The sequence below is a fragment of the Sphingomonas chlorellae genome (assembly GCF_056485145.1).
The window spans coordinates 1-54088 of the sequence record NZ_JBQXXM010000007.1 but is presented as its reverse complement, the minus strand read 5'-3'; the positions used below and the strand labels follow the sequence as shown (position 1 = coordinate 54088).

Below are 54088 nucleotides of genomic sequence, written 5' to 3'. Positions count from 1 at the left end.
ATCATTCGAACGGCGATAGAGCGTCGCGGCGAAAGGATCGTGCCGGCACGGGTGAAGCGCCCGCGGGTGGTTCTGATCTCTGGCAATGGTCCAGGCGATGCATAGCGCCGGATCGGAGGCAATCATCGGCTTGGAGCCGCCGCGATCGAGTGTGTAAGCTGCCGGTCAATCTGCAGGACTGGACGCGCCAATGGGTTCGATGAAGGACCTCCATATCGAGACCATGGGACTGACCCATGAATGGCTCGAGCTGATCGCCGAGATTTTGAGCCAGCCGAATGTCGGCCAGGCCCATGTCCTTCAGCCCGACGAAGAGCCCGACGATGAGGACCTCTGGGAGGAACTGCGTTTCATCCCGGACCTGTCCTTCACGCCGGCGGGTGAAGATGCGCCCTGGGCGATCGAGTTCAAGATGTTTCGCTGGCAGACGGACTGGCGCCGCCGGATTGTCGATGCCATCGCCCATATGCGCCATATCGTTCAACAGGGACGCTTCGCCCGTGGAATCGTTCTCGTCTCGTTCGACCTCACCGAGGAAGCGCTGGAAGAACTCCAGGCACAAGCCGAACCCTCAATCGAAATCTGGTCGCTCAATCGCCTTCAGACCTTGGCGAGCGCCAGCGCCGAGCTCGACGAGAAGCTGGATGTGCTCGCCATCGATACCGTCATGGAATGGTCGTCGGCACCCGCGCGTGTGGGCCCGCTTGCGCAGTCTCCCAAAGCGGCCGGGCGCGAAGTGCCGGAGGATCTCTTCAGCACCACCCCGATTTCCAATCGGGCACCGGCAACGACTCAGGCTGGTGTCGCCGACCTGCAGCTCCCTCCCGGCGCGGTGATTGCGGCGAGGTTGCGCGCGACGCCTGCCGGGCCCGCGGGCTGGCAAGCCTATGAGGCTGGCTGTGCCGATGCCGTGAAGTTTCTGTTCGGCAAGGAATTGCACCGGCCCACGCAGCAGCAGCGAAGCGGCGGCGGTCATCATCGCATGGACCTGATCTGCCGTATCCGATCGGTCGGCAGTTCCTTCTGGTCCATGATCGAATCCGATTTCTCGACCCGCTACGTCGTGTTCGAAGCGAAGAATTCAGCGAACCCGATCGGCCAGGACGAAATCGAACTCACCGCCAAATATTTGTTCGATAAGGGGCTGCGCACAGTCGCGATCATTTTTGCCCGGGAGGGCAGCACGGACAATGCGCGCGTCGCCGCCGAGCAGACCCTACGCGATCGCGGGACGCTCGTGCTCGCGATCAGCATGGCCGAACTCTGCGCCATGCTCGAAGGAGCGGATGCCGGGGATCCGCCTGAGAATATCATGTTCGAGAAACTCGATGATTTTCTCATGAGCATGGGACGATAAACCTAGGGAGGTGTTCGTTTCGGGTTCAGTTTGCGGCGAGACGGTCGTCGATCTGACGTAGCCGGCGACGAAGCTGATCGAGTTCCTGGTTACGTGCGTCAAGCAAGGCACGAACCGCCTTGCTTAACTCCCACATTAGGTCGGGCACCTTCGTCTCGGCTTCGGCTCCCTCGGCCTCCATCTTGGCGATGTCGTCAGGGCCCAGATCATGCTCCTCCGCGTCCACCGAATGCGGTGCGACAATGGCGTCCAGCGCAGCAATCAAGGTCTCCGACGCCTTGATGATCTTCTGCTTGATCGCCTCGATGCTTTCGACATCCAGCCGGCTTGCCGCCACCGACGCGAAACTGTTCTTGGCCATCGACAAGGTTCCCGACCAGTGATGCGCGGCCTCTGGCGTGATCTCGATTTCTTCGTCCTCAATGGGTTCGAGATCATGTCGGGCATCGCTGAGGAAGGCCGTGATGGCCGCAGGCATGTTGTCACGCGACCATTCGGCATCCCTTATCCGGGCGACTGAGGCGTCGCGCACCATGGCGTCGGTCTGAATCTCCATGCGGTTGAGCTGCCGCCAGACCGGACGAACCGCGACCCATGCCGCCCCCAGCGCGATGAAGCTGCCGATCAGCGTTTGCCATTCCCGGATCAACCCGATCACGTCAAACCGCTCCCACAATGTCAGCAAGCAGAATGCGATCACCACGGCGATCAGCTTCAGAGCCGCGATCAGCATTCGACAAAGATTCCTCCGAACAGATGTGTTTTTGGCCGTCGGCTCTGTCTACGCCCAGTGATTCGTTTGATTCCAGAAGAGAATTGCCGATCGAGCGCCGCCCGGAGCCCGGGTGATCTAGCCTGGCCTTTCTTTATCGACGCCAGGGTACGACGGCATGAAGTTCTTGTTGCCTAAAGAGATTTTGCTGCCTCCTTAGTCGCCCCTGTCGTCGGCCGATCGTTGCGCCGGCTCCAGAACAGGGTGACCCGCATGACCGTATCGCCAGCCCGTTCCGAAGCTTCGCGCCGCGGCGCGAAGATGCTGCGGACCGCGCTTGGCGCGTCCATCGCTGCCTGGCTCGACGACCGCGAGATCGTCGAGATCATGCTCAATCCGGACGGACGGCTTTGGGTGGATCGCCTCGGATCGGGTCTTGCCGATACCGGCATGACGGTGTTGGCGGCCGATGGTGAGCGCATCATTCGGCTGGTCGCGCATCATGTCGGCAGCGAGGTCCATGCCTGGGCGCCGCGCGTGTCGGCGGAACTGCCCGAGACCGGCGAGCGCTTCGAGGGGCTGCTGCCGCCGGTGGTGACCGGTCCGGCCTTCGCGATCCGCAAGCCTGCGGTCGCCGTCTTCACGCTCGACGACTATGTCGCGACCGGGATCATGTCGCCCGGTCAGTGCGCGGCGCTGCGCGCCGGCGTCGCCGGGCGGGAGAATATTCTTGTCGCCGGTGGGACCGGGACCGGCAAGACCACGCTGACCAATGCGCTTCTGGCCGAGATCGCCGAAAGCAACGACCGCATCGTCTTGATCGAGGATACCCGGGAGCTCCAGTGCACCGCGCCCAACCTGGTCGCGATGCGGACCAAGGAGGGCGCGGCCTCCCTGACCGAGCTGGTGCGCTCGTCGCTGCGCCTGCGTCCGGACCGTATCCCGATCGGCGAGGTGCGGGGCGCCGAGGCGCTCGACCTGCTCAAGGCATGGGGCACCGGCCATCCCGGCGGCTTCGGGACCATCCATGCCGGCTCCGCCCTCGGCGCGCTGCGCCGCCTCGAGCAGCTGATCCAGGAAGCCGTCACCACGGTCCAGCGGCCACTGATCGCCGAGACGATCGGCCTGATCGCCGTCCTCGTCCGCGACAGCACCGGCCGCCGCCTCGCCGAGCTCGCCCGCGTCGAGGGTCTCGAGCCCTCAGGCGAATACCGCCTTCACTTCCTCGCCAACGGAGACCCCGTATGAACCGCCCGCCGTTATCTGTTCGCCTGCGCCTCGCGGCTTTTGCTTCCAGCACGCTCACCGCACTCTGCGCTGCACCGGCCCATGCCTCGGGCTCCTCCATGCCCTGGGAGACGCCGCTCCAGTCGATCCTCGAGAGCATCGAGGGGCCTGTCGCCAAGATCGTCGCGGTGATCATCATCATCACCACCGGCCTGACGCTCGCCTTCGGCGAGACCTCGGGCGGCTTCCGCCGGCTGATCCAGATCGTGTTCGGGCTGAGTATCGCCTTTGCCGCCAGCTCCTTCTTCCTGAGCTTCTTCAGCTTCGGCGGCGGGGCGCTGGTCTGATGGAAACGCTCGATCCCGGCGCGGCCATCCCCGGCTATTTCGCCCCCGTGCACCGGGCGCTGACCGAGCAGATCCTGCTTGGCGGCGCCCCGCGCTCGGTCGCGATCGTCAACGGCACCCTGGCCGGTGCCGTCGGTCTCGGCCTGCGCCTCTGGCTGGTCGGGCTGCTCCTCTGGGCGGTCGGCCATGCAGCGGCTGTCTGGGCGGCGCGCCGCGATCCCCAGTTCCTCGAGGTCGGGCGGCGGCACCTGCGCTATCCCGCCTATCTGCGCGCGTGAGGCGGCCATGATGTCGCTTCGCGAATATCGCCCCCGTGGTGCTGCCCTTGCCGATTATCTGCCCTGGGCCGCGTTGATCGCGCCCGGTGTGGTGCTGAACAAGGACGGTTCCCTCCAGCGCTCCGCTGCGATCCGCGGCCCCGACCTGGATTCCGCGACACCGGCCGAGCTGGTCGCGACCACGGGCAGGCTGAATGGCGCGCTGCGCCGCCTGGGCTCGGGCTGGGCGATCTTCGTCGAGGCGCAGCGCGTGCCGGCACAGGACTATCCGCGCAACCGCTTCCCGGACCCGGTATCGGCGCTGGTCGACCGGGAACGCCGCGAGCAGTTCGCCGAGGAAGGTGCGCACTATGAGAGCGCCTATTTCCTGACCCTGCAATGGATGCCACCCGCCGAGGACGCCGCTCGGGCGGAGAGCCTGTTGTATGAAGGGCGGTCTCGAACCGGCGTCGATCCGAACGAGCTGCTCGCGAGCTTCGTCGATCGCAGTGCGCGGTTGCTTCAGCTTCTTGAAGGGTTCGTGCCGGAAGCGCGCTGGCTGGGTGACGCCGAGACGCTCACCTATCTCCATTCGACAGTCTCGACCCAGCGCCAGCGCGTCCGCGTCCCCGAGACGCCAATGTATCTCGACGCGATCCTCGCGGTCGAACCGCTGGTCGGTGGTCTCGAGCCGCGGCTGGGCGGGCAGCATTTGCGGACGCTGACCGTCACCGGCTTTCCCACCGCGACCTTTCCGGGGTTGCTCGACGATCTCAACCGGCTGGCATTCCCCTATCGCTGGGTCACGCGCGCGATCACGCTCGATAAGACCGACGCGACCAAGCTGCTCGCACGGATCCGGCGGCAATGGTTCGCCAAGCGCAAGTCGATCGCGGCCATCCTCAAGGAGGTGATGACCAACGAGGCATCGGTGCTGCTCGACAGCGACGCCGCGAACAAGGCGGGCGATGCCGATCTCGCCTTGCAGGAGCTGGGCAGCGATCTGGTCGGCCAGGCCTATGTCACGGCGACGGTCACCGTCTGGGACGCGGACCCCGGCCTCGCGGCCGAGAAGCTGCGCCTGGTCGAGAAAGTGATCCAGGGCCGCGACTTCACCGTGATCGCCGAGGGCATGAACGCCGTCGAGGCTTGGCTCGGCAGCCTGCCAGGGCACGTCTATGCAAATGTCCGCCAGCCGCCGGTCTCGACGCTGAACCTCGCGCACATGGTGCCGCTGTCGGCGGTTTGGGCAGGGCCGGCGCAGGATGAGCATTTCGCAGCACCTCCGCTGTTCTTCGCGCGCACCGAGGGATCGACGCCCTTTCGTTTCTCGCTGCATGTCGGCGATGTCGGCCACACGCTGGTCGTCGGCCCGACCGGTGCGGGCAAGTCCGTGCTCCTCGCGCTGATGGCGATGCAGTTCCGCCGCTATGCGGAGGCGCAGGTGTTCGCCTTCGACTTCGGTGGTTCGATCCGCGCCGCCGCCCTGGCAATGGGCGGCGACTGGCAGGATCTGGGCGCAGCCTCCGCCCGGGGCGGGGAGGGCGGGGTTCGGCTCCAGCCGCTCGCGCGCATCGACGACTTGGCGGAGCGCAGCTGGGCTGCCGAATGGCTCGCCGCCATCCTCGCCGCCGAGGGGGTGGCAGTCGATCCGCAGGCCAAGGAACATCTCTGGGCGGCCCTGGGGTCGCTCTCCTCCGCACCCATCGCGGAGCGTACGCTCACCGGGCTCGCCGTCCTGCTCCAGTCGCAGCCGCTCAAGCAGGCGCTCGCGCCCTATTGCGTTGGCGGGCCGCACGGCCAGCTGCTCGACGCCGAGAGCGAGCATCTCGGCGAGGCGCGCGTCCAGGCCTTCGAGACCGAGGGCCTGATCGGCAGCGCCGCGGCCCCGGCGGTGCTGTCCTATCTCTTCCACCGGATCGAGGCGCATCTCGACGGCGCGCCGACGCTGCTCGTCATCGACGAGGGCTGGCTCGTTCTCGACAGCCCGGCCTTTGCCGGACAGCTGCGCGAGTGGCTGAAGACGCTGCGCAAGAAGAACGCCAGCGTCGTCTTCGCGACGCAGAGCCTGGCCGATATCGAGACCTCGGCGATCGCGCCGGCGATCGTGGAGAGCTGCCCGACCCGGATATTCCTGCCGAACGAGCGTGCCTTCGAGCCGCAGATCGCCGGCATCTATCGGCGCTTCGGATTGAACGACCGCCAGATCGAGATCCTCGCCAGGGCTACCCCCAAGCGCGACTATTACTGCCAGTCGCGCCGCGGCAACCGCCTCTTCGATCTCGGGTTGGGCGAAGTGGCGCTCGCCTTTGCCGCTGCCTCCTCGCGTACCGACCAGCGCCAGATCGCCGACCTTCTCGAGGCCCATGGCCGCGCGGGCTTTGCGGCTGCGTGGCTGCGCGCCCGCGGCCTCGACTGGGCCGCGGACCTTCTTCCCCTTGCCGACCAGGAGTGACTGTCATGCGTACCCCCCTGTTCCGCCGTGCCGCGCTTTCCACTGTGGCGGCGCTGCTCATCGCCGGCACCGCCGCGCCGGCGTACGCCCAGTTCGGCGGGATCGTCTATGATCCCAGCAACTATTCGCAGAATGTGCTGACCGCGGCGCGGACGCTGGAGCAGATCAACAACCAGATCCGCTCGCTTCAGAACGAAGCCCAGGGGCTCGTCAACGACGCGAAGAACCTGGCCTCCCTGCCATTCTCCTCGCTCGCCGAGCTCCAGGCCCAGCTGCGCCAGACCCAGCAGCTGCTCGGGGGCGCCCAGCGTATCGCCTATTCGGTCCAGTCGATCGACCAGGCCTTCGACACCCGCTACCGCCCGGCCAGCATGTCCGGTTCGGACAAGGCCCTGGTCGACAATGCCCGTGCACGCTGGGAAGACAGCGTCGCCGCGTTCGAGGATGCGCTCAAGCTGCAGGCCGGCATCGTCGGAAATATCGAGGGCTCGCGCGACGCCATGGACCGGCTGGTCGGCTCGAGCCAGTCCGCATCGGGCGCGTTGCAGGCGACCCAGGCGGGCAATCAGCTCCTCGCCCTTCAGGCGCGTCAGCTCGCCGACCTGACGGCCCTGCTGGCGGCGCAGGGACGGGCGCAGGCACTGGAAGCCTCGCAGCGCGCCGCCGCGCAGGATCAGGCGCGCGAACAGCTCCGCCGCTTCCTGGCTCCGGGAACCGGCTACCAGCCGGGCACCGCTCGGATGTTCCACAATTGAGGCCGCGGCGATGGGCATCCGCACCTCCGCGCGCATCGGCGCCTTTGCCTGTCTGGGTGTAGCACTGGGCCTCGCGGCGCTGACGCTGCGCGGCGTCGCTAGGCCCGTTGCCCTCGAGCCCATGCCGGCCGAGACCGCGGCGCCTGTCGACCCGCTGCAGGCGCGGTTGCTGCAATGCCAGCTGGCCGGTGAGGCAGCCGGTTCCGATCGAGGCTGCCTTGCTGCCTGGGCGGAGAACCGGCGGCGCTTCCTGGGGCTCGGCCATGCGCGACCGGTCGAGCCCAGCCCGGCGGGAACTGTGGGGGCGGATGCCGTCGGCCGTATCGACCGGCCGAGGGCGGACGACCTTTCCAAGGAGCATTGAACCATGGGCGGCACGGGCGTCATCGACCGGTTTCTCGAGGTCTTCACGCGCTACATCGATAGCGGGTTCGGGCTGCTGCAAGGCGAGGTCGCCTTCGTCGCGACGACGCTGATCGTCATCGACGTGACGCTGGCCGCCCTGTTCTGGACCTTCGGAGAGGGGGACGACATCCTTGCCCGGCTGGTCAAGAAGACCCTCTTCGTCGGCATCTTCGCTTATATCATCGGCAACTGGAACGCGCTCGCCAGGATCGTGTTCGAGAGCTTCGCCGGCCTGGGCCTCAAGGCCTCGGGTACCGGCTTCACCGCGGCGGAACTGCTCCAGCCGGGCCGCGTCGCCCAGGTCGGGCTCGATGCGGGGCGCCCGATCCTGGAGTCCATCTCCGGGCTGATGGGCTATATCAGCTTCTTCGAGAACTTCATCCAGATCGCCGTCCTGCTGTTCGCCTGGGTGATCGTGCTGCTCGCCTTCTTCGTGCTGGCGGTGCAGCTCTTCGTAACGCTCATCGAATTCAAGCTGACGGTGCTGTGCGGGTTCGTGCTGATCCCGTTCGGCCTGTTCGGCAAGACGGCCTTCATGGCCGAGCGTGTCCTCGGCAATGTGGTCTCCTCCGGCATCAAGGTGCTGGTATTGGCCGTGATCGTCGGAATCGGATCGACGCTCTTCTCCGAATTCACCAGCGCGATCGGCAACGCCCAGCCGACGATCGAGGACGCCATGGCGATCATGCTCGGCGCGCTCTGCCTGCTGGGCTTGGGCATTTTCGGTCCCGGCATCGCCAGCGGCATCGTCTCGGGCGGCCCGCAGCTTGGCGCCGGGGCGGCCGCAGGCACGGCGCTCGCAGCGGGCGGTGTCATGGCGGCCGGCGCCGCGATGGGCGGGGCGGCGCTTGGCGGCGCCGGCACGGCGCTCGCCGGTGCAGGGCGGACGGTCAGCTCGGCAGCCGGCGCCTACCGCGCGGGTGCCGCGGGCAAGTCGGGGATGAGCGCGGTTGCGTCCGGCCTGGGCAATGTCGGGCGCAGCGCGGCGGGCGGCGCGATGTCGCCGTTGCGCCGTTCTGCGGGAGCCGTGGCAGCCAAACCCGCCGAGGCCAAGGCCTCCTCGACACCGGCAGCAACGCCGGCGCCAGTTGAGCGGGATACCGGCGGTGTGCCCAGGCCCGTCACCGGAGCCGGACCGATTGCGCGCGATAGCGGCGGTGTCCCGGTGCCGGCCGTCAGTGCTGAAGCCGCGCCACCCCCGGCGCCGGAGGCAGTGCCGGCCGGGAGCGAGCCCTCGGGCAGCGCGCCCGAGCGTGCGGCGGCGCCGGGCTGGGCGCGGTCGATGCGGCGCAGCCAGGCCATCACCCATGGTGCCGGCGTCGCCGCGCACACCCTGCACGGCGGGGACAGCCGCGGCGCCGGCGCTTCCGTCAGCGTGACCGACAAGGAGTAGCCTCATGTTTCGACGATCCACCGCCCGATACGGCACGACACCTGCGCCGGAGACTGTCTACCAGCGCGCCGGGCAGGTCTGGGACGATCGCATCGGGGCGTCCAGGGTCCAGGCCCGCAACTGGCGGCTGGCCTGCTTCGGCGCGATCGGCGTTTCGACGATCCTGGCCGGCGGCCTGATCTGGGAAGCCTCGCGCGGGACGATCACGCCCTGGGTGGTCCAGGTCGACAAGCTCGGCGAAGCCCAGGCGGTAGCGCCGGCCGAGGCGGGCTTCCGTCCGAGCGACCCGCAGATCGCATTCCATCTCGCGCGCTTCATCGAGAATGTCCGGAGCGTGCCCGCGGACCCTGTCGTCCTGCGCCAGAACTGGCTTCGGGCCTATGATTTCACCACCGCCAAGGGCGCGCTGGTGCTGAATGACCATGCCCGGACCAACGACCCCTTCGCCCTGATCGGCAAGGTGCAGGTCGCGGTCGATGTGTCGAGCGTGATCCGCGCATCGGACAACAGCTTCCGCATCTCCTGGACCGAGCGTCGCTACCAGGACGGCAGCCTCGCCGCGACCGAGCGCTGGTCGGCGATCGTCACCGTGGTCGTGCAGCCGCCGCGCACACCCGATGCGATCCGTAGGAACCCGCTCGGCGTGTTCGTCAACGCCCTCAACTGGTCGAAGGAGCTTTCGCAATGACGTGCTCGCGCCTTGCTATTTTCTGCTCGCCGCTTCTGGTGGCGGCGCTGCCGCTCGCCGGCTGCGCGACCTCCCATGCCCAAGCTGGGACCCGGGACCTCGCCACCGCGCCCGCTGCCGTCCCGGCGGCGGACCCGGCGCCGCGCGTGGAAATCGTGCGTGTCCCGGAACCCTTGCCGCTGCCGGGGCAGCTCAAGCCGGCACCGCAACCGCCGGCCGAGCCCGGCGATCCCAAGGCGCGGATCGGCAATGCCAACGCGGCCGCCCGCGTGCAGCCCGCGCGCGACGGCTTTCTGAACGCGATCCAGCAATATCCCTGGGCGGACGGCGCGCTCTATCAGCTCTACGCGGCGCCAGGCCAGGTCACCGATATCGCCCTGCAGGAAGGGGAGCAGCTCGTCGGGCCGGGACCGGTCGCGGCAGGCGATACCGTTCGCTGGATCATTGGCGACACGCTGAGCGGCACCGGGCCGGCGCAGCGCGTCCATATTCTGGTGAAGCCGACCCGCGCCGGGCTGGTCACCAACCTGGTGATCAATACCGACCGCCGGACCTACCACATCGAGCTACGCTCCACGCCCGACACCTATATGGCGTCGCTGTCCTGGACCTATCCCCAGGACGCGCTGATCGCGCTCGCCGCCCGCATCCGGGAGAGCGGGGCGGCCGCACCCGCTGTCCCCGGTGTCGATCTGGATGCGCTCAACTTCCGCTACCGGATCGAGGGTGACCGCGTCGCATGGCGTCCGCTCCGCGCCTTCGACGACGGTCGGCAGGTATTCGTCGAGCTGCCTGCGGGCATCCGGCAGACCGACCTGCCGCCGCTCTTCGTGCTCGGTGCGAAGGGGCAGGGTGAGCTCGTGAACTACCGGCTGCGGGGGCGCTACCTGGTCATCGATCGGCTGTTCGCAGCCGCTGAACTCCGGCTCGCCTCTGGCAAGTCGGAGCGCCGCGTCCGGGTCCTGCGCGAAAACGGCCTGCCGCAGGAGAAGTCCCGATGAGCGGCCAGGATGACACGAGCCCCGTGGGACCAGAGGACCTCCGGCTGCGCGGCGATCCGCCCCGCGTGATGCGGCTTTCGCGAAAGACGCTGGCCGCCGTTGGCCTTGTCGTCACGGCCGCTATTGGCGGCGCGATCCTCTTTGCGCTCCAGCCCAGTGCCTCCAAGGCCCCGGCCGAACTGTACGAGACTGCGAATCGCCCAGGGGGGGATGGCCTCGCCGAAGGCCCAAGGGACTATGCGCAGGTGCCCAAGCTCGGCCCCCCGCTTCCAGGCGATCTCGGCCGGCCGATCCTTTCCGCCCAGCAGCGCGGCACCGAAGACTCGCCGCCGCCGATCGAGGATGGCAGGTCGGGCGCCGCGCCGGGCCCGACCCGTGCCGATGCTGCGCGCGAACGCCTCGCCCAGGAGCGCGATGCGGCCCGGACGAGCAAGATGTTCCTGGGGGGGGAGGGCGGCGCGCGCGGTCCGGGCGTCGCGCCGGCGACATCCAGCCCGGCCGCCGGTACCCTGGCGGCAGCCAGCACGCCCGCCGGAGCCGCCGCCCAGCCTGCGAATGGGGAACCGGACACGAAGCGCGCATTCCTGCGCGGCGATGGGATCCGCCCGACCGCGAGTGCCTTTCGCCTCGAGCGCCCGACATCGCCTTATGTCGTCCAGGCCGGGAGCGTGGTCTCCGCCGCGCTGATCACCGGGATCCGGTCCGACTTGCCCGGCACCATCACGGCACAGGTCACGCAGAACGTCTTCGACAGCGTGACCGGCAGCCACCTGCTCATACCGCAAGGCAGCCGTCTCATCGGCGAATATGATTCGCAGATATCCTTTGGTCAGAACCGCGTGCTCCTGGCCTGGGACAGGCTGATCCTGCCCGACGGGCGGTCAATCCAGCTCGATCGTCTTCCGGGCGCCGACGCCGCCGGGCGATCCGGGCTGCAGGACCGGGTGGATCAGCACTGGGGTGGGATGCTGCGCGCCGCGCTCATTTCGACCTTGCTGAGCGTCGGCACCGAGGTGGGCGCTGCGGATGACGACGAACTGATCCGCGCGCTTCGCCGGGGAGGCTCGGATTCAATCGCACGGACGGGCCAGGATCTTGTCCGCCGGCAGATGAACGTGCAGCCCACCCTCACGATCCGGCCCGGCTTCCAGCTCCGCGTCATCGTCACGCGTGATCTGGTGCTCGAACCCTCGGGGAGTCTCCAATGAATCTCAAGCTCGGTCCGCTGGCCGACGACAAGCCGGTAAAGCTCAGCATCGATATACCGGCCGACGTCTATCGCGACCTCACCGCCTATGCCGAGGCGCATGCCGCGGCCACAGGCCAGCCTTTGCAGGGACCCGCCAAGCTGATCGTGCCGATGCTCAGCCATTTCATGGCGACCGACCGCGAGTTCGCGCGGGTGCGACGCGAACTGCCCGCCAAGACCGGGTAGCGACCCATCCGTCCGCGCCGCCTTCAGCCCCCTGGCGGCGCGGCGCGGGAAGGGCCGTCATGTCTCCCCCCGGCATGATGGCCCTTCAAGCGCTCCGTTCGGCAGCGCGATGCCTTGCCGTTTCGCCAGCATCTCCAGAAAGCTTCGGAGCGCGGCGCTGCGATTGTCCCTGCGCCAATGCGCGCGATATTCGATGCCGGTCTGCCCAAAGGCGTCATGGACCGCGCGCATTACGCACGGGATGCCGGACGGTGGTGGGGTCCCAGCCAGCAGGACGATGCTCTCTCCACTGGCAAAGGCGGGCAGATTGTCCCGTCGCACATGCTGCACGATGACCGTCGGGCGGTGCCCGGGACCGGAAAGCCTGGATCGTACGATATCGCCCAGGTCGGGGCCCGGGTCGTCGGCGCTGACCACGAAGCGCTGGGATCGCAAATCGGTCCAGTAGAGCCGGTCGCGATCGGCGAGAGCGTGATCGCTGGCGATGCAAAGGACCACCGGCTCATACCAGAGCGGGATCGAGGCCAGGTCCGCCCGGTCGCAAAGGCCGGCCAGCACCGCGAGGTCCAGCTCCTCGCGCTCAAGCGCACGCGTGAGATGCGCACGGCCGCGCTCGCGCGCCGCGACATCGACCGAAGGATGAGCTTCCCGGAACGAATGGAACAGAGCGGAGAGCTCGCCGCTGTGGAGCGAGCCCTGGAAGCCGAACCGGAGAAGCTTCCCGCCATCCCGCGCGATGACGCTGCAGTGCTGATCGAGCGCTTCAACGTCGCGCACGATGCGGCGTGCGCTGCGCAGAAAGCCTTCGCCCGTGTTGGTGGGCACGACTCCGTGCGTCGATCGGCGGAACAGCGGCAGGCCGACGCGATCCTCCAGATAGTGGATATGCCTGCTCAGCGTCGATTGCTTCATGCCGAACTGCTCGGCAGCGCGGGTGAAGCTTCCGGTTTCGGCGGCGGCTAGCGCGTAGCGCAGGAGATATATCTCGATCATCCATGCTCTCCGGGTGCGCCCGTGCCGCTATCCGCGCGAAGCGCTGCCGCATCATCGGTCTGGCGACCGAATTCGGCTATTCCGAGAAATGGGGGTGGAACGCGGTGGGCCAGTGGCGCGCACACTGCGCCTTCTGGCGAAGGCGACAGGGTGCGCAGCGCTTCTGTTTCCGCGTGGCACACTTGCGACGGCCGGAAGTCACGGCGGCGGCTGGCCCCCAGGCCCGCGCGCACGCCGCCGCGCCGGCCGGCCTCTGCAAGAGTGCGTTCCTGGCTGGGCGCCGGACGGCGTCTGGGAGCGCTGGCGACACACCCCGAGGCCCGGCGCGACCCCTGGAATTTGCGGCTGACCTGCGCGCGGGGAATAGGCTTGATGCGCGAACGAGACGGGCCGGGGCCGAGATCGACATGCCGGGGTCAAACGCTTGGAAATGCGAGAACCTGCTCCGAAATGGTTGAGATTCAGCCTCTTTGTGATTGGCTTGCCTTTTCGACTGTTCCAACTCTAGTCTTGGTTGCGCCGTGAAAAGTCCGGCGCGGAGGCGTGAGAACCTTCTAGTGACCCTTTTCCAGGCAACGCGTTGCCGGGTGGCTGATGCGCATGTCCAAGCCGTTCGCGGCTAAAGGCATCAGCGCGAGCCCACTAGCTTGTTCTCAACACCCGGCTTCCTGCCGGTCCGCCTCGTCACCCGAGAGGCCGGACCGTGGAAGATTGCCGCTCCTGCATGTTTGAAGGCCAGGACCGCCGAGAGGTCGCGCGTTGACGCGGCCCGCGCCACTGCCGGATGACGGGGTTCCCGGTCGGGACGCCTGCCAGGGGGACGAGCCCGCCGTATCGCTCGAGCTGCTTTACCGCAACGAGCGCCACTCGCTCGTCCGCTTCTTCACCCGGCATCGCGCCAACCCGGAAGATGCTCGCGACTTGACGCAGGAGGCGTTCCTGCGGCTCGCGCGGGTCGAGGTGACGCGCGGCAGCGCCCTCGCCCGACCCCAGGCCTATCTGCGCCAGATCGCCAAGAATCTGCTGCGCGACCGTGCGAAGGCGGCGTTCAGGCGCTCCGAGCCGCTGCATGCTTCCTTCGACGAAGAAACCATTTCGGCTGCAAATGAGGTGGAGCGATTGGAGGCGCGCGATGGTCTCAATCGGCTGGAGGCTGCTATGGCCCGGATGAAGCCGAAGACACGGGAGATTTTCTTGGCGCACCGACTGGACGGCATGAGCTATGCCGAAATCGCCGAAGTGACGGGCATGTCGGTCAGCGGCGTCGAGAAGCAGATGATCCGCGCCATCGCGCAGCTCACGCGGCTGGCGGACGGCTTCTGATGACAGGACCAGGCGGGACGCCGCGTCCCAGCGCCAAGACACGGCAGGAAGCCGCCGAATGGTTCGGGCGCCTGCGCGGACCCGATGGCGACCGGCTCAAGCCGGCCTTCGAGCAATGGCGTGCCGCCGATCCGTCCCATGTCACGGCCTATGGCGAGGTTGAGGCGATGTGGCGCCGGAGCGCCGGGCTGGCCGGCACCGAAACCGGGCGCAACCGCCAGCTCCCGCGCAGGCGGCGGCTGTTCGAATTCCCCATGGCCCGGCCGGCATTGGCGGCACTGGCGCTGGTGGTCGCCGCCGCGCTGGGGTTCGCCTTGCTGGGCACACCGGCGACGAAGGTGCCGACCCTGGCGGGAGGCGGTCCGTCGCTCACCACGCGGATCGGCGAGATCCGCATGCTGAAGCTCGAGGATGGATCCAGCGTCACGCTCGATACCGACAGCGCCATCGAGATCCACATGACCGACGCCGGGCGGGTTGTTCGCCTGCTGCATGGCCGCGCCCGCTTCGACGTGGCTCCCGATGCCGCCCGGCCGTTCCGGGTCGAGGCCGGCGGTCGTACCGTCACGGCGATGGCGACGCTGTTCGACGTGGACTTTGCGCCCCAAGGCGTGCGCGTGAGCCTGCTGCGCGGCGTCGTCGACGTCTCGGGCAGCGCGCAGCCGGGCGGGTCGGCTCCGGTCACGCGCCTTGCCGTCGGCGAGTGCCTCAGCGACCTTGGCCAAGGGCCGCGCGTCACCAAGTCGCCCCAGGGCGCCGATCAATGGGTCTCGGGCATGCTGAGCTTCGACCGCGTCCCCCTCGGTCAGGTTCTTGATCAGACCAATCGCTATTCGGCGCGCAAGATCCGCCTTGGCTCGGACGCGCTCGCTTCGCTTCGCGTGACCGGCGCCTTCCGTCCGCTGCCGGTCGAAGCGCTGGCGGCGAGCCTTGCGGCGGCCTTCTCGCTGCGGGTCGAGCGCGCCTCCGACGGGTCCATCCTCCTGCGTAAAGGCTGATTGCCGGCCTCCCGAATAATTTCGGGAGGTAGTCCGCCCCATCGTCGTCAAGCCCCCCAACAGCCGCGACAGCGGCGTTGCAAGGGGAGGATGCGATGAATTTGGGAAGGATCGGGGGGCTCGCACTGGCGGGCGCGGCGCTGTCGCTAGTTGCGCCATCGGCACTCGCACAAGCCGACGGCATGCGCGAGTTCGACGTACCGAGCCAGGATCTTGGGGCGGCGCTCCGGCAGGTCGCGTTGCTGTCGGGCCGGCCGGTCATCGTGCCGAGCGACCTGGTCGCCGGGCTGCGCGCGCCTGCGCTCAAGGGCCGCTATCTCCCCGAGCAGGCGATCGCCCTGCTGTTGCGCGGCAGCGGACTGCATGCCGTGCGCGTCGGCGATACGCTCGTCGTACGCCAGGACGGCAAGGATATCTCGGTCGCGGAGGGGCGGCCGGAGGACGAGGCGAATGGTCCGATCGTTGTGACCGGGACCCGCATCCGCGGCCAGGGGCCTGTGGGCGTGCCCGTGATCAGTCTGGATCGCAAGGCGATGGAAGAGGGCGGCTTCGCCACGACCCAGCAGCTCGTCCAGTCGATCCCGCAGAGCTTCAATGGCGGCGCCAACGAGGGAACGTCCGGCCTGCTCACCGCCGCCGGAAATGGCAATGTCGCGCGGGGCGTCGGCATCAACCTGCGCGGGCTCGGTCAGAACTCGACCCTGCTGCTTCTGAACGGCGACCGGCCGCCGCTCGGCGGTTTTGGCGGCACCTTCGCCGACATCTCGATCATTCCCGCCTCGGTGGTCGAGCGGATCGAGGTCGTGCCGGACGGCGCGTCCGCGATCTATGGCTCGGACGCGGTCGCCGGCGTCGTCAACGTCGTCACGCGCGACCGCTTCCGCGGCGCGGAGACAAGCGCCCGCTTCGGGACGGCGGACGGAGACGCACAGGAATATCAGTTCAGCCAGCTGTTCGGGGCGCGCTGGGCGAACGGCCATGCGATGATCGCCTATGAATTCTACAAGCGCGACAATCTGGCTGCGGCGGACCGGGCCTATGTCACCGAGGACCTGCGGCCGTTCGGCGGTACGGACCGGCGGGGCAATTACTGGAGCCCCGGGACGATCGTTGCGGGCGGCATCAACTATGCCATCCCCGCCGGCCAGAATGGGGTCGGGCTGACCCCCGCCCAGCTGACGCCCGGCACGATCAACCGGGGCGATGGCTGGTACGGCGTCGATATCCTGCCCATGCAGCAGAGGCACTCGGTCTTCTTCTCGCTGGGCCAGGACCTGACCGATGGGCTGCGCTTCTATTTGCGCGGGATGAGCGTCTGGCGCAGCTTCGACCAGGCAGTCCGCACCGGGGTCGACAGCCGTCGTACGGTGCCGGTCACCAATCCGTTCTACGTGGACCCGATCGGCACCCACCAGCCCGTCGGGGTGAACTACAGCTTCACGCGCGACCTGGGAGCCGAGCGCTATCGCGGTCAGGTCCGGGCGTTCGGCGGCACGGCTGGCCTCGAGGCCGATCTCGGATCCTGGCGGCTCGATGTGCATGGCGGCTGGGGCCGCCAGAATGAGCGGTATGATTATCTCAACCGGGTCAACAGCGCGCGCCTTGCGCTGGCCCTGGCAGATACGAGCCCGGCGACCGCCTATAATCTGTTCGGCGACGGCCCTTCGACCAACCCGGCCACGATCGCCTCGATCCGGGGCTATAACAAGAGCGACTATGGCGGCCTGCTATGGTCCGCGACGGTGCGCGCGGACGGTCCGCTACTGCGCTTGCCCGCCGGCGAGGCAAGGCTGGCCGTCGGCGGCGAGTATCGCGAGGACCGCTACCGCGACGGCGACAACATCGCCTACACCTCGACCCTGGCCCCGGTGATGACCGCGCCGACGCCCTTGCCGGGCAAGCGAACCGTCAAGGGCGCCTATGCCGAGCTGTCGATCCCGGTATTCGGCAAGGATGCGCGCATCCCGCTGTTCCAGCGGCTGGACCTCTCCGCGGCGCTACGCACCGAAGACTATAGCGACTTCGGCAGCACGACGAATCCGAAGTTCAGCTTCGCCTGGCAGCCGGTGGGGCCGCTCACGCTGCGCGGCAGCTACGGCAAGTCGTTCCGGGCACCGAGCTTTCCGCAACTGCGGCAGGACCCAGGCTCGACCTTCTACTTCGCCTATCCGCTTCCGGACCCGCAATCCTCTACGGGCACGTCGAACGTCATCGTCCTGCGCGGCAACGACCCCGGCCTCAAGCCCGAGCGCGCCACGACCTGGACGCTGGGCGCGGACCTGCGGACGGGAGGCGTCCGGGCCGGCCTGACCTGGTTCAACGTCGATTACCGGGACCGCATCGCCTCGGTGCAGAGCGCGCTGCTCAGCTTCCTGACGAGTCGCGATGTCTATGCGCCGGTGCTGAGCTTCAATCCCTCGCCGGCGCGTGTCGCCGAGCTGTTCGCTTCGCCCTATTATACCGACCTGAGCGGCCTGCCGAGCACCGCGCCGATCCTCGCGATCGCCGATGCGCGCGTGAAGAATCTCTCCACCGTGAAGCAGTCGGGCCTGGACATGGACCTTGCCTACAGTTTCTCGCTTGGTGGAGGCGAGGCCGAGCTGGGCGCCGTGGCGACCTATATCTTCAAGATCGAGCAGCAGCTTACCGCGACGTCCCGGGCGGTCGATGTCGTCGACACGGTGGGCAACCCGATCGATCTGCACGTCCGCGGGCGTGCGCTGTGGAACAAGGGCGGGCTCGGCATCGCCCTGTTCGCCAACTATGTCGATTCCTACGCCAACCTTACCACGCCCACGCCGCAGCATGTGAAGGGCTGGACGACCTTCGACCTCAATATCGGCTACCGCTTCCAGCAGGAATCCGGACCGCTCAAGGGGCTGCGGATCGCGCTCAACGCATCCAACCTGTTCGACGCCGATCCCCCCTATGTGAGCTATATCGTCGGTACGCTCACCACAGGCTTCGACGCGGAGAATGCAAGTCCGCTCGGCCGCTTCGTGGCGCTGCAGGTCACCAAGTCATGGTGAAGCCGGCCCTATTTGCCTCAGCCGCGCTTCTCCTCTCCTGCGGGACCGCAGCGGCGCACGCAACGCCTGCGGCCTGTCCGGAGCGCCTGTTGCCGCCCTCCCCGGGGACGGCAACAGGCGGACGGCCCATCACCGCCACGGACCTGATCGAGCTGCGCGATTTCGGTCAGATCACGGCCTCGGCCGGGCGCGAGCCCTTCACGCTGTCGCCGGACGGACGCTTCGCTGCGCTGACGCTTCGGCGCGCGGACAGTGCGGACGACACCTATTGCGTCGGTGTCATGCTGGTGCCGCTCGACGGACACTCGGCGCCGCGTCTTGTCGATGTCGGCGGCGAAGTCATCCCCAGCCGCAATGACGTGCATGGTATTGCGGGAATCCCCAGCGGATTGATCCATTCCGCGCCGCCCAGCTGGTCGCCGGACGGCAAGATCTTGGCATTTCTCCGTCGCGACGCCGGCATCACCCAGGTCTGGCGGGTGGGGCTCGACGGCGGTCCCGCGCGGCGCGTCACGGCATTCGCGACCGAAATATTCGGCGTCGCCTGGGCTCGAGATGGCCGCTCGCTGGTGGTCACCACGCGCAAGGGCGTCGATGCGGCGAAGGCGGCGATCGATCGCGAGGGCAGGAGCGGCTATCTGTTCGACGAGCGCTTCTGGACCGTCGCCGACATTCAGCCCCATCCGAGTGCAAGGATATCGACAGAGGCGAATCTGGTGGACGCGGAGACCGGCGCGTCCCGGGTGATCGGTGCCGAGGAAGCGGCGCGGCTGCTGGGAACTCCGCCGGCGCGTCCCGGCGCATCGCGCTCAGCGGTCTCCGCTACAGGCGCGCTTGCCTGGACTGACAGCGAGCGGTCGGACATGCCGCGCGGGCCGGACCTGTTGCGGGCCGAGGTCGGAGGCAGGCGGGTTGCCTGCACCGTTGCCGCCTGTCGGGAATCCATCCTTGGCCTCTGGTGGGTCGATGGGACGACGCTTGTCTTCATGCGGGGCGGTTCGGCGGAAAATGGTGGCAGGACGGCGCTCTACCGCTGGCGCCTGGGTAAAGATGCCCAGCCGGTCAGGCTGTTCGAGACGGAGGATCTGCTCCTCGGCTGCGACGTGGCCGGCGGAGCGATGGTTTGCGCTCGCGAGGCGCTCACCCAGCCGCGCGCGCTGGTCCGGATCGACCCGGCGACGGGACGCATGCTGCCTGTCTTCGACCCGAACCCGGAATTCGCAGCGGTAAACCTCGGCCGCGCGCAGCGCATGCGCTGGACCGACAGCGAAGGGGTCGCGACCTATGGCGACCTTGTGCTGCCGCGCTCGCACAGGCCCGGCGAACGCCATCCGCTGGTGGTGGTGCAATATTGGTCGCGCGGCTTCCTGCGGGGCGGGATCGGCGACGAGTATCCGATCCAGCTGCTCGCCGAGAATGGCTATGCCGTGCTCAGCTTCCAGATGCCGTCTGAATCGGCCGAAGCTGCGGCGGCGCCGGATGGCAATGCGGCCCAGGCAATCAAGGTGCATAACTGGTCCGGGCGGCGGCGCATCTTCTCTGCCCTGGATGCCGGCATCGACGCGGTGATCGGCAAGGGCGTGGTCGATCCGGCGGCGATCGCGATCACGGGAATGAGCGACGGTGCGAGCACGGTCCAGTTCGCGCTCAACAACTCCTCCCGCTTCAAGGCGGCGATCATGAGCGGCTGCTGCGAGGATCCGAGCGCGATCTACATCGTCGGCCCGAGCTATGGTGCCTCCGTTGCCAAGTGGAACTACCCGGCGGCGGGAGAGGATGGGAGGGAATTCTGGCGTGCGCAGTCGCTCGCGGTGAACGCTAACCGCCTGCGGGTACCGCTCCTGGTTCAGGCGGCTGACAATGAGGCCAGGATGGCGGCCGAAGGCTTTTCGGCGCTCAAGAGCCACGGCGTTCCGGTCGAGATGTATGTCTATCCGGACGAATGGCATACCAAGATGCATCCGGCGCACCGCCTTGCCATCTATGCACGCAATCTCGCCTGGCTCGACTTCTGGGTGCGCGGCAAGGAGGCGCACGACCCCGCACGGGCCGCGGAGATTGCGCGTTGGCGTGCGATGCGCGACAAGCAGGCATCAGCCATGGTCCGACCCTGATTTTCCCCTCCATCCCGAGATCCAGGCTTCGATGTCGATCAGGGCCATGATCTCGGGAAGATCCTGGCCGGCGGCGAGGCGTGTGCTCAGAAAGGTCTCGACCGCGGCCCGGTTGACAATGCCCTGCCGGACCAGGGCGCCGTCCAGAACCATCGCGCGTACCAGGGGCAGATTGGCGTCGATCACCCGCTGGACGATGCCGTTGAAGGAGACCTTGGTCCGACGGTCGACGATCGCGGCAGGCAATAGGCCGCGACAGGCTTCGCGGGCAACCGCGCGATTGTTTCCGCCCTGGCACCAAAGCCAGGTCGGGATCGTCATGCAGGTCTCGAAGATCGGCTGCGACATCAGCGGCGCGAGGTAGGGCGCCGTCGCTTCGCGGCCATAGCCTTCAAGATGGTTGTAGATGGCGAGGATCGACCAGAGGTGGCGGCGCTTGCCCGGCGCGATCTCGGTGGGCGCCTCGAGCCAGGGATTTCCGGCCGGCCAGGGCAGGGAGAGCCGGACCTCCGCGGTGACGAACGGGTTGGTCATCGCGCGCGGCATCGGCGATTGGCGCCGCAGCGCGCGGGGAATGGCTGCACGCAGCACGGACCACATGTCCGTTCCCGCGACCTGCGCCATATCCGCGGCGGTGTCGAACAGTCCGCGACCCAGGCCTTCGTGCAGATACCGGTCGACGACGGGCAGCGCCGAATTGAGCAGGCAGAACATGCTGTCGCCGCCGCCGCCTCCCAGGAAGGCGTCCACGCCTTCGGCGCCCCCCATGTCGTGGATTGGCCGGTCCAGCGCTTGCGACAGGATCCGCGCGCAGGGGCGGGGGAGATCGCTCGCGTCGGAGTGCGAGACGACGATCTGTGCCTCGGCTGCCCGCAGCTCGGTAAGCGGCAAGCCCAGATGCTGTGCAACGGCCCTGGCCCAGGGAAGCTCGTTCGGGTCGCCGGGTGCAGGGGCAAAGGTGAGACAGCGCGCGCCCCTATTGCTGGCGAATCCTGCGGCGACGATCGACGAATCGAGCCCACCGGAGATCTCGAGCAGTGGCCTTGAGAAGCAGCTGTTCCAGGCACTCAAGCTACCGGTCAGCGCGTCGCGCAGCGCGGCGGCCGCGCTTTCGATATCGCCGTGCTGGTGTTCGGGCTTGGCAAAGGTCCAGGGCGACCAGGCGCAGAAGCTGCGCGCCTGCCTCTGTCGGATGTGCAAGCCCGTGCCGGGGAGGAGCTCGCTGACGCGGCACAGCGCCGTCCGGGCGGGCCGAAGGTCGCGAAAGACCAGTGCCTGGGCGACGATAGTCCAGTCGATCTCGGGCGCGACCAGGCCGGTGGCGAAGAACAGCGCCGGCTTCGAGGTCAGCAGATGGATGCCGTCGAGCTCGACATGGTAGCAGCCGACGCTTCCCGAAGGATCGCGCAGGACCTCCACCCCGCCTTCGCGGCGCCAGAACCCGACATAGCCGCCCCAGAAGCAGGACCCGGGAAATGCCTCGGCACCGATGTCGAGGCCCTCCATCCGCGTCTCGGTCACGCGGCGGTCGGTGCGTCGGTCGAAGAGATGTCCCCAGACGAGCCCCTTGGCCTCGGGCAAGCGCAGATGCGCGGCGTCCGGATCGCCGAGGATCGTCATGCCGGGCGCATCGACGAGGACGGCGAGACCTTGGCTGCGCAAGCGGGCGACGAGGGCTTCCAGCCTGGGCGGCAGCGGCCCGTCCTGTCCGACCAGCGCGACAAACACCGAGCGGTTCATAGCGCGAGGATCGGAGTGAAGCGGGACACGTGATCGAAACTGTCGTTGAGGATCGCATCGCGGGTTTGGAGCCAGCAATGCGCTTCGAAGGGTCGGGTCGCGATGCCGAACACGAACGCGCTGCCTAGGGCACGGCGGCAGAGCAAATGGTCGAGTGCCAGCGAGTCGAGGAGGCAGTCGCGCGCGATCGGCACCAGGACGCGCGCGCGTTCGAACCGCTCCGCGATCTCGAGCGCCGCCGTGCTGTCCGCGCCGACCGGCAGGCTTCTCAGCGTTCGGCGCGTGACGATGCTTTGAAGCGATGTCGTGCGAAGCCGAAACGAGGCGCCCAGGACGCTGCGTACCGTCTGCCGCGAAGGCCGGCGGCGGCCGCTCGGCGCGAAGCTGGTGATGTCCTCGGGGATCGACACCCGGTTCTTGAGCCCGTTGGTCGGCGCATCATCGCCATCGCGCTGGACACCGGCGCGGCGCAGCAGATCGAGGACGGCGGCTGGTGGGACGCACGCATATTTTCGCTCGAGCCATTCGCGCATACCGTCCGTGGCGGCCGGCGGGATCTGGAAATATCGGTCCTGCCGTATGTCCAGCAGATAGATGCGATCCGTGGAAATGCATGCCGATGCATGCGGTAAGATGCGCCAGAACATGTGCCGTGTGATCCTGCGTCGGTTGAACGCCGGCCCGGCCTGGACCGGGCCGGCGCGCCTGCTCAGTCCTGCGAGAGCGTGTGGCGCGGGATCATCCCGACCACGTCGAAATCGCCGTCATCGGCACCGCGCGTCTCGACGCTTGCGGCGCCGAGATCGAGCAGCTCGGTTTCTTCGTTGAATTCGCGGTCCATGTTCCATCTCCAGGTCGCGGGGTGCGACAGGAGAAGTTTCAGGCGCGGCTGAAGTTATAAGAAGTTTATAATCCGATTATAATGCGCTGCATTCCGCGCCCAGGTCAGCGTGATGGCTTCCTCAGTCCTGAGACAAGCCCTGGACCGGCAGCAGCGAGATGAATTCGATCAGGCCCCAGTCACCGCCCTTGGTGACTTCGCTCGCCGGACCAAGATCGAGCATGTCGGTCGCTTCCATTTCTTCCTCGGGCATAGCCACGCTCCTCACGTCGTCGAATTTCGGAAGGGTACCGGCCCGGCGCGAACCGGGCCGGCGTCCGGCGATCAATCGTCGGCCAGACCCTGCTTGGGGATCAGGCCGATGACGTCGGGCTGCCCCACCTCGGCGCCCTGGGTCTCGACGCTGGCGACGCCCAGGTCGATCAGGTCGACGGTCTCGTTGAGTTCGCGGTCCATGGTCATTCTCCGTGTCGCGGGATGCGACCTGGAAAGAGTCAGCCTGCGCGCGGATTATAAGAAGTTTATAATCGGGATATAATTCGCCTAGCGGTTGAGCTGCGCGCGCAGGATGGCTGGCACCGCCTTGATACGCCGCTGGTGATAGCGTCGGATCGCCTGCAGCTGCCCTGGTCGTGCCAGGCCCAGCTCCTCCAGTTCCCCGATCATCGGCTCGAGCGCCGTCTGCTCGACGACGCGAAAGGCGTGAAGCCGGTCGCTGGCGCTTGCGATCGCTGCACGCACCTCGCCGTTGGGCGCGTCGTCGGCGATCTGCGAGAACAGGCGCGCGATCAGGTCTGCCTGCCCCGGCGACCCTTCGACCTCGGCCGGCAGGCGATGGTCGGCCGCCGGCGAGGTGCGTACCGCGATCACGAGTAGCGCCGAGTTCCATTCGTACAGCTCACGGAGCTCGGCCTCGGACAGGCGCGGGACATGGAAGCCGTCGCCGGAACTCGCCTCGATCATGCGCTCGCCGACCAGGCGGTGGAGCGCGTCGCGAACGGGCGTCATGCTGACGCCCAGGTCTATGGCCAAGCGGTTGGCCTCGAGGCGAACGCCGGGCGGGAAGCTGCCCTCGCGCAGCATCTGCCTAAGCGCCTGATAGCTGCGCTCCATCGCCTGCAGGGGGCTCATGCTCCAACCGGCTGCGTCTGCTGGAGCCGGTGCAGGGCCACGGCGTCAGCCTGGTCGGGCCGCAGCGCATCGATCGCGCCGATATGCTCGGGCACACGGCCGCGAAGCAGTGCCGAGGGGCAAACGCCTTCATAGTTGCCGAGGTTGGGACGGTGCTGCCGATAGCCGACGAGCGCGGCGAGTTCGGGGGCGAAGCCGCGCGCGACCTCCGGTGGATAGGCCAGCCACTGGTTCTCATAGGGCTTGAGCCAGCCGAGACAGTAGCTGACCACCACCGCCTGCCGCACCTGGTCGCTGCGATTGGCGCCGGCGCCGTGGAGGGTAGAGCCCAGGAAGACGATGGCGTCGCCGGGGCCGCATTCGGCGGCCACCGAATGCTCCGGCACTCCGGGTTCCAGGGCTTCTGCGCCGTGACTGTCGGGGTAGATCAGCGTCGCGCCATTCTCTTCGTTGAACGCAGTCAGCGGCCACATCACATTGACTAAATATTCGACCTCGCCCTTCACGCCCTGCCACATATCCTGGTCGCGGTGCGGGAACTGGCGCGGCGCGCCGGGATGAAGGGCGATCGCCTGCATCAGGTTGAGCTGGAGGCAGTCGCACCAGGGACCGAGGACTGCGTGGCAAAGCGACAGGATCAACTCCTGCTGGGCGAGGGCCGCGGCATGGGGCGAGCGCTTCAGCAGGCTGCCGAACCGCTTGGTGCGCGCGCCGTAGAAGTCTCCCTGGCAGAAGGGCGTCGCTTCGAAGGCCGGCGCCAGGTCCTGCGCAAGCGCCTGGGTTTCGGCCGGCAGGAGATTGGGGAGGATGCACCAGCCACGCGCGTTCAGCGCGGCGAGGGCGTCGTCATGGCCGGCGGGTCGGTCGTTGGTCGTCATGCTGCGCTCCTCAGGCGATGGCCGCATCGGCCGGAAATTCGCGGAAGTCGGTCGGGACCCAGACGCCAGCCGCGTCGAGCAGGGCCGGGGTCTCGGTGGTGATGGTGATCTGGAGGGCGCCGAGCAGGCCGGCTTCGTGGGGCAGGGGCAGGCCGAGGGGGCGGCAGTCCCACCCAAAGCTCAGGATCTGCTGCAGCCAGGCCATTTCGGCCACGCCGGTGTACCTCGCGATGCCGGCGCGAAGCGCGTGTTCCGCGATCGCCGTGACCAGCCGGTTGCGAAGAATGCGGCGTTCGGGTGCGCGCAATTGGCGGCCCAGGCAGAATCGGGTGATTTCCCAGACGTCGGGTCCGCGCGGCGGCGTATCTTCGCAAAGCGCCGGGAACAGCGTGTCGAGGATATGGGGCCGGGTGGTGGGCAGCAGGCGGGCCGAGGCGAGATGCTGGTGATCGAGGTCCGTGATGATCAGGTAGCGGGCATGCTCGTCATCGAAGGCATCGACCTCGTACTGGCCCGCCAGCACCGGCAGGTCCCATTTCAGCAGGTCGATGAAGACGCTCTTGCGGGCGGCGAACATCGTCCGGAACGCCGTGTCGCTGGCGCCCGAGATCGTCGAGTCGATGAGAAGGACCATCTGCGTTGCTCCCCGAGCTTGAGTCGAGGCGTGAGCATCGCGTGCAGGACCGGGCGCCGATATTCCAAGAAATGGGGGTATCGCTCAGTGCTTGAGGATGTCCGAGAAGCTGATCAGTCCGTCGAACAGGGCCCGCACCGCGAGCAGGGCCCGCTTCTGGACGCCGTAGCGCTCGCGGGCGTGCTTGAGATGCTGGATCACGGTTTCGTGGCTCACGCCGAGAATCTGGGCGATCTCCCAGTCGGTCTTACCCCGCGCTGCCCACAGCACGCAGTCGCGCTGGCGATCGGTGAGGATAGGCAGGTGGTGGATCGACAACCCCCTGGGATCGGTCAGACGCCGCGCCGCCTCGAAGGCGAAGGCGCCGATCAGCTGGCAGGCCAGCTCGAATTCGCGGGGGAAGCGGCGGCCGGCCTCGACCGCGAAGGAAAAGGATCCGAGCATCTCGCCGGGCACGTTCGCCGGGATGGTGTAGCCGTCCCCGATGCCGACGCGGAACGCCTGGTCGAGCACGAGGCGGTCGTCCGGCGTCAGCTTGATCATCGCCGGCACATTGGCCCAGGGGAAACCCACGCTGGCGAGATGACTGGCCCGATGGATCGGGTCCGAGCGTCCCAGACCCCTGGCGTCGAACCACTCTTCCCAGGACTGCGGATAGTTGTGCAGCCGGATCGCCGGGCTGTCTTCGCGCCGGAAGTCGACGTGATGGGTCAGCGCGAAATATTGAATGCGCATCGCACCGCAGCTGCACGCAATGGCGTCGAAGAGATCGCTCACGCTGATCACCGTCCGCGCCACGCCGACGAATTTTGTCGCAATATCGAAGCCAATCATACCCACCCGGATCGAACATCCGGACGGTCCACTAACCGCGGAGGGATGTTCGCCTTGCTGGGCTCTTACCCGGACTACTTCTCAAGGGAGGCGGTCAGAGCGTTATGACAGGCAATAACGAATCAAAACTCTTAAGGAGTCAAATAAGCTAAACGTTACGCTCAAGTTATGGTACATTGGGATTTAGCAATGTATGTACGTAATATTTCCAAGTTGTTTCCTATTTAGTTGCGTAGAACATGGGATTCCTGGACCATTCAGTGATTTCGGATTCGCGCCATCCCGAACAGCGAAGGCTGATCTCGACCTGCCGCGGGAAGGTTCCCTTCTGAATCTTTCTGTAGAGCGTCGCCCGGCTCAGGCCGGTGCGCTGGATAACCTCCGGCAGCCGCAGGAACCTGTCGGCGGCCGCCGCGCTCGTCTCGTTGTGCATCGGATGACCTTTCGTGTTCCGGTCAGGCAAGTCTTGAGACGCCCGGATCAGGTAGCAAGGGGCTCAGAACCGCGAGCGTAGCCTGGCGAAGAAGGACAAGCCCCAGCGTAGGAGCCGCCAGTGCGGGCCGCGCTGTCCGGTCAGATATTTGGACCAGACCTTCATGAGTCGGCGCCGCTTCTCGAAGAAATCGGTCCGCCGATACGCCGCCTCGACCGAGTCGGAGAGCTTGTGCGCCAATGCCTTGTCGACGACTTCCTTGCGGAAGCGGGTGCGTTCCGCCGCCCAGTCGGTGAAGCTGCTGCGGAAACCGTGAACGGTAATCTCGGCGATGCCCATGTCGCGTATCACCTTGCTCATGGTCATGTCGCTCAGCGGCTTGGTGCCATGGGTTGAAAAGACATAGCCGTCATTGCCGACACGCAGCGGCCAGCGGCGATTAAGGATCGCTAGGACTGGCGCGGTGAGCGGTACGACGTGCTGCTTGCCCATCTTCATGCGCTTCGCCGGGATGGTCCAAGTGCTGGCATCCAGGTCAAATTCGGACCATTTCGCCAGCCGCGCCTCGCCGGAGCGCACGGCGTTGAAGATCGTGAACATGAGCGCGTCCCGGCCGGCCGACGCGGGTCTCGCCTCGAGTTTTCGCATGAAGGCCGGCACGTCCGCATAGGGCATCGCCGCGAAGTGATTGTCTTCCACGGGCTGGCGGGGAAGACCCCGCGTGACCGACCGGAGATTGGCTTCGGCGGGACACCACCCTTGGATATGCGCATAGTCGAGCACGGTACGGATGCGCTGGAGGATCCTTCGCGCAGTCTCGGGCATCTTGAGCCAGATCGGGGCCAAGGCGTCGCGGACCATGATGCTGGTGACCGCGTCGACCCGGCTGTCCCCGATATGGTTGAAGATGTGAGTCTCAAGCGAGGCGATCCAGGAATCGCTGTGATGCTTGTTCTTCCAGCCGGCCTTGATCGCATCGTGGCAGGCTCGCGCGGCCTCGCGGAAGGACGGAACGTCCGGGAGTACCTCCGGCAGCTGGGGAGGGGGCTCTATCTCCAGCGCCGACGCCTTGAGCTGCGAGCGATGCGTGGCCGCCTTGATCCGGGCCTGGGCCAGCGACAATTCCTCCACCGGGCCTAGTCCGAGGTCTCGCCGCTTGCCGTCGATCATCAGGCGCAGGACCCAGGAGCGGGATCCGGTGTCGCGCACGTAAAGATAGAGCCCGTGACCGTCGGCGTGACGGCCAGGCTTGGCGTTCTTGACCTGAATCGCTGTCAAAGCGCCCATGTTCTGCAGTCCCTCAAATGCCTGTCGTGGACATCAGGGATGTCGCGCGACGGTATGAAGCGGTCAGAACCGGCAGAATAAGCATTCGAATTTGATTTCAAATACTTAGAGACGACATGATCGCTTAAGAGACTGTCTATTTAACGTCCTCGGCTCCACCATTTCCCACCCCCGGCAAGACGCGCAGGCGTCGCCGCCGCGGGTAAAGCGAACGAAAAGGGCCGGCCTTCCCATCGGGAAGCCGGCCCTTTCGCTTTTGGGGATATTCCGCCTGCGGGCGGGCGCAGCGGCTGGTGGCTGCCGCTTCATTCATTCATCCATTTCCGGCCGCAGGGCCGCTCTGCGGCTGGGGGGGGCATCAGGGGGCCGAGGAGCGCCCGAGCGCGTCGAGGCGCCTACAGGCGGCCGGGCGGACGCCTGCGGGGCAGCGGACGCGCCCCTGCGCGCCCGCTGCCCGCCGACAGGGCCTCAACCCATGGTGGGGATGATGAAGCTCTGATCGAGCACCGCGCCGCCGCTGGGCCAGCGCTGCGTCACCGTCTTGGTGCGCGTGTAGAAGCGGATGCCGTCCATCCCATATTGGTTGAGGTCGCCGAAGCCCGAACGCTTCCATCCGCCGAAGCTGTGATAGGCGACGGGCACCGGGATCGGCACGTTGATGCCGACCATCCCCACCTCGACGCTGCTCATGAAGCGGCGGGCGAGGTCGCCGTTGCGCGTGAACAGCGCGACGCCGTTGCCATATTGGTGGCGCGTCGGGAACTGGACCGCCTCCTCGAAGCTCGAGGCGCGAAGGATCTGCAGCACCGGGCCGAAAATCTCCTCCTGATAGCTGCGCATCGCGGGCGTGACGCGATCGAGCAGCGTCGGCCCCATGAAATAGCCGCCCTCATGCCCCTGGAGCGTCAGCCCGCGTCCGTCGACGACGAGTTCGGCACCCTCGTCGGCCGCCATCTGGATGTAGGATTCGACGCGCGCCTTGTGCTGGGCGGTGACGAGCGGGCCGTAATGGGCATCGGGATCGGTAGGCACGCCGACGCGCAGGTCGGCCATCGCCGCGACCAGCCGTTCGCGCAGGCGATCCGCGGTCTCGGCGCCCACGGGAACCACGACGGGCAGCGCCATGCAGCGTTCGCCCGCCGAGCCGAAAGCCGCGCCGACGATGTCGGCCACCGCCTGATCCATATCGGCATCGGGCATGATGATGCCGTGGTTCTTGGCGCCGCCCATGCACTGCATCCGCTTGCCCGCCGCGGCGCCGCGCCCATAGACATATTGCGCGATTTCGGACGAGCCGACGAAGCTCACCGCCTTGACGTCGGGATGATCGAGGATCGCGTCGACCACGGTCTTGTCGCCATGGACGACGTTGAGAATGCCCGCCGGAATCCCGGCCTCGAGCGCCAGTTCGGCGAGCCGCACCGGCACCGACGGATCGCGTTCGGACGGCTTGAGGATGAAGGCGTTGCCGCACGCGATCGCGGGCGCCGACATCCAGAGCGGGATCATCGCGGGGAAGTTGAACGGCGTGATGCCCGCGGCGACGCCGAGCGGCTGGCGCATCGAATAGACGTCGATTCCCGGACCGGCGCCTTCGGTGAACTCGCCCTTGAGCAGGTGCGGCAGGCCGCAGACGAACTCGACGACTTCAAGCCCGCGCTGGATGTCGCCCTTGGCGTCGGCGATCACCTTGCCATGTTCGCGCGAGAGCATCTCGGCGAGCGAATCCATGTTCGCTTCGATCAGTTCCTTGAAGCGGAACATGACGCGCGCGCGGCGTTGCGGATTGAGCGCGGCCCAGGCGGGCTGGGCCGCCCGCGCGCTTTCGACCGCGCGCGCGACCGTGTTGGCATCGCCGAGCGCGACGCGAGCCTGGACCTGGCCGATCGCGGGATCGAACACGTCGCCCGTGCGGGCAGGGGCGGCGGCGGTGGCGGCGCCGTCGATGAAATGCTGGATCAAACGCATCTGCGCATCCTCATCCTGTGCTGTTCTTGGGTGCGGAAAGGCATAGCACGCACAAATCCGCGCAACTATTGTCCCCGGATGCGAAGCAGCTGTGCGAAAATGTGAATGCTGGACTGGGACGATCTGCGGCTGTTCCTGGCGGTGGCGCGCGCGGGCAGCTTTGTGGGCGGGGGGCGCAGCCTGGGGCTGAACCACACGACGCTGGCGCGGCGGCTCTCCGCGCTGGAAGCGACGCTGGGAACGCGGCTGTTCGAACGCTCGCCGCGCGGGCTGTTGCTGACGCGTGCCGGCACCGAGCTGCGCGACCATGCCGAACGCGTCGAGAACGAAGTCCTGTCGGCGGGGCGGAGCCTTGCCGGGCGCGAGCAGCAGCTTTCCGGGACGGTGCGGCTGGCGACGCCCGAGGCGTTCGGGACGTTTTTCGTGGCGCCGCGGGCGCGGGCGCTGGCCGAGCGCCACCCCGGCATCGAGCTCGAACTGGTCCCCGAAACGCGCACGATCGACCTGCTCAAGAGCGAGGCGGACATTGCCGTCGGGCTGCACCGGCCGGCGCGCGGGACGATGCGGGCGGCGCGGCTGGTCGATTATCGGCTGGGGCTGTACGCCGCCGAATCGCTGATCGCGCAGACGGGGCCGATCACGAGCCTTGCCGCGCTGCGCGACCAGCCCCTTGTCGGCTATATCGAGGAACGGCTCGACCTGCCCGAGCTGCGCAACCTGGGGCGGATGCTGGCGCCGCGCAGCGTGTTCCGGTCGAGCTCGGTTGCGGCACAGATGGCGGCGGTGGCGGGAGGGCTCGGCTTCGGGTTGCTGCACTGCTTTGCGGTGACGCCCGCGATGCGTGTGGTCCGCGTGCTGCCCGACGAGGTCGCGGTGCAGCGCAGTTACTGGATGAGCTATCACGCCGATCTGGCGCGCGTGCCGCGGATTCGGGCGGTGGCCGATTTCCTGGTGCAGCAGGTGCGGATGCACGCGGCCGATTTCGGCTGACGCCGACCTTCAGGCGGGAAGGGGAGCGCCGCCGGGGCCGTGGATGCGGACGGGGCGGCGCCGCCCATCGAGCGCGATCGTGACGTCGGCGCGCGCGGGCATCTCGGCGAGCATCGCCAGCGTGATGCGGCGGAAATACTCGACGAAATCGCGCACGGCATCGTCGTCCATCGTCCGGCCGGGATCGGCGCCGCGTGCGGCGAGCGTCTGGCGCAACGCATGCTCCTGTTCGATCCGCCAGCCGACCACCGTTTCGAAATCGGGCGCGGTGAGCAGCACGTTGAGGTCGATCCGGGCGAACAGCGCGGCATAGGGGCCGGCAAGCTGGGCATTGACGAAGCGCCGCCAGCGGCCGTCGGGATCGTGATCCGCCTCGAACGCGCTGATCGGCGCGGCAAGCGCGTCGTCGGGCAGCGGGCGGGCGCCGACACACCAGCCTTCGAACAGCACCACATCGACCGGGGCGTCGATGATCGGCCAGCGATCGACCGGCCGGGGCTCGTCGGTCGCCTTGTCGAAGCGCGGGAGCATGACCCGGCCCGGCTCACCGAGCTGCTGGAACAGCGTCAGCGCGCGCGTGACGTCGTGCGTGCCCGGAACGCCGCGCGTGCGCAGCAACGGGTGCACCGCCTGCGCGAGCTGACGCCGCCGCCGCCGGTCGAGATACAGATCGTCGATCGAGAGCAGCGCGACGGCAATGCCATGCGTCGCGAAGCGAAGCGCCAGCGCGGTCGCAAGCGTCGACTTTCCAGAGCCTTGCGGCCCGGAAAGGCCGAGCACGACCGGACGGCGGCCCGTCCGCGACGCCAGCCGCGCGCGCACCAGCGTTTCGATCGGGGCAACCGGCAACGAAGTCCGCGAGTCGATCAGCGCTTGCACCTTCCCCGTTGTCTCCAATATGCCAGCAGGGGCTGCACGCGACGGTGCAGCACAGGGGAGCATGATGTCCAGCCGTCCGACGATCAAGGAGGTTTCGAAGATCGCGGGGGTCTCGTTCAAGACCGTCTCGCGAGTTCTCAACAACGAGAAGCACGTCAGCGAAGAAACGCGGCGGCGCGTCGAGGAAGTCGTCGCGCAGCTCAACTTTCGCCCGAGCCAGGCGGCGCGGACGCTGGCGGGGCGCCGATCCTATCAGGTCGCGTTGCTGTTCGACAATCCGAGCCCCTATTATGTCTATCACACGCAACTGGGTGCGCAGCAACGCTGTGGCGAGCAGGGATTTCGACTGCTGGTGCAGCCGGTCGACAGCCAGTCGCCCGACCTGGTCGCCAATGTCGCCGCGTTCATCGACGAGACGCGGCTCGACGGGCTGATCCTGTCGCCGCCCGTCACCGAAGTCGCCGAACTGCTCGACGAGCTGGACCGGCGCAAGATCCCGTATGTCCGGATCGCGCCGGGCATCCGCAAGGGGCAGGGGATGGCGGCGACGATCGACGACACCGCCGCCGCGCGCGAGATGACGCGCCACCTGATCGGGCTGGGCCATCGCCGCATCGCCTTCATCCGCAGCCCGGCGTCGCACGTTTCGGCGATCGGGCGCCTGGAAGGATATCGCGCCGAACTGGCCGCGCACGACATCGCGTTCGACCCCGATCTGGTGGTGACGGGCGATCACAGCTTCGATTCGGGCTGTGCCGCCGCGCGGACGCTGCTGACGCGCGATTCACGGCCGACCGCGATCTTTGCCGGCAACGATGACATGGCGGCGGGCGTGCTCGCGGTGGCGCACGAGATGGGCATCGCCGTGCCCGAACAGCTTTCGGTCGCGGGTTTCGACGATTCGGACCTGGCGCGCGCCGTGTGGCCGCCGCTGACGACGATGCGCCAGCCGGTGCGCGAACTCGCCTATGCCGCCGCGGAACGGCTGCTCGCCCAGCCGGCGGTGCCGACGGCGCAGGTGACGCTCGATCACGCGCTGGTGGTGCGCGAAAGCACGGGGCCGGCGCCGCAGGGCTGACGTATTCGGATTGCGGATCAACGGGCTGGGTGGAACGTCGCATGTCCCGCACGTCCCGTCGCTGGACAGCGGTTAACCATGCTTCGCGATGGTCCGAATCGTAAACAGGACGTTAACGTTCGTGCATGAACGCACGACTGGCCCTGGCGCGTCCTCCGCGCGCCCATCCGTTCCGCGTCCGCGTGAGGCGCGTGGTCCGCGACGCCCGCAGGGCACGCGAGGACAATGACCTGCGCCTGTTCGCGCTGAGCTTCACCGCCTTTTTCATCTGTTTCTATACCTTCATCGGCTGAACGCCGGTAAAGGCGAGGGCATTCGGGGACGCCGCCGCGCGCCGCGCCCGTCGTCGCGTCAGGGGATCGCGTCGAGCCCGTGCGGCTGCTTTTCGGCGCGATAGAGCCGCCAGGCGCACCAGGCCGAGGCGAGGCACTGCCCCACCACCACCCACATCGTGTCGGCGACGCTGATGCCGGGAATGTTGGTGATCGCGAAGATGCCCACCGAACCTGCCACCATCGCCCCCGAATTGACGATGTTGTTCGCCGCCACCGTGCGCGCCGTCTGCGATTTTTCGACCGTCGTGGTGAGGAAGGCATAGAGCGGCACGACGAACATGCCGCCGGTGATCGCGATCATCGTGAGCGCGAACAGGACGTGCCAGGCGGCGGGAAGCGCGATGAACGCGCCGGTGGCGAGCAGCGGCCCGTCATGGATCGGCCAGAAGCGCGCCGCGAAATGGAAGTCCACGACGAACACCGCCATCGCCAGCACCGAGGCGACCGCATAGCGTGCCGAGACATTGCCCTTGAGCAGCCGGTTGATGATGACCGAGCCGATCGCGATCCCGACCGAGAAGATGCCGAGGAACACGCTCGCCACGTCCTTCTGGGCGTGGAAGACGTTCTTGACCAGCGGCGGGAAGAGCACCGCGAGCACGGCCGCGATCGACCAGAACACGCTGATCGCGACGATCGCGAGATAGAGCCGGCGGATGTGCATCGTCGCCGCGACCAGCCGGTATGACGCGCGGAAGATATTGTAGTCGAGCTTGAGTTCGACCAGCGGCGGCGCGGGCGGGATGCGCAGCGAGGCGAGCCAGCCGGTCGCCGCGACGAGCACGACGCCGATCGCCGCGGCGTGCGGGCTGATGAGGCCGCCCGCGATCGTTCCGGCAAGGATGGCGATATAGGTCCCCGCCTCGATCATGCCGGTGCCGCCCAGCACCTCGCCCTCGTCGAGATGCTGGGGCAGGATCGCGTATTTGATCGGCCCGAAAAAGGTCGAATGGACGCCCATGCCGACAAGCGCGATCAGCATCAGGCCCAGGCTTTTGAGGAAGATGCCCGTCGCGCCGACGAGCATGATCGCCACCTCGGCCGCCTTGATGATGCGCATGATGCGCGCCTTGTCCTGGCTGTCCGCCAGTTGTCCGGCGAGTGCCGAAAAGAGGAAGAAGGGCAGGATGAAGATGCCGGTGGCGATCGCGCTGAAGCGGGTTTCGTCCTCGACGCTGTTGAAGATCTGATAGGTCGCGAAGAAGATCATCGCGTTCTTGAACAGATTGTCGTTGAACGCGCCCAGCGCCTGGGTGACGAACAGCGGCAGGAAACGGCGCTCCTTCAGCAACCCGAGCGCACCGATCATAGACTGTCTAACCCCAATTGCCGCGGGAGCCCCCGCCCGTTTGAGCGGCCGGCATAGCCGAGCGGCGGGGGCGGGGACAATGACGATTCGGCTTGCGGCCGGGGTTGCGGCGCCCGGCGGCGCCCGATCCGGCGAGCGCCGGCGCGCGGTTATCGGCCCGGATCAACGCGCTGCCCCTCCCGCAAAGGCGATCCGGGTGCTAGAGCGGCGCGATGCTGACGCTTCCCAACCTGCTCACGCTGTCGCGCATCCTGACGGTGCCGCTGCTCGTGGCGTTCCTGTGGTGGCCGCAATGGCCGGCGGGATATGCCATCGCCTTTGCCCTTTATTGCCTGATGGGCATTACCGATTATTTCGACGGCTATCTGGCGCGTGCGCAGGGCACGGTATCGAAGCTGGGCGTGTTCCTGGATCCGATCGCCGACAAGATCATGGTCGCGGCGGTGATCCTGATCCTGGTGGGAAAGGGCGTGATCGCCGACCTGCACGTCATCGCCGCGCTGGTGATCCTGCTTCGCGAGATCGCGGTATCGGGCCTGCGCGAGTTTCTGGGCGGCATCCAGGTGTCGGTGCCGGTGTCGCGGCTGGCCAAATGGAAGACGGCGCTGCAACTGGTGTCGCTGGGCCTGCTGATCCTGGCCGATGCGCTGCCGGGCTGGCCGTGGGTGCTCGGCGCCGGGCTGGCCGCGCTCTGGGGCGCGGCCGTGCTGACGCTCATCACCGGCTGGGACTATCTGCGCATCGGCCTGAAGCATATGGACAGCTGAACCTGCCCGGGGACGCGGCCGACCGCCGGTTCAGCGCGCGTCGGCCAGCACCTGGGCGAGCAGGCGGAAGTCGCGTTCGCGCGGGCTCGCCTTGCGCCAGACGAGCGCGATGTGGCGTGCGGCATTTTCGGCCTCGAGCGGCAGCGCGGTGACGTCGGTATTGTCGAGGATGCCCGCATCGACTGCCATTTGCGGCAGCATCGTCACGCCCAGGCCGTTGTCGACCATCTGGACCATCGTGTGGAGCGAGGTGCCCATCATCGCCGCCTCGGTGCGCAGCTCGGGACGGTTGCACGCCGCCAGCGCATGTTCCTTGAGGCAGTGCCCGTCCTCGAGCATCAGCAGCCGCGTCTCGTCGATCTCACGCGGGTGGACGACGTTGGTCGGCGACATCTCGCCGCGCCGGAACGCCACGAACAGCCGATCGTCGAACAGCGGCGCCGATTCGACCTCGCCACAGGCGAAGGGGAGCGCGAGCAGCACGCAATCGACGCGGCCGTTGTGCAGCCCTTCACAGGCGACGCCGCTCGTTTCCTCGCGCAGATAGAGTTTGAGGTCGGGATAGTCGTGCCGCAGCCGCGGCAGGATGCGCGGGAGCAGGAAGGGCGCGATGGTCGGAATGACGCTCATCCGCATCTCGCCCGACAGCGGCCGGCCGGCGGCGCGGGCGAGATCGCCCAGCTCGTCCGCCTCGCGCAGCACGCGGCGCGCCTTTTCGACGATCCGCTCGCCGAGCGGCGTGAACCGCACGACGCGGCGGGTCCGTTCGACCAGCACCACGCCGATCAGCGTTTCCAGTTCGCGGATCCCCGCCGACAGCGTCGACTGGGTGACGAAACAGGCATCGGCCGCCCGGCCGAAATGGCCGTGGTCGCGCAGCGCCACCAGATATTGAAGCTGCTTGAGCGTGGGCAGATAGGTCGCGGCCAGGCTGGGTCTCCTTGGATCGTCGGCCGCGCGGAGCGGCCGTTCGCGCATCCGATATAGATCGTCATGGCGGCGGGGCCAGTGACGTTACCGCCGCTGGCCCCGCCTGGGGGAACAGGTTCGCCGACGCCTGCGGGGATCAGGCCGCGACCTGCTCCGCCGTCTCGGGCTCCGCCACGGGCAGGCGGATCAGATAGTCGAACGCCGACAGGGCGGCGGTGGCACCGGCGCCGACCGCGATCACGATCTGCTTGAACGGCACCGTCGTCGCGTCGCCCGCGGCAAAGACACCCGGCACCGAGGTTTCGCCGCGCGCGTCGATCTCGATCTCGCCGCGCGGGGTGAGCGCCACCGTGTCCTTCAGCCATTCGGTGTTGGGCACCAGGCCGATCTGGACGAAGATGCCCTCGAGCGCGATCTCGTGAAGCGCATCGGTGGCGCGATCCTTGTAGACCAGCCCGGTCACCTTGTTGCCGTCGCCGCGCACCTCGGTCGTCAGTGCGCTGGTGATGACCGTCACGTTGGGCAGGCTGGCGAGCTTGCGCTGAAGGACCGCGTCGGCGCGCAACTGGCTGTCGAACTCGATCAGCGTGACCTGCGCCACGATGCCGGCGAGGTCGATCGCGGCCTCGACGCCCGAATTGCCGCCGCCGATCACCGCGACGCGCTTGCCCTTGAACAGCGGGCCGTCGCAGTGCGGGCAATAGGCCACGCCCTTGTTCCGATATTCATCCTCGCCCGGAACGTTCATCTGCCGCCAGCGCGCGCCGGTGGTCAGGATGACGGTGCGTGCGCGGAGCGCGGCGCCGTTGGCCAGCCGGACTTCGTGCAGCCCGCCCGGCGTCGCGGCCGGGATCAGCTTTTCGGCGCGCTGGAGGTTGAGGATGTCGACGTCATAGTCGCGGACATGCTGCTCCAGATTGGCGGCGAGCTTCGGCCCCTCGGTCTCGCGGACCGAGATGAAGTTCTCGATCGCCATCGTGTCGAGCACCTGCCCGCCGAAGCGTTCGGCGGCGATGCCGGTGCGGATGCCCTTGCGCGCCGCATAGATCGCGGCCGCGGCGCCGGCAGGACCGCCGCCGACGACGAGCACGTCGAAGGGCGCCTTTTTCGCGATCTTTGCCGCGGCACGCGCATCGGCGCCCGCATCGAGCTTGGCGACGATCTGTTCCAGCTCCATCCGGCCCTGGCCGAACGGTTCGCCGTTGAGGAACACGGTTGGCACCGCCATCACCTTGCGCGCCTCGACCTCGTCCTGGAACAGCGCGCCGTCGATCGCGACATGGTGGATGCGCGGGTTGAGCACCGCCATCAGGTTGAGCGCCTGAACGACGTCGGGGCAGTTCTGGCACGACAGCGAGAAATAGGTTTCGAACGAATAGTCGCCGTCGAGATCCTTGACCTGTTCGATCAGTTCCTGCGCGGCCTTCGACGGGTGGCCGCCGACCTGGAGCAGTGCCAGCACCAGGCTGGTGAATTCGTGGCCCATCGGAATGCCGGCGAAGCGCACGCCGATGTCGGTGCCGGCGCGGCGGATCATGAAGCTGGGCCGGCGCTTGTCGTCGTTCGCGGCGACGACGGTGATCTTGTCGGAAAGCGCCGCGATTTCGTTGAGCAGCTCACCCAGCTCGCGCGACTTGGCGTCGTCACCGAGCGAGGCGACAAGCTCGATCGGCTGCTTGATGTTGACCAGATAGGCCTTGAGCTGCTGCGTCAGATTGGCGTCGAGCATGGGAATGAAACTCCGTTGGATACAAAACGGCCCGGGGCGGCAGGTGCCACCCCGGGCCGCGTGCGACCCCAGGGGGCTGGGAGGTCAGATCTTGCCGACGAGGTCGAGCGACGGGGCGAGGGTCTTTTCACCTTCTTCCCACTTGGCCGGGCAGACCTCGCCCGGGTGCGCCGCGACATACTGCGCCGCCTTGATCTTGCGGAGCAGCTCCTGTGCGTTGCGGCCGACACCTTCCGAGGTGATTTCGACCAGCTGGATCACGCCTTCCGGATCGACGACGAAGGTGCCGCGGTCCGCCAGGCCCTGACCGGCGCGGAGGATGTCGAAGTTGTTGCTGATGACGTGGTTCTGGTCACCCAGCATGAAGAAGTTGATCTTGCCGATCGCGGGCGAGGTGTCGTGCCACGCCTTGTGGCTGAAATGCGTGTCGGTCGAGACGCTGTAGATTTCGACGCCCAGCTTCTGGAACTCGGCGTAGTGATCGGCGAGATCCTCGAGCTCGGTCGGGCAGACGAACGTGAAGTCGGCCGGGTAGAAGAAGAACACCGCCCACTTGCCCTTCACGTCCGCGTCGGTGACCTCGACGAACTTGCCTTCCTTGAAGGCCTGGGCGGTGAACGGCTTCAGCGTGGATCCGATAAGCGACATGGACAATCTCCGTCGTGTTGTGGGTGTGTGGCGTTGTTCCGGAGCCCGATATAGGCGGGGGCAAGCCGCTTGGGAAATTGGAAGGTCCGCTCTGTTTGATCGATCCAGTCAATCAGTACGGATCGTTTGATCGACATTGGCGCACAGTCCGGCGCCGGCTGGAAATGACCGCGGCCGCGCATTACATGTCGGCGTCAACAGGGAACCGGCCATGCTGCAGCGACTGATCTCCTATCTCGACTCGATCCGTGCGCGCGACCCGGCGCCGCGATCGCGGCTGGAGATCCTGTTGTATCCGGGGGTGTGGGCGCTGGGCTATCACCGGCTTGCACACGCCCTGTACCGCCGCGGCTGGTTCTTTGCCGCGCGCTTCATCAACCACTGGTCGCGCTGGATGACCGCGATCGATATCCATCCGGGCGCGACGATCGGGCGTAACTTCTTCATCGACCATGGTTTTGTCGTGATCGGCGAGACCGCGGAGATCGGCGACGACGTCACCATCTATCAGTGCGTCACGCTGGGCGGCACCAGCCCGGACAACGGCGTTGCGGGCAAGCGCCACCCGACGCTGGCCAACGGTGCGATCATCGGATCGGGCGCGCAGGTGCTGGGGCCGATCACCGTCGGCGAGCGTGCGCGCGTCGGCGCCAATGCGGTCGTGACGCGCGATGTGGCGCCGGGAGCGGTGATGGTGGGCATTCCGGCCAAGCCGACGCTGGTCGAGGCGGCGACGTATCAGCGCAGCTTCGTCCCCTATGGTACGCCGTGCAACGAGCTGTGCGACCCGTCGGGGCAGAAGCTGGAGGCGATGCGCGCCGAACTCGATGCGATGCGCGCCCGGCTCGACGCGCTGCTCGCCGAGCGCGAGGAACGGCGCGACCGCGCCTGATGGGTACCGTCACCCCGCTTCCCCTCAACAGCCGCCCCAGCCAGGTGGGGTTCGAACGGATCGAGCTGATGCGGATCCTGGACCTTTACGGCCGGATGGTCGCGGCGGGGCACTGGCGCGATTATGCGATCCAGCTCGGGCGCGATGCTGCGGTCTTCGCGGCGTTCCGGCGCGCGGCCGAACGGCCCGAGTTCCGCATCGAGAAGCGCCCCGCGCTGCGTAACCGCCAGGGGATGTGGGCGCTGGTCAACGAGAGCGGCGCGGTGCTCAAGCGCGGGCACGAACTGGGGCCGGTGCTGGCGCCGGTCGAGCGGCGGCTGCTGAAGCTCGTCGAGGAATAGGCCGGAAACGGGGCGGGCGGCGGCCCGCCCCGTCGGACATTCGGTGCCTCAGCGACCGCCGCGCTGGCGGCAGTGATCCTTGATCTTGCGCGAACAGAGCGGATAGACGCCCGCGTCGCCACCCGGCGTGCCCGGCTGGGCCGTCGGCGCAGGGGGCGGAGGCGGCGGCGGAGCGGGTTGGCTTTCGGGCGCGCCGGGCGGCGGGGCCGGGGGCGCCGGAAGCGGCGGCGCAGTGGTCGGCTGGGGCGATTGCGCGTCGGCCGGCGGCGGCGGCGGGGCGGGCTGATCCGGCCCGGGAGCCGGGGTTCCGGGCACCGGCGGGGCGGTGGGATCGGTCGGCGGCGGCGAGCCGCCGGGGGTGCCGGGATTGCCCGGCGGGACCGTCTGCGACTGGCCCGGAGCGGGCGTTTCCTGCGCGATCGCACCGCCGGCGGCGGTGGCGAGCAGGGCAACGAAAAGCAGTCTGCGCATGGCTTTCTCCTCTCAATGGCCCCCCGAAACGTGCCGTTGGGCGGCCGGCGCGCGCGAATCGACGCAATTTCGCGTCAGATCCCGCCGTTCACGCGCCGAAACCGCCCGTTCGGCGGATCATCGTGTCCGACCGCCTCGTCGTGCGTGCGAAGCCCGTTCCGTCCCCGATCCCGACTGGAGGCAGCCGTCGAACTGCCCCGGCTTGCAGCGCGGATAATGGTCGCGCGGCGGCGGCGGCGGAAACGCCTGCGACGGCGTCTGCGGATTGGGAACGAAGGTCACGGGCGCCCCCGGCGTCGGCGCGCCGTTGGGGAAGGCCGTGGCGGGCATATAGCCGCCCGGCGTCTGGACGACATTGCCCGCCGCGGGGGCAGGGGCAGGGGCGGGCGCGGGGGCCGGGGCCGGGGCCGGAGCCTGGGTCTGGGGCGGCTGGGACGGGGCGGCCGGGGCCGCCGCCTGGTCCTGCGCGATGCCCGTGGCGGCAGCCGCGAACGCGGCCGCGACGGCAAGAAGGTTCATCGCTGGCGATCTCCTGCAATGGAAAACGCGGGCGCAACGATTGCACCCGCGCCTTTCCAACGCCGAAACCGCGGCAGGTGTCCCGCCGCCGCCGATTTTCAGCCCGCCGCCGGTCGCGGCGTGCGGTCAGTTGCCCGAATCGAGCGCGTAGCCGGCCGAGCGCACCGTGCGGATGATGTCGGGCCGGTTGCCCTTGTTGATCGCCTTGCGCAGCCGCCGGATGTGCACGTCGACGGTGCGCGATTCGATGTCCGAATCATGCCCCCACACCGCGTCGAGCAGCCGTTCGCGCGAGAACACCCAGCCGGGATGTTCGAGGAAATGCTTGAGCAGGCGGAACTCGGTCGGCCCGAGCGCGACGACCTCGCCCCCGCGGCGCACCTTGTGCCCCACCGTGTCCATTTCGATGTCGGCATAGCTGAGCGCCTCGCCCGCCAGCGCGGGGCGCACGCGGCGGAGCACCGCGCCGACGCGTGCGACCAGCTCGCGCGGGGAAAAGGGCTTGGTCACATAATCGTCGGCGCCGGTTTCGAGCCCGCGCACGCGATCCTCCTCCTCGCCGCGCGCGGTGAGCATGATGATCGGGATGTTCGCGGTTTCGGGCATCCGCCGCAGCCGGCGGCACACCTCGATCCCCGAAAGCCCTTCGACCATCCAGTCGAGCAGCACGATGTCGGGCGTCGCCTCCTTGGCGAGCAGCAGCGCTTCCTCGCCGTCGGGGGTGTGCTTGACCTCATAATCCTCGCGCTTGAAGTGCCAGGTAACGAGTTCCGCGATCGCGGCATCGTCCTCGACCAGCAGCATCTTCACTCGAGCCATGGTGCGTCGTCCCTCAGTTGCCGGCCGTTTCGTCGGCCAGATAGCGGCCCGTGGCGGCGAAATAGACCATTTCGCCGACATTGGTGGCGTGATCGCCGATCCGTTCCAGATTCTTGGCGACGAACAGCAGGTGCGCGACCTGACTGACCGTGCGCGGATTTTCGACCATGAAGGTCACAAGCGTCCGGAAGATCGAATCGTAGAAATCGTCGAGCGCGGTGTCGCGTTCGATCACCCGCGCCGCCGCCTCGGCATCGCGCGCGCCGAACGCGTCGAGCACGTCATGGACCATGTCGCTGGCGAGCTGGGCCATCGCGGGGAGCACCGAGATCGCCTCGATCCGGTCCTCGCCCTCCGAATGGATCATCGGCACGCGCTTGGCGATGTTCTTGGCATAGTCGCCGATGCGTTCGACCACCGCGGCGATCTTGAGCGCGGCGATCACCTCGCGCAGATCGTCGGCCATCGGCGCGCGCAGCGCGATCACGCGGACGACGAGCCGTTCGAGCTCGCTCTCGATCGCGTCGATCTGCTTGTCCTTCTTGCGCACCGACTTGGCGAGCGTGGTGTCGCCGCGCTGGAGCGCCTGCATCGCGTCATGGATCGCCTGTTCGGCCAGCCCGCCCATCTGCGCGATCAGCGCGCGGATCTGGCCGATGTCCTGGTCGAAGGCCTTGACCGTATGTTCCTGTCCGCCAGCCATCAGCCGTACCTTCCGGTGATATAGTCCTTGGTGCGATCCTCGCGCGGGGCGGTGAAGATCGCGTCGGTATCGCCATATTCGACCAGTTGGCCGAGATGGAAGAAGGCGGTGCGCTGCGATACGCGTGCCGCCTGCTGCATGTTGTGCGTGACGATCACGATGGCATAGCGGCCGCGCAGTTCGTGGATCAGCTCCTCGATCTTGGCGGTGGCGATCGGGTCGAGCGCCGAGGCGGGCTCGTCCATCAGGATCACTTCCGGGTCGACCGCGATCGCGCGGGCGATGCACAGCCGCTGTTGCTGGCCGCCCGACAGCGCGGTGCCGCTGTCGCCCAGCCGGTCCTTGACCTCGTCCCACAGCCCGGCGCGGCGCAGCGAGCGTTCGACGATCACGTCGAGATCGGCGCGGCTGGCGGCGAGCCCGTGGATGCGCGGCCCATAGGCGACGTTTTCGTAGATCGACTTGGGGAAGGGATTGGGTTTCTGGAACACCATGCCGACGCGGGCGCGGAGCTGAACTACGTCCATGTCGTCGGAATAGATGTCCTCGCCGTCGAGCGTGATGTGCCCTTCGACGCGCGCATGGGCGATCGTGTCGTTCATGCGGTTGAGCGTGCGCAGGAAGGTCGACTTGCCGCAGCCCGACGGGCCGATGAACGCCGTCACCTTGTCCATGTCGACGTCGATCGACACGTCGCGCACCGCCTGTTTGGCGCCGTAGAACACGTTCACGCCGCGGGCGGACATTTTATGCGAAGCTTGCGACATCACCAGCGGGTCTCGAACCTGTTGCGAAGATAGATGGCCAGCCCGTTCATGGCGAGCAGGAAGACGAGCAGCACGAGGATCGCCGCGCTCGTCTTTTCGACGAAGCCGCGCGACACCTCGTCCGACCACAGGAAGATCTGGACCGGCAGCACCGTCGCGGGATCGGTGAAGCCCGACGGCGGCGTGACGATGAAGGCGCGCATCCCGATGAGCAGCAGCGGCGCGGTCTCGCCCAGCGCGCGCGCCATGCCGATGATCGTGCCGGTGAGGATGCCCGGCATTGCGAGCGGCAGGACGTGGTGGAACACGACCTGGATCGGGCTGGCGCCGATGCCGAGGGCTGCGTCGCGGATCGACGGCGGCACCGCCTTGATCGCGTTGCGGCTGGCGATCACGATCACCGGCATGATCATCAGCGCGAGCGTGACGCCGCCGACGAGCGGCGCCGAGCGCGGCAGCATCGGCCCGACGGTGACGCCGCCGATTTCCCAACTGCCGAGGAACACCGCGAGGCCGAGCAGGCCGAAGATGATCGAGGGGACGGCGGCGAGATTGTTGATCGACACCTCGATCAGGTCGGTCCAGCGGTTCCGCGCCGCATATTCCTCGAGATAGATCGCCGAGAGCACGCCGACGGGGAAGGCGATGAGGAAGGTGATCGCCATCGTCATCAGCGACCCCTTGAGCGCGCCCCAGATGCCGACCGCGACGGGATCGGTCGAATCCGAGCTGCGCAGGAAGTCGATGTCGAAATGGCGGGTGAGCCGGCCCTGATCGGCGAGCGTGCGCGCCGCCTGTTGCAGCGCCGCGTCGCCGCGGCCGGCGAGCGCCTGGTCGAGCGCGGTCGAGGCGGGGACGTTGAGCGTCACGCGCCGGTCGAGCATCGACGGATCGGCCTTGACCGCGTCGCGCACCGCCAGCCACGCGCTTTCGGCGACATAGCCGCCGCCCGGCGCGCCATAGGCGGCGACCGCGGCGTTGCTGACGACGTCGTCGAGCCCGGCACCCGCGAGCGCGAGGTTGGCGCCCGGCGTGCGGAGCTGTGCCCGTTCGACCTTGAGCGCGGCGGCGGGGAAGTCGATCGGCAGCGCGAGATCAGTGCGCGTGAAGCCGCGCCACCCCTGGGCCACCATGGTGACGAGCAGGAAGGCGAGGAACGCCGCCGACAGCACGACCGCGGCGAGGCCGAAGAACTGGAAGCGCCGTTCGGCCGCATAGCGCCGCCGGATGCGCTTCTGCATCGCCGCGCCCTTCCAGTCGGTGGGCGCGCGGGGAGCTTCGGGGTTATTCATAGGCCTCCCGATACTTCTTCACGACGCGCAGCGCGACGATGTTGAGCAGCAGCGTGATGACGAACAGCGTCAGCCCCAGCGCGAACGCGGCGAGCGTCTTGGGACTGTCGAACTCCGATTCGCCGGTGAGCAGGTCGACGATCTGCTTGGTGACGGTGGTGGCGCTTTCGAACGGGTTGAGCGAGATGCGCGCCGCGCCGCTGGCGGCCATCACGACGATCATCGTCTCGCCGATCGCGCGGCTGACCGCGAGCAGGATGCCCGCGACGACGCCCGGCAGCGCGGCGGGGATGAGCACGCGGCTGATCGTCTCGCTCTTGGTCGCGCCCATCGCCAGGCTGCCGTCGCGCATCGCGGTGGGGACCGCGGCGATCGAATCGTCGGCCATCGACGAGACGAAGGGGATGATCATCACCCCCATCACCAGCCCCGCCGCGAGCGCGCTTTCGGCCGAGGCATAGGGAAAGCCGAGCAGCACCGCGAGGTCGCGCACCGCCGGCGCGACGGTGAGCGCGGCGAAATAGCCGTAGACGACGGTGGGCACGCCCGCGAGGATTTCGAGGATCGGCTTCATCCAGCTGCGCACGTTGGGCGCGGCATATTGGGTGAGGTAGATCGCGCTCATCAGCCCGAACGGGATCGCGACGAGCATCGCGATCACCGCGCCGATGAAGAAGGTGCCCCAGAACAGCGGCACCGCGCCGAGCGAGCGGCCGGGCGCGGCGGGGTCGATCACCTGGGGGCTCCAGTGCGTGCCGAACAGGAACTGGGTGACGGGCACCTGATCGAAGAAGCGCAGCGATTCCCAGAGCAGCGACAGGAAGATGCCGAGCGTCGTCAGGATCGCGAGCAGCGAGGCGACGAGCAGCGCGAGCATCGCGGCGTTTTCGACCCGGTTGCGCGCGCGGAAGCCGGCGCTCGACCGGCTGTAGGCGAAGGCGAAGCCGGCAAAGGCGAGCAGCAGCGCGACGCCGGTGCCCATCCAGCCATAATGGCTGCGCGCGGCGCGGGTGGGGGCGACGAGCTGTTCGGCGACCGGATCGAACGCGGTGCGGCCGGGGGCGGCGGCGACGCGCGCGGCCTCGGCCAGCAGCGCGTCGCGTTCGAACGCGAACTGCGGGAGCTGTTGCGCGGCGGGATGCTGAAGCACGGTCTGGCGCACCAGCCCGGGGCTGATCGCGCTCCACGCCACGACGAACAGCAGCGCGGGCAGCACCGTCCACATCGCGACGTAGAAGCCGTGCTGCGCCGGGAGCGAGTGGAGCCGCTTGGCGGTGCCGCGATCGAAGCGGAGCGCGCGGGCGCGCGCGACGAGCCAGCCGATCAGGCCGAGCCCGACAAGGACGAAGAGCAGCGCGAAGGGGTTCATCGGCCGGCCCCCCTCAATGCAGCCCGCGCGGATCGAGCGCGATCCGCTGGGCGACGATCTGCGCCGAATGTGCGCGCACCGCGTCGGGCGCGGGGATCAGCCCGCGCTTGGCGAGGCGGCCGCCCGGCCCCCACATGCCCGTGTAGAGCGCGAGGAAGTCCGACAGGCCGGGGACCGCGCGCAGATGGCGTTTCTTGACATAGAGGAACAGCGGCCGCGCGCCCGGATAGCTGCCGCCCGCGATCGTCGCATAGCTGGGCGCCACGCCCTCGATCGGGACGCCGTGCAGCCGGTCCATATTTTCCTCGAGATACGAATAGCCGAACACGCCGAGCGCGTTGGGATTGGCGGCAAGCCCCTGGACGATCAGGTTATCGTTCTCGCCCTTGTCGATATAGGGGCCGTCGTCGCGGATGCGCTTGCAGCGATTGTCATAGGGGCCGGTCTGTGCCGCCGCCTTGAGCGCGTGCGCCTGGGGATCGGCCTCGGCACAGCCGGGTTCGATCACCAGCTCGACGAGCGCGTCGCGCGTGCCGCTGGTCGAGGGCGGGCCCATCACCTGGATCGGGATGGCGGGGAGCGCCGGATTGACGTCGGCCCAGGTGCGCGCGGTGTTGGGGCGGCCATAGGGGTTGGCGGCGAGCGCGAGGTAGAGATCCTTCTTGGTGAGCGCGAGACGCGGGCCGCGGTTCGATTCGGCGAGCGCGACGCCGTCGATGCCGATCTGGACCTCCATGATCTCGCCCACGCCGTTGCGTTCGCACAGCCGGTATTCGGATGCCTTGATCCGCCGGCTGGCGTTGGCGATGTCGGGATATTGCCAGCCGACGCCGTCGCAGAAGCGCTTGAGCCCCGCGCCGGTGCCGATCGATTCGACGACGGGCGCCTTGCGGTCGCCGCCCTGGTTGACGAACGCCTCGGCGACCGCGGTGGTGAAGGGATAGACCGTCGACGAGCCGACCACGCGGATCTCGCGCGCGGTGTTGCTGTCGCACGCGCTCAGTGCGAGCGCCGCAGCGGCCAATGCAAGCCAGCGGAAAATGCTACCCCCCGTACCGGAATCGAGTCGCACATGACGGTGCGCATGCTGCCTGTCTTGCAGCATGATGACGCCTTGATGACACATGGTTTCAGTCCAGGCTTTCGAGCGGGAGGAGCACCGAGACGGTCGACCCCTTGCCCACGATGCTGGTGATGTTGAGCCGGCCGCGATGGCGCTCGACGATGTGCTTGACGATCGCGAGGCCGAGCCCGGTGCCGCCGAGCGCGCGGCTGCGCCCCGAATCGACGCGGTAGAAGCGTTCGGTGAGCCGCGGCAGATGCTGGGGCGGGATGCCTTCGCCCTCGTCGGTGACGCTGAGGCGGACCATGCTCGTCCCTTCGGGTTCGAGCGCGATCGTGACGGGCGTGCCCTCGCGCCCATATTTCATCGCGTTGCCGATGACGTTGTGGAGCACCTGGCTGAGCTGTGTCGGATCGCCGCGGACGGGGCCGATATCGGCGATCTGGGTGACGAGATCGGCGGCGCGCGGATTGCCGCGCAGTTCGGCGCAGACCTCCTCGACCAGCTTGCCGAGCGCGACCGACTGGTCGGGTGCGCGGTATTTCTCTGCCTCGATCCGGCTGAGCGAGATGAGGTCGTCGATCAGCCGCTGCATCCGGCGCGCCTCGCCGAACATGATGCGCAGGAAGCGGTTGCGGATCTCGGCATCCTCGCCCGCATCGTCGCTGAGCGTTTCGATATAGCCGAGCAGCGAGGCGAGCGGGGTGCGCAGCTCGTGGCTGGCATTGGCGACGAAATCGACGCGCATCCGCTCGGCCGCGTAGTTGCCCGTGCGGTCGATGAGGTGGACGATGCGCCGCCCCTCGCCGACGGTGCGCACGCGCATCTCCCAGCGCTGGTCGCGCGTGCCGAGGCCGACGAGGTGGATCGGCGCCGAATCGGTGCCGTCGTCGGGATCGACGAGCCGTTCGGCGGCGGCGGGATGGCGGATCGCGACGCGGACGTCCTCGCCCAAAATGTGCCGGCCGAGCAGTTCGCGCGCGGGCGCGTTGGCGGCCTGGACGCGGTTGTCGGCGATGACGAGCACGGGCTCGGCAATCGCCTCGATAATGTCGGCAAAGGCGGGCGTGCCGCGACGTTCGTGCTGCGTCGCGGGCGGCACCGGCAGCGGCGAATCGGCCGCGCCGGCGGCGACGAGCACCGCCACCACGGCGCAGACGAGCACGACGAGCCCGGTCTGGAGATCGCCGCCGAGCACGAGCCCGGCGACCCCCGCGGCGAGCGCCGCGAGCAGGGCCAGGATCATGCGCGTGCCGGACAGGGAAGCCATGGCATCTCTCTAGGCACTGATTTACGATTGCGAAAGCCGCTGCTGCGCAACATGGGGGCAGGATGGAAGACGAAGGCCAGCGAGACGGCGCACCCGCGCCAAAGGCGACCCGCCGGGCATTGATGCTGGGCGCGGCGAGCGCGTCGGCGATCGTTTCGATCCGCCCCGCACTGGCGCAGACGAGCGTGTCGGTGATGAAGTGCGAGATCCCCGTTCCCGATCCTGGCCGCGCGGGCAGCTATATCGCCGCCGACGGATCGGTGGTGCCGGCGGGAACCCCCGGCGCCTATCCCCCCGCCGCGCAGCCGTTCAAGGGCGAGGACGTCAAGCGCGCGCTGGCGGGCGGCACGCTGCCCGGCGCCGATTTCGAGCGCAGCCGGGCGTACACCAACTATATCCGGCGGCTGCAGTCGGGGACCAGCGGCTTCACCTGCTTCGCCTCGCTCCAGATGCCGCGCGGCTGAAGGCGCGCGCGATGGCGGCCGCCGGCGGCGATCGGGCGCCCGACCGATATGCGGCAGCGCCGCCCGCGACGCTGCGCATCGAGCGGCTCGACGCGCTGACGGTGATCCATCACCGCCCGTCGGGGCTGACGCACCTGGTCGATTCGCCCGTTCCCGAGCTGATCGCGCTGATGCACGCCGCGGGCGCGCCGATGACGCTCGCCGCGCTGCTCGACGCGCTGGGCGCGGCGTTCGAGCTGGCCGATCCCGATCCGGCGGCGCTGGCGGTGCGGCTCGACGAACTGGTCGCGGCAGGACTGGTGGAGCGGCAATGCGCCATGTGACCGCGCTGCGCGTCGGGCCGGTGGGGTTCCGCGTCGGCAGCGACTGGCGGCGGCCGGTCGCCGAGGTTGCCGCGCTCTATCGCGACTATCCCGCGCCCGCCGATGGCATCCCCGATTTCAACGTCCACCTGTTCGCGGCGCGGCCGTGGCGGCGGTTCGTGCGCCCGTCGGTGCAGATCGGCGGCGACTTCGTCATCCCCGACGCGGCGCCGCTGCCGCTGGCGCAGGGGCTGCTCGCCGCCGAGATGGGGATGAACCTGCAGATGGCGCTGGGGCAGCGCCGCTGGCTGCTGATCCACGCCGCGACGGTGGCGCGCGACGGCGCGGCGCTGGTGATGACGGGCGCGTCGGGGGCGGGCAAGTCGACGCTGGCGGCGCTGCTGATGGGGCGCGGATGGCGGCTGATGGGCGACGAGTTCGCGCTGATCGACACCGCGACGGGTGCGGTCCACGCCTTTCCGCGCCCGATCAGCCTGAAGAACGCCGCGATCGACGTCGTCGCGGCGGCGATGCCGGGCGCCGCGTTCGGCCCGGTGCTGGCGGGCACGCCCAAGGGGACGATCCGCCACCTGGTCCCCGACGCCGCCTCGATCGCGGCGATGGACGTGCCCGCGCGCCCGCGGCTGATCCTGTTCCCCGCCTATGGCCACGCCCCCGCGACGCGCCCGGTCGCGCCGAGCGAGGCGTTCGTGCGGCTGACCCAGGCGTCGACCAATTTCGTCGCGCTGGGCGAGCGCGGGTTCGACGCGCTGACGCGGCTGGTGCGGACGGTGCCCGCGCAGGCGATCGATTATCCCGACACCGACCATGCGGTCGCGGCGGTGGAGGCGGCATGGGCCGCGGCATGACGCACGCGGCGCGCGCGGCGGCAGCGCGGCTGGTCGCGGCGCTGCGCGATCCGGCGTCGACGGCGACGCTCGATGCGGCGGAATGGACCGCGCTGATCGCGGTGGCGCGCGCCGAGCAACTGATCGGCACGCTGGCGTGGCGCGTGCGCGGGCTGGCCAAGCCCGGCGCGGCGGCGCGCATCCTCGACGACGCGATCGCATCGGCCGAGCAGGGGCGCCGCGTCGCGTTGTGGGAGGCCGAGATGGCGCGGCGGGCGCTGGCGCCGCTGGGGATCGCGCCGGTGCTGCTGAAAGGGACCGCGTTCGTCGCCGCGGGGCTGCGCGCGGGGCAGGGGCGCGTGATCGGCGACCTGGACATATTGGTGCCGCGCGACGCGATCGACGCGGTCGAGCAGGCGCTGATCGCGGCGGGGTGGGAATGGGTGAAGCCCGACCCCTATGACGACGCCTATTACCGGCAATGGATGCACGAGCTGCCGCCGCTGATCCACCGCGACCGCGACCGGATGATCGACGTCCACCACACGATCCTGCCGCTGACCGCGCGCATCCGCCCCGACGCGGCGGCGCTGCTGGCCGACAGCGTCGCGCTGGGCGCGGGCGGGCTGCGCGTGCTGTCGGGCGACGACATGCTGTGCCACGCCGCCGCGCACCTGATCGCCGACGGCGACCTGGCGGGCGGGTTGCGCAACCTGTGGGACATCCACTGCCTGGCGGGCGAGCACGGCACCGCGACGCTGGCAGCGCGCGCCGAGCGGCACGGGCTGGGCGAGGCGGTGGCGCGCGCGATGCGGCTGGCACACGGGCTTTACGGCACCGCGGTGCCCGCGCGGTGGCAGCGCGCGACGGCGAGCGACCGGCTGTTCGTGCGGCGGCTGCTGGCGCGCGACGACTGGGGACGGCCGACGCGACGGCTGACGCGGCTGGGCTTTTTCGTGCGGTCGCACGCGCTGCGGATGCCGCCCGCGATGCTGGCGCGGCACCTGTTCATCAAATGGCGCAAGGGCCACCGCCCCTGACGCGCGGCCGCGCTCAGCCGGCGCCGCCCAGCCGGACGAGCGCGGGGAGCAGCGCGGCATAATCGTCGATCACGGCATCGGCGCCGAGCGTCGCGACCGGCCGGTCCGAATAGCCGAAGCCGACGAGCACCGCGGGCACCCCCGCCGCGCGCGCCGCCTGCGCATCGAACACCGAATCGCCGACAAAGGCCGCGCGACCGCCGCCGAGCGCGGCGATCATCGCCAGGATCGGATCGGGCGCCGGCTTGGCGCGGCCGGGACCGAGCGTGTCGCCGCCGAGCACCAGATCGAAGCGCGGCGCGAGCCCCATCGCCTCGACCAGCCGTACCGCGAGCGCATGCGGCTTGTTGGTCACGATCGCCAGCCGCACGCCGTGCGCCGCCAGCGCATCGAGTGCGGCGACCATGCCGGGATAGGGCGTGGTGGCATCGGCGATATGCGCGCCATAGCGTTCGAGAAAATCGGGATAGAGCCGGTCGGCGAGCGCCGCATCGCCGCCGCCGGTCGCGTCGAGCGCGCGGGCGAGCATCTGGCGCGAGCCGCCGCCGATCAGCCGCCGCACGACGGCAAGGTCGAGCGCGGGCCGCCCCGCGCCGACAAGGACATGGTTGAGCGCGGCGGCCAGATCGCCGAGCGTGTCGAGCAGCGTGCCGTCGAGATCGAAGCCGATCATCGCGAACGGAAAGGGGCGGGCGGGGGCGGTCATGCCTCCCTGTTGGGGCGAAGCGGGGCGTACTGGCAAGCGTGCGCCTGGCAAGCGTGCGCGCGCGGCGTGCGGGCGGTGTCGGCAGCACTGGCGTTGGCGGGCGTTCGGTGGCAGGGAGGCGCGATTGGGCCTGCCGCGCGACCGTCGCGGCCTGTTGGGAAGCAATCTAAAGTGTCCAGACCTCCCGTCGCAGCGATCATCCTTGCCGCCGGCAAGGGCACGCGCATGAAATCCGATACGCACAAGGTGCTCCATCCGCTCGCCGGGCGGCCGATGCTGCTCCACCTGATCGAGAGCGTCGCCGGGCTGAAGCCCGCGCGGACGATCGTGGTGGTCGGTGCCGGACGCGAACAGGTCGAGGCGGCGGTGGCGCCGCTGGGCGCCGAGACGGTGCACCAGGCCGAACAGCTCGGCACCGGCCATGCCGTGCGCCAGGCCGAGGCGGCGCTGGCGGGCTTCGACGGCGACGTGCTGATCCTGTACGGCGACGTGCCGCTGGTGCGCAGCGAGACGATGCACCACATGCTCGACCGGCTGCACGGCGACGACGCCCCCGCGGCGGTGGTGCTGGGGTTCCGCCCCGCCGATCCCGGCGCCTATGGCCGCGTGATCGCCGACGGCGACGGCCGCATCGCGCGGATGGTCGAATACAAGGACGCCACCCCCGACGAGCGCGCGGTCACGCTGTGCAATTCGGGGCTGATGGCGGTGCGCGGCGCCGACCTGTTCGCGCTGCTCGCGCGCGTCGGCAACGACAATGCGGCGGGCGAATATTATCTGCCCGATATCGTGATGCTGGCGACCGCCGACGGCCGCCACGCCGCGGTGATCGAGACCGACGCGCACGAGGTGACGGGGGTGAACAGCCGCGCCGAACTCGCCGCGCTGGAGGCCGAATGGCAGCAGGCGCGGCGCGCGCGGGCGATGGCCGACGGCGCGACGCTGATCGCGCCCGAGACGGTGTGGTTCGCGCACGACACGGTGCTGGGCCGCGACGTGACGATCGAGCCCAACGTGTTCTTCGGCCCCGGCGTGACCGTGGGCGACGGCGTGGCGATCCGCGCGTTCAGCCATATCGAGGGCGCGCGCATCGATGCCGGCGCGACGGTGGGGCCGTTCGCGCGGCTGCGCCCCGGCGCGGTGATGGAGGCGGGCAGCCATGTCGGCAATTTCGTCGAGCTGAAAAAGGCGACGCTGGGCGCGGGCGCCAAGGCGAACCACCTGACCTATCTGGGCGATGCGACGGTGGGCGCGGGCGCCAATGTCGGCGCGGGGACGATCACGTGCAACTATGACGGCTTTCTGAAGCATCAGACGGTGATCGGCGCGGGCGCGTTCATCGGGTCGAACAGCGCGCTGGTGGCGCCGGTGACGATCGGCGACGGCGCGCTGGTTGCGGCCGGATCGGTCATCACGCACGACGTCGAGCCCGATGCGCTGGCGCTTGCCCGCGGCAAGCAGGGCACCGTTCCCGGCTGGGCGGCGGCATTCCGCGAGCGGATGCGCGCGCGCAAGGCGGCCAAATGAGCGGGCGTTACGCGGGCAAGCCGTTCCTCGAACTGCTCGACGCCTATGTGCTCGACGCGATCGGGGCGCTCGACGCCGCGACCGACGCGGCGCTGACCGCGCGCGAGGACGAGTTCGCCCGGCTGTTCGGGCGGGCCGGGCCGTGGCGCGCGCTGGTGGTGGCGCGGATGCAGTTCCCGGCGGGAATGGCGGGCGCGATCCGCGAGCTGTGGGACAAGGGCGCGGCACGGTTCCGCGCGGCGCAGGGGCAGGCGCCCGATCCGGTCGAATTCACGCGAACCTTTGTGGACACGCATTTCCCGCATTGAGGTGCGCGGGCGCCGGGCGACGATTCAAGGCGGGCGAGGAAGCTGGGCCCCGGCTCGGGGCCGGGGCGACGGGGGCTTTGTGCGGTTCGGGTGGTGGGCGGCCGGGTTGCGGGTTCGGGGCTGTGGCGGCGGGCGGCCGTTCGGGGCGGGCTAGGAAGCTGGGCCCCGGCTCAGGGCCGGGGCGACGGGGTTTTTGTGCGGTTCGGGTGGTGCGTGGCCGCGCTTCGGGGTCGGGGCTGGGGCGGCGGGCGGCCGTTCGGGGCGGACTAGGAAGCTGGGCCCCGGCTCGGGGCCGGGGCGACGGGTTTTTGTGTGGTTCGGGTGGTGGAGTGGCCGGGTTCCGGGTTCGGGGTTGGGGCGTCGGGCGGCCGTTCGGGGCGGAGCGAGGAAGCTGGGCCCCGGCTCAGGGCCGGGGCGACGGGGTTTTTGTGCGGTTCGGGTGGTGGAGTGGCCGGGTTCCGGTTCGGGGCGGGGGCGGAGGGGGTGT

Annotated in this window: 58 protein-coding genes (1 of these 58 cut by a window edge); 29 read left to right on the top strand and 29 right to left on the bottom strand. The window is 68.4% G+C overall.

Annotated features, from left to right (window positions below):
* Positions 1-105: the 3' end of a DUF6615 family protein gene (locus tag ACT3CF_RS16340; RefSeq protein WP_478424564.1), read on the top strand. 807 nt of this gene lie to the left of the window's left edge; only the last 105 of its 912 coding nucleotides appear in the window; its start codon lies beyond the left edge, outside the window; it ends in the stop codon at positions 103-105.
* Between the two features lie 85 nt (positions 106-190).
* Entirely contained in the window at positions 191-1357 is a 1167-nt protein-coding gene (locus tag ACT3CF_RS16335; protein ID WP_478424562.1) for a hypothetical protein, read from the top strand.
* Between the two features lie 25 nt (positions 1358-1382).
* Here the strand turns inward: ACT3CF_RS16335 and ACT3CF_RS16330 are convergent, their stop codons facing one another.
* On the bottom strand, positions 1383-2090 hold the full coding sequence (locus ACT3CF_RS16330) for a hypothetical protein (protein ID WP_478424560.1): 708 nt from the start codon (positions 2088-2090) through the stop codon (positions 1383-1385).
* 252 nt (positions 2091-2342) lie between these two features.
* Between ACT3CF_RS16330 and trbB the strand changes: the two genes are divergently transcribed.
* The 11 genes from trbB to ACT3CF_RS16275 are packed head-to-tail and all read left to right on the top strand — an operon-like array spanning position 2343 to position 12032.
* A complete protein-coding gene (gene trbB / locus ACT3CF_RS16325; protein ID WP_478424559.1) occupies positions 2343-3317 on the top strand; it encodes a P-type conjugative transfer ATPase TrbB in 975 nt (324 codons plus the stop codon).
* Positions 3314-3643 (top strand): TrbC/VirB2 family type IV secretion system protein, encoded by a 330-nt coding sequence (locus tag ACT3CF_RS16320; protein ID WP_478424557.1) that lies wholly within the window; start codon positions 3314-3316, stop codon positions 3641-3643. Before trbB ends, ACT3CF_RS16320 begins: the two co-directional genes overlap by 4 nt.
* On the top strand, positions 3643-3921 hold the full coding sequence (locus ACT3CF_RS16315) for a VirB3 family type IV secretion system protein (RefSeq protein WP_478424556.1): 279 nt from the start codon (positions 3643-3645) through the stop codon (positions 3919-3921). Before ACT3CF_RS16320 ends, ACT3CF_RS16315 begins: the two co-directional genes overlap by 1 nt.
* A 7-nt stretch (positions 3922-3928) precedes the next feature.
* Complete coding sequence (gene trbE / locus ACT3CF_RS16310; RefSeq protein WP_478424554.1) at positions 3929-6355, top strand: conjugal transfer protein TrbE; 2427 nt, start codon at positions 3929-3931, stop codon at positions 6353-6355.
* Between the two features lie 5 nt (positions 6356-6360).
* Positions 6361-7110, top strand: a complete 750-nt coding sequence (gene trbJ / locus ACT3CF_RS16305) for a P-type conjugative transfer protein TrbJ (protein ID WP_478424552.1) — start codon at positions 6361-6363, stop codon at positions 7108-7110.
* 10 nt (positions 7111-7120) lie between these two features.
* A complete protein-coding gene (trbK-alt, locus tag ACT3CF_RS16300; protein ID WP_478424551.1) occupies positions 7121-7474 on the top strand; it encodes a putative entry exclusion protein TrbK-alt in 354 nt (117 codons plus the stop codon).
* A 3-nt stretch (positions 7475-7477) separates the two neighbouring features.
* Positions 7478-8908, top strand: coding sequence for a P-type conjugative transfer protein TrbL (trbL, locus tag ACT3CF_RS16295; protein ID WP_478424550.1), 1431 nt, complete (start codon positions 7478-7480; stop codon positions 8906-8908).
* Positions 8909-8912: 4 nt separating this feature from the next.
* Entirely contained in the window at positions 8913-9596 is a 684-nt protein-coding gene (gene trbF, locus ACT3CF_RS16290; protein WP_478424548.1) for a conjugal transfer protein TrbF, read from the top strand.
* Positions 9593-10597: a P-type conjugative transfer protein TrbG gene (trbG, locus tag ACT3CF_RS16285; RefSeq protein WP_478424547.1), complete on the top strand. Its 1005-nt coding sequence runs from the start codon at positions 9593-9595 to the stop codon at positions 10595-10597. The genes trbF and trbG overlap by 4 nt, the downstream gene beginning before the upstream one ends.
* Positions 10594-11805, top strand: a complete 1212-nt coding sequence (locus ACT3CF_RS16280; RefSeq protein ID WP_478424545.1) for a TraB/TrbI/VirB10 family type IV secretion system protein — start codon at positions 10594-10596, stop codon at positions 11803-11805. Before trbG ends, ACT3CF_RS16280 begins: the two co-directional genes overlap by 4 nt.
* Entirely contained in the window at positions 11802-12032 is a 231-nt protein-coding gene (locus ACT3CF_RS16275; protein ID WP_478424544.1) for a DUF2274 domain-containing protein, read from the top strand. The genes ACT3CF_RS16280 and ACT3CF_RS16275 overlap by 4 nt, the downstream gene beginning before the upstream one ends.
* Before the next feature lie 57 nt (positions 12033-12089).
* Here ACT3CF_RS16275 and ACT3CF_RS16270 read toward each other — a convergent pair whose 3' ends face one another.
* Positions 12090-13025 carry a LysR family transcriptional regulator gene (locus ACT3CF_RS16270; RefSeq protein WP_478424543.1) on the bottom strand — a complete coding sequence of 312 codons (936 nt, stop codon included), beginning with the start codon at positions 13023-13025 and terminating at the stop codon, positions 12090-12092.
* A 759-nt stretch (positions 13026-13784) separates the two neighbouring features.
* Between ACT3CF_RS16270 and ACT3CF_RS16265 the strand changes: the two genes are divergently transcribed.
* The 4 genes from ACT3CF_RS16265 (at position 13785) to ACT3CF_RS16250 (ending at position 20489) form a co-directional block, all read left to right on the top strand.
* Positions 13785-14348: an RNA polymerase sigma factor gene (locus ACT3CF_RS16265; protein ID WP_478424541.1), complete on the top strand. Its 564-nt coding sequence runs from the start codon at positions 13785-13787 to the stop codon at positions 14346-14348.
* Entirely contained in the window at positions 14348-15346 is a 999-nt protein-coding gene (locus tag ACT3CF_RS16260; protein ID WP_478424540.1) for a FecR family protein, read from the top strand. The genes ACT3CF_RS16265 and ACT3CF_RS16260 overlap by 1 nt, the downstream gene beginning before the upstream one ends.
* 95 nt (positions 15347-15441) lie before the next feature.
* Positions 15442-18375, top strand: coding sequence for a TonB-dependent receptor domain-containing protein (locus tag ACT3CF_RS16255; protein WP_478424538.1), 2934 nt, complete (start codon positions 15442-15444; stop codon positions 18373-18375).
* On the top strand, positions 18369-20489 hold the full coding sequence (locus ACT3CF_RS16250) for an Atxe2 family lasso peptide isopeptidase (RefSeq protein ID WP_478424537.1): 2121 nt from the start codon (positions 18369-18371) through the stop codon (positions 20487-20489). Before ACT3CF_RS16255 ends, ACT3CF_RS16250 begins: the two co-directional genes overlap by 7 nt.
* Here ACT3CF_RS16250 and ACT3CF_RS16245 read toward each other — a convergent pair.
* The 12 genes from ACT3CF_RS16245 to ACT3CF_RS16190 all read right to left on the bottom strand — a co-directional run bounded on the left by ACT3CF_RS16245 (position 20469) and on the right by ACT3CF_RS16190 (position 30235).
* A complete protein-coding gene (locus tag ACT3CF_RS16245) occupies positions 20469-22229 on the bottom strand; it encodes an asparagine synthase-related protein (protein ID WP_478424535.1) in 1761 nt (586 codons plus the stop codon). The two genes, ACT3CF_RS16250 and ACT3CF_RS16245, sit on opposite strands and share 21 nt — an antisense overlap.
* Positions 22226-22876 carry a lasso peptide biosynthesis B2 protein gene (locus tag ACT3CF_RS16240; protein ID WP_478424534.1) on the bottom strand — a complete coding sequence of 217 codons (651 nt, stop codon included), beginning with the start codon at positions 22874-22876 and terminating at the stop codon, positions 22226-22228. The genes ACT3CF_RS16245 and ACT3CF_RS16240 overlap by 4 nt, the downstream gene beginning before the upstream one ends.
* Before the next feature lie 62 nt (positions 22877-22938).
* Positions 22939-23070, bottom strand: coding sequence for a benenodin family lasso peptide (locus tag ACT3CF_RS16235; RefSeq protein ID WP_478424532.1), 132 nt, complete (start codon positions 23068-23070; stop codon positions 22939-22941).
* 121 nt (positions 23071-23191) lie between these two features.
* The gene (locus ACT3CF_RS16230) at positions 23192-23323 is read right to left on the bottom strand and encodes a hypothetical protein (protein WP_478424531.1); all 132 of its coding nucleotides are present in this window, start codon (positions 23321-23323) and stop codon (positions 23192-23194) included.
* A gap of 71 nt (positions 23324-23394) precedes the next feature.
* Positions 23395-23526: a benenodin family lasso peptide gene (locus ACT3CF_RS16225; protein WP_478424529.1), complete on the bottom strand. Its 132-nt coding sequence runs from the start codon at positions 23524-23526 to the stop codon at positions 23395-23397.
* Positions 23527-23613: 87 nt separating this feature from the next.
* A complete protein-coding gene (locus ACT3CF_RS16220; protein ID WP_478424528.1) occupies positions 23614-24201 on the bottom strand; it encodes a GntR family transcriptional regulator in 588 nt (195 codons plus the stop codon).
* On the bottom strand, positions 24198-25079 hold the full coding sequence (locus ACT3CF_RS16215; protein WP_478424527.1) for a phytanoyl-CoA dioxygenase family protein: 882 nt from the start codon (positions 25077-25079) through the stop codon (positions 24198-24200). Before ACT3CF_RS16215 ends, ACT3CF_RS16220 begins: the two co-directional genes overlap by 4 nt.
* Before the next feature lie 10 nt (positions 25080-25089).
* Complete coding sequence (locus ACT3CF_RS16210) at positions 25090-25713, bottom strand: acyl-homoserine-lactone synthase (RefSeq protein ID WP_478424526.1); 624 nt, start codon at positions 25711-25713, stop codon at positions 25090-25092.
* Positions 25714-25797: 84 nt separating this feature from the next.
* Positions 25798-26547, bottom strand: a complete 750-nt coding sequence (locus ACT3CF_RS16205; protein WP_478424524.1) for a helix-turn-helix transcriptional regulator — start codon at positions 26545-26547, stop codon at positions 25798-25800.
* Between the two features lie 220 nt (positions 26548-26767).
* Entirely contained in the window at positions 26768-26980 is a 213-nt protein-coding gene (locus tag ACT3CF_RS16200; RefSeq protein WP_478424523.1) for a helix-turn-helix transcriptional regulator, read from the bottom strand.
* Between the two features lie 63 nt (positions 26981-27043).
* The gene (locus ACT3CF_RS16195; protein WP_478424522.1) at positions 27044-28267 is read right to left on the bottom strand and encodes a tyrosine-type recombinase/integrase; all 1224 of its coding nucleotides are present in this window, start codon (positions 28265-28267) and stop codon (positions 27044-27046) included.
* Between the two features lie 468 nt (positions 28268-28735).
* Positions 28736-30235, bottom strand: coding sequence for a CoA-acylating methylmalonate-semialdehyde dehydrogenase (locus ACT3CF_RS16190; RefSeq protein WP_478424521.1), 1500 nt, complete (start codon positions 30233-30235; stop codon positions 28736-28738).
* 105 nt (positions 30236-30340) lie between these two features.
* On the opposite strand from ACT3CF_RS16190, the gene ACT3CF_RS16185 reads away from it, so the two are divergent.
* A complete protein-coding gene (locus tag ACT3CF_RS16185) occupies positions 30341-31225 on the top strand; it encodes a LysR family transcriptional regulator (protein WP_478424520.1) in 885 nt (294 codons plus the stop codon).
* Positions 31226-31234: 9 nt separating this feature from the next.
* Here ACT3CF_RS16185 and ACT3CF_RS16180 read toward each other — a convergent pair whose 3' ends face one another.
* Positions 31235-32104 (bottom strand): kinase, encoded by an 870-nt coding sequence (locus tag ACT3CF_RS16180; RefSeq protein WP_478424518.1) that lies wholly within the window; start codon positions 32102-32104, stop codon positions 31235-31237.
* A 64-nt stretch (positions 32105-32168) separates the two neighbouring features.
* Between ACT3CF_RS16180 and ACT3CF_RS16175 the strand changes: the two genes are divergently transcribed.
* Entirely contained in the window at positions 32169-33182 is a 1014-nt protein-coding gene (locus ACT3CF_RS16175; protein ID WP_478424516.1) for a LacI family DNA-binding transcriptional regulator, read from the top strand.
* A 125-nt stretch (positions 33183-33307) separates the two neighbouring features.
* Positions 33308-33475: a hypothetical protein gene (locus tag ACT3CF_RS16170; RefSeq protein ID WP_478424514.1), complete on the top strand. Its 168-nt coding sequence runs from the start codon at positions 33308-33310 to the stop codon at positions 33473-33475.
* Between the two features lie 58 nt (positions 33476-33533).
* On the opposite strand, the gene ACT3CF_RS16165 is transcribed toward ACT3CF_RS16170, so the two are convergent.
* A complete protein-coding gene (locus ACT3CF_RS16165) occupies positions 33534-34826 on the bottom strand; it encodes an MFS transporter (protein WP_478424513.1) in 1293 nt (430 codons plus the stop codon).
* A gap of 212 nt (positions 34827-35038) precedes the next feature.
* On the opposite strand from ACT3CF_RS16165, the gene pgsA reads away from it, so the two are divergent.
* Complete coding sequence (pgsA, locus tag ACT3CF_RS16160) at positions 35039-35593, top strand: CDP-diacylglycerol--glycerol-3-phosphate 3-phosphatidyltransferase (protein WP_478424511.1); 555 nt, start codon at positions 35039-35041, stop codon at positions 35591-35593.
* Positions 35594-35623: 30 nt separating this feature from the next.
* Here the strand turns inward: pgsA and ACT3CF_RS16155 are convergent, their stop codons facing one another.
* The 3 genes from ACT3CF_RS16155 to ahpC form a co-directional block, all read right to left on the bottom strand.
* Positions 35624-36571, bottom strand: coding sequence for a hydrogen peroxide-inducible genes activator (locus ACT3CF_RS16155; protein ID WP_478424510.1), 948 nt, complete (start codon positions 36569-36571; stop codon positions 35624-35626).
* Positions 36572-36659: 88 nt separating this feature from the next.
* Positions 36660-38252, bottom strand: a complete 1593-nt coding sequence (gene ahpF, locus ACT3CF_RS16150; RefSeq protein WP_478424509.1) for an alkyl hydroperoxide reductase subunit F — start codon at positions 38250-38252, stop codon at positions 36660-36662.
* Positions 38253-38336: 84 nt separating this feature from the next.
* Complete coding sequence (ahpC, locus tag ACT3CF_RS16145; RefSeq protein WP_478424507.1) at positions 38337-38900, bottom strand: alkyl hydroperoxide reductase subunit C; 564 nt, start codon at positions 38898-38900, stop codon at positions 38337-38339.
* 211 nt (positions 38901-39111) lie between these two features.
* Here ahpC and epsC point away from each other — a divergent pair, with 211 nt between their 5' ends.
* Together epsC and ACT3CF_RS16135 are read left to right on the top strand one after the other, a co-directional pair.
* Positions 39112-39792 (top strand): serine O-acetyltransferase EpsC, encoded by a 681-nt coding sequence (gene epsC, locus ACT3CF_RS16140; protein ID WP_478424505.1) that lies wholly within the window; start codon positions 39112-39114, stop codon positions 39790-39792.
* The gene (locus ACT3CF_RS16135; protein WP_478424503.1) at positions 39792-40133 is read left to right on the top strand and encodes a DUF2794 domain-containing protein; all 342 of its coding nucleotides are present in this window, start codon (positions 39792-39794) and stop codon (positions 40131-40133) included. The genes epsC and ACT3CF_RS16135 overlap by 1 nt, the downstream gene beginning before the upstream one ends.
* A 48-nt stretch (positions 40134-40181) precedes the next feature.
* Here the strand turns inward: ACT3CF_RS16135 and ACT3CF_RS16130 are convergent, their stop codons facing one another.
* The 9 genes from ACT3CF_RS16130 to ACT3CF_RS16090 form a co-directional block, all read right to left on the bottom strand.
* Positions 40182-40604, bottom strand: coding sequence for a hypothetical protein (locus tag ACT3CF_RS16130; RefSeq protein WP_478424502.1), 423 nt, complete (start codon positions 40602-40604; stop codon positions 40182-40184).
* Positions 40605-40721: 117 nt separating this feature from the next.
* On the bottom strand, positions 40722-41123 hold the full coding sequence (locus ACT3CF_RS16125) for a hypothetical protein (RefSeq protein ID WP_478424500.1): 402 nt from the start codon (positions 41121-41123) through the stop codon (positions 40722-40724).
* Positions 41124-41249: 126 nt separating this feature from the next.
* Entirely contained in the window at positions 41250-41942 is a 693-nt protein-coding gene (phoB, locus tag ACT3CF_RS16120) for a phosphate regulon transcriptional regulator PhoB (protein WP_478424498.1), read from the bottom strand.
* A 13-nt stretch (positions 41943-41955) separates the two neighbouring features.
* Positions 41956-42645 (bottom strand): phosphate signaling complex protein PhoU, encoded by a 690-nt coding sequence (gene phoU, locus ACT3CF_RS16115; RefSeq protein WP_478424496.1) that lies wholly within the window; start codon positions 42643-42645, stop codon positions 41956-41958.
* Positions 42645-43412, bottom strand: coding sequence for a phosphate ABC transporter ATP-binding protein PstB (pstB, locus tag ACT3CF_RS16110; protein ID WP_478424494.1), 768 nt, complete (start codon positions 43410-43412; stop codon positions 42645-42647). The genes phoU and pstB overlap by 1 nt, the downstream gene beginning before the upstream one ends.
* Positions 43412-44704, bottom strand: a complete 1293-nt coding sequence (pstA, locus tag ACT3CF_RS16105; RefSeq protein WP_478424493.1) for a phosphate ABC transporter permease PstA — start codon at positions 44702-44704, stop codon at positions 43412-43414. The genes pstB and pstA overlap by 1 nt, the downstream gene beginning before the upstream one ends.
* On the bottom strand, positions 44697-46073 hold the full coding sequence (gene pstC / locus ACT3CF_RS16100) for a phosphate ABC transporter permease subunit PstC (RefSeq protein WP_478424491.1): 1377 nt from the start codon (positions 46071-46073) through the stop codon (positions 44697-44699). Before pstC ends, pstA begins: the two co-directional genes overlap by 8 nt.
* Before the next feature lie 13 nt (positions 46074-46086).
* Complete coding sequence (locus tag ACT3CF_RS16095) at positions 46087-47178, bottom strand: substrate-binding domain-containing protein (RefSeq protein WP_478424489.1); 1092 nt, start codon at positions 47176-47178, stop codon at positions 46087-46089.
* Positions 47179-47203: 25 nt separating this feature from the next.
* Positions 47204-48406 (bottom strand): ATP-binding protein, encoded by a 1203-nt coding sequence (locus ACT3CF_RS16090; RefSeq protein WP_478424487.1) that lies wholly within the window; start codon positions 48404-48406, stop codon positions 47204-47206.
* 62 nt (positions 48407-48468) lie between these two features.
* Between ACT3CF_RS16090 and ACT3CF_RS16085 the strand changes: the two genes are divergently transcribed.
* Genes ACT3CF_RS16085 through ACT3CF_RS16070 form a run of 4 tightly spaced genes read left to right on the top strand, consistent with a single transcriptional unit; the run spans position 48469 to position 51060 of the window.
* On the top strand, positions 48469-48870 hold the full coding sequence (locus ACT3CF_RS16085; protein WP_478424486.1) for a hypothetical protein: 402 nt from the start codon (positions 48469-48471) through the stop codon (positions 48868-48870).
* An 11-nt stretch (positions 48871-48881) separates the two neighbouring features.
* The gene (locus ACT3CF_RS16080; protein WP_478424484.1) at positions 48882-49193 is read left to right on the top strand and encodes an HPr-rel-A system PqqD family peptide chaperone; all 312 of its coding nucleotides are present in this window, start codon (positions 48882-48884) and stop codon (positions 49191-49193) included.
* Positions 49181-50041: an HprK-related kinase A gene (locus ACT3CF_RS16075; protein ID WP_478424483.1), complete on the top strand. Its 861-nt coding sequence runs from the start codon at positions 49181-49183 to the stop codon at positions 50039-50041. Before ACT3CF_RS16080 ends, ACT3CF_RS16075 begins: the two co-directional genes overlap by 13 nt.
* The gene (locus tag ACT3CF_RS16070; protein ID WP_478424482.1) at positions 50026-51060 is read left to right on the top strand and encodes a nucleotidyltransferase domain-containing protein; all 1035 of its coding nucleotides are present in this window, start codon (positions 50026-50028) and stop codon (positions 51058-51060) included. Before ACT3CF_RS16075 ends, ACT3CF_RS16070 begins: the two co-directional genes overlap by 16 nt.
* Positions 51061-51073: 13 nt before the next feature.
* On the opposite strand, the gene ACT3CF_RS16065 is transcribed toward ACT3CF_RS16070, so the two are convergent.
* Positions 51074-51766: an HAD-IA family hydrolase gene (locus tag ACT3CF_RS16065; protein WP_478424480.1), complete on the bottom strand. Its 693-nt coding sequence runs from the start codon at positions 51764-51766 to the stop codon at positions 51074-51076.
* A gap of 171 nt (positions 51767-51937) precedes the next feature.
* On the opposite strand from ACT3CF_RS16065, the gene glmU reads away from it, so the two are divergent.
* Together glmU and ACT3CF_RS16055 are read left to right on the top strand one after the other, a co-directional pair.
* On the top strand, positions 51938-53293 hold the full coding sequence (glmU, locus tag ACT3CF_RS16060) for a bifunctional UDP-N-acetylglucosamine diphosphorylase/glucosamine-1-phosphate N-acetyltransferase GlmU (protein ID WP_478424478.1): 1356 nt from the start codon (positions 51938-51940) through the stop codon (positions 53291-53293).
* Positions 53290-53601, top strand: coding sequence for a hypothetical protein (locus ACT3CF_RS16055; RefSeq protein ID WP_478424476.1), 312 nt, complete (start codon positions 53290-53292; stop codon positions 53599-53601). The genes glmU and ACT3CF_RS16055 overlap by 4 nt, the downstream gene beginning before the upstream one ends.
* The last annotated feature ends 487 nt before the right edge of the window (positions 53602-54088 follow it).

What these genes read in the sequence shown, in the direction of transcription:
- ACT3CF_RS16170 (WP_478424514.1), top strand. Translation starts at nt 33,308, where the DNA reads ATGAACGCACGACTGGCCCTGGCGCGTCCTCCGCGCGCCCATCCGTTC.
- ACT3CF_RS16135 (WP_478424503.1), top strand. Translation starts at nt 39,792, where the DNA reads ATGGGTACCGTCACCCCGCTTCCCCTCAACAGCCGCCCCAGCCAGGTG.
- trbG (WP_478424547.1), top strand. Translation starts at nt 9,593, where the DNA reads ATGACGTGCTCGCGCCTTGCTATTTTCTGCTCGCCGCTTCTGGTGGCG.
- ACT3CF_RS16095 (WP_478424489.1), bottom strand. Translation starts at nt 47,178, where the DNA reads ATGCTGCAAGACAGGCAGCATGCGCACCGTCATGTGCGACTCGATTCC.
- ACT3CF_RS16260 (WP_478424540.1), top strand. Translation starts at nt 14,348, where the DNA reads ATGACAGGACCAGGCGGGACGCCGCGTCCCAGCGCCAAGACACGGCAG.
- ACT3CF_RS16125 (WP_478424500.1), bottom strand. Translation starts at nt 41,123, where the DNA reads ATGAACCTTCTTGCCGTCGCGGCCGCGTTCGCGGCTGCCGCCACGGGC.
- ACT3CF_RS16070 (WP_478424482.1), top strand. Translation starts at nt 50,026, where the DNA reads ATGGGCCGCGGCATGACGCACGCGGCGCGCGCGGCGGCAGCGCGGCTG.
- ahpC (WP_478424507.1), bottom strand. Translation starts at nt 38,900, where the DNA reads ATGTCGCTTATCGGATCCACGCTGAAGCCGTTCACCGCCCAGGCCTTC.
- ACT3CF_RS16255 (WP_478424538.1), top strand. Translation starts at nt 15,442, where the DNA reads ATGAATTTGGGAAGGATCGGGGGGCTCGCACTGGCGGGCGCGGCGCTG.
- ACT3CF_RS16235 (WP_478424532.1), bottom strand. Translation starts at nt 23,070, where the DNA reads ATGGACCGCGAATTCAACGAAGAAACCGAGCTGCTCGATCTCGGCGCC.
- ACT3CF_RS16240 (WP_478424534.1), bottom strand. Translation starts at nt 22,876, where the DNA reads ATGTTCTGGCGCATCTTACCGCATGCATCGGCATGCATTTCCACGGAT.
- ACT3CF_RS16195 (WP_478424522.1), bottom strand. Translation starts at nt 28,267, where the DNA reads ATGGGCGCTTTGACAGCGATTCAGGTCAAGAACGCCAAGCCTGGCCGT.
- ACT3CF_RS16330 (WP_478424560.1), bottom strand. Translation starts at nt 2,090, where the DNA reads ATGCTGATCGCGGCTCTGAAGCTGATCGCCGTGGTGATCGCATTCTGC.
- phoB (WP_478424498.1), bottom strand. Translation starts at nt 41,942, where the DNA reads ATGGCTCGAGTGAAGATGCTGCTGGTCGAGGACGATGCCGCGATCGCG.
- ACT3CF_RS16205 (WP_478424524.1), bottom strand. Translation starts at nt 26,547, where the DNA reads ATGATTGGCTTCGATATTGCGACAAAATTCGTCGGCGTGGCGCGGACG.
- ACT3CF_RS16335 (WP_478424562.1), top strand. Translation starts at nt 191, where the DNA reads ATGGGTTCGATGAAGGACCTCCATATCGAGACCATGGGACTGACCCAT.
- pgsA (WP_478424511.1), top strand. Translation starts at nt 35,039, where the DNA reads ATGCTGACGCTTCCCAACCTGCTCACGCTGTCGCGCATCCTGACGGTG.
- ACT3CF_RS16225 (WP_478424529.1), bottom strand. Translation starts at nt 23,526, where the DNA reads ATGGACCGCGAACTCAACGAGACCGTCGACCTGATCGACCTGGGCGTC.
- trbE (WP_478424554.1), top strand. Translation starts at nt 3,929, where the DNA reads ATGATGTCGCTTCGCGAATATCGCCCCCGTGGTGCTGCCCTTGCCGAT.
- trbB (WP_478424559.1), top strand. Translation starts at nt 2,343, where the DNA reads ATGACCGTATCGCCAGCCCGTTCCGAAGCTTCGCGCCGCGGCGCGAAG.
- ACT3CF_RS16270 (WP_478424543.1), bottom strand. Translation starts at nt 13,025, where the DNA reads ATGATCGAGATATATCTCCTGCGCTACGCGCTAGCCGCCGCCGAAACC.
- ACT3CF_RS16220 (WP_478424528.1), bottom strand. Translation starts at nt 24,201, where the DNA reads ATGAGCCCCCTGCAGGCGATGGAGCGCAGCTATCAGGCGCTTAGGCAG.
- ACT3CF_RS16275 (WP_478424544.1), top strand. Translation starts at nt 11,802, where the DNA reads ATGAATCTCAAGCTCGGTCCGCTGGCCGACGACAAGCCGGTAAAGCTC.
- ahpF (WP_478424509.1), bottom strand. Translation starts at nt 38,252, where the DNA reads ATGCTCGACGCCAATCTGACGCAGCAGCTCAAGGCCTATCTGGTCAAC.
- ACT3CF_RS16315 (WP_478424556.1), top strand. Translation starts at nt 3,643, where the DNA reads ATGGAAACGCTCGATCCCGGCGCGGCCATCCCCGGCTATTTCGCCCCC.
- trbK-alt (WP_478424551.1), top strand. Translation starts at nt 7,121, where the DNA reads ATGGGCATCCGCACCTCCGCGCGCATCGGCGCCTTTGCCTGTCTGGGT.
- trbF (WP_478424548.1), top strand. Translation starts at nt 8,913, where the DNA reads ATGTTTCGACGATCCACCGCCCGATACGGCACGACACCTGCGCCGGAG.
- ACT3CF_RS16200 (WP_478424523.1), bottom strand. Translation starts at nt 26,980, where the DNA reads ATGCACAACGAGACGAGCGCGGCGGCCGCCGACAGGTTCCTGCGGCTG.
- phoU (WP_478424496.1), bottom strand. Translation starts at nt 42,645, where the DNA reads ATGGCTGGCGGACAGGAACATACGGTCAAGGCCTTCGACCAGGACATC.
- ACT3CF_RS16130 (WP_478424502.1), bottom strand. Translation starts at nt 40,604, where the DNA reads ATGCGCAGACTGCTTTTCGTTGCCCTGCTCGCCACCGCCGCCGGCGGT.
- ACT3CF_RS16080 (WP_478424484.1), top strand. Translation starts at nt 48,882, where the DNA reads ATGGCGGCCGCCGGCGGCGATCGGGCGCCCGACCGATATGCGGCAGCG.
- trbJ (WP_478424552.1), top strand. Translation starts at nt 6,361, where the DNA reads ATGCGTACCCCCCTGTTCCGCCGTGCCGCGCTTTCCACTGTGGCGGCG.
- ACT3CF_RS16190 (WP_478424521.1), bottom strand. Translation starts at nt 30,235, where the DNA reads ATGCGTTTGATCCAGCATTTCATCGACGGCGCCGCCACCGCCGCCGCC.
- pstA (WP_478424493.1), bottom strand. Translation starts at nt 44,704, where the DNA reads ATGAATAACCCCGAAGCTCCCCGCGCGCCCACCGACTGGAAGGGCGCG.
- trbL (WP_478424550.1), top strand. Translation starts at nt 7,478, where the DNA reads ATGGGCGGCACGGGCGTCATCGACCGGTTTCTCGAGGTCTTCACGCGC.
- ACT3CF_RS16230 (WP_478424531.1), bottom strand. Translation starts at nt 23,323, where the DNA reads ATGCCCGAGGAAGAAATGGAAGCGACCGACATGCTCGATCTTGGTCCG.
- ACT3CF_RS16165 (WP_478424513.1), bottom strand. Translation starts at nt 34,826, where the DNA reads ATGATCGGTGCGCTCGGGTTGCTGAAGGAGCGCCGTTTCCTGCCGCTG.
- pstB (WP_478424494.1), bottom strand. Translation starts at nt 43,412, where the DNA reads ATGTCGCAAGCTTCGCATAAAATGTCCGCCCGCGGCGTGAACGTGTTC.
- ACT3CF_RS16210 (WP_478424526.1), bottom strand. Translation starts at nt 25,713, where the DNA reads ATGGTCCTTCTCATCGACTCGACGATCTCGGGCGCCAGCGACACGGCG.
- ACT3CF_RS16250 (WP_478424537.1), top strand. Translation starts at nt 18,369, where the DNA reads ATGGTGAAGCCGGCCCTATTTGCCTCAGCCGCGCTTCTCCTCTCCTGC.
- epsC (WP_478424505.1), top strand. Translation starts at nt 39,112, where the DNA reads ATGCTGCAGCGACTGATCTCCTATCTCGACTCGATCCGTGCGCGCGAC.
- ACT3CF_RS16280 (WP_478424545.1), top strand. Translation starts at nt 10,594, where the DNA reads ATGAGCGGCCAGGATGACACGAGCCCCGTGGGACCAGAGGACCTCCGG.
- ACT3CF_RS16215 (WP_478424527.1), bottom strand. Translation starts at nt 25,079, where the DNA reads ATGACGACCAACGACCGACCCGCCGGCCATGACGACGCCCTCGCCGCG.
- ACT3CF_RS16055 (WP_478424476.1), top strand. Translation starts at nt 53,290, where the DNA reads ATGAGCGGGCGTTACGCGGGCAAGCCGTTCCTCGAACTGCTCGACGCC.
- ACT3CF_RS16090 (WP_478424487.1), bottom strand. Translation starts at nt 48,406, where the DNA reads ATGGCTTCCCTGTCCGGCACGCGCATGATCCTGGCCCTGCTCGCGGCG.
- ACT3CF_RS16185 (WP_478424520.1), top strand. Translation starts at nt 30,341, where the DNA reads ATGCTGGACTGGGACGATCTGCGGCTGTTCCTGGCGGTGGCGCGCGCG.
- ACT3CF_RS16320 (WP_478424557.1), top strand. Translation starts at nt 3,314, where the DNA reads ATGAACCGCCCGCCGTTATCTGTTCGCCTGCGCCTCGCGGCTTTTGCT.
- ACT3CF_RS16085 (WP_478424486.1), top strand. Translation starts at nt 48,469, where the DNA reads ATGGAAGACGAAGGCCAGCGAGACGGCGCACCCGCGCCAAAGGCGACC.
- pstC (WP_478424491.1), bottom strand. Translation starts at nt 46,073, where the DNA reads ATGAACCCCTTCGCGCTGCTCTTCGTCCTTGTCGGGCTCGGCCTGATC.
- ACT3CF_RS16075 (WP_478424483.1), top strand. Translation starts at nt 49,181, where the DNA reads ATGCGCCATGTGACCGCGCTGCGCGTCGGGCCGGTGGGGTTCCGCGTC.
- ACT3CF_RS16175 (WP_478424516.1), top strand. Translation starts at nt 32,169, where the DNA reads ATGTCCAGCCGTCCGACGATCAAGGAGGTTTCGAAGATCGCGGGGGTC.
- ACT3CF_RS16065 (WP_478424480.1), bottom strand. Translation starts at nt 51,766, where the DNA reads ATGACCGCCCCCGCCCGCCCCTTTCCGTTCGCGATGATCGGCTTCGAT.
- ACT3CF_RS16155 (WP_478424510.1), bottom strand. Translation starts at nt 36,571, where the DNA reads ATGCGCGAACGGCCGCTCCGCGCGGCCGACGATCCAAGGAGACCCAGC.
- ACT3CF_RS16245 (WP_478424535.1), bottom strand. Translation starts at nt 22,229, where the DNA reads ATGAACCGCTCGGTGTTTGTCGCGCTGGTCGGACAGGACGGGCCGCTG.